Genomic DNA, 56,760 nt, shown 5'->3' on the forward strand with positions numbered 1-56,760 from the left:
AAGGTTTCGGACTATTGCGCGTGAAGTCTTCCTGGACATCAATCACTAGCAAGGCTGTGTTCGGGCGCGCCGCCCGGTCGATCGGTTTTCCAATGGTCGCCTTGCTTGAAATCCAGACAACCCAGAAAAAATAGCCGGTGGCCCATAGCACCAAGGTCCCCAGACCACTCACGGCTAAAGTCAAAAAAGACATATCGAACTCCTAAACAAACTCATTCCAGACCGCGCGGGCGGTTAGGGTCGTCCTCAAATTCTGCAAAGTGATCGAGCATGGCGCACAGAACCTGTTGGGCTGCCTGAACCTCCTCTTTGGAAAAATGTGCGCTGACGGCATCGATCTCATCGTTTTCCTTTGAGCGGATCTCGCCGAAAACATCCAGGCCGCGCCCTGACAGAGCAAAAAGAGGCGAACGCTTGTGCGCAGGGTTGGGGCGCCGCTCCAAAAGCCCGAGCTGCTCCAGCTCGTTGACCATCAGCTGAATTTGCTGTCGGGCCAGAAACAAAGACCGGCCAATATCGGGAACAGACAAGGCCCCGGCCTCTTCCAGCATTTCCATGACAGCCCGCATGCCGACCGATACGCCGGTGCCGTCCAGCTTTGCCTCAACAGCCCGCGCCAATCGCCTGTGCACCGGCCGGATCAACCGGATCACCTCATAGAGTTCATTAGAATTCTGATGCCGTGCTTTTATCATGACAATATATTTGTCATATTGACATATTTATTGTCAATATTTTCTTCGCTTGAATCAAAACGGGCGCCCGGATTTTTGTCCGGGTGCCCGCTAAAAAGCTTTCTTTGCTTTCCCCTTAAAACCCGATGACCAGCTCCGCGAGGGTGATGAAGAGCGGGATGCTCAAGATCGCCACCGGTGTCCCAAGCCCGGTCGAGGACCCGATGTAAGCGGACGGGTTGGCCTCAGGCAGGGCCGCCCGCATGGTCGGCGGACCGGAGATGTCAGAGCTGGAGGCCGCCATGATCGAGAGCAGTACGACGCCGCCGGCAGAGAACCCTGTGAAATGGTGCGCAACAAGACCCATGCCGAACCCAAGCAAGCCGTGCAGCAGCGGCGCTGTCAGGCCGTAGATCAGATAGGCATGAGCAACCTTCTTCAGCTCCGACAACCGGGCCCAGGCTTCCATACCCATGACAAGCATCAAGATGGACAGAAGCCCCCGGAAAAGCGGCTCGTAAAAGCTTTCATAGACCGCTTCCGGCCGGGCCAGCAGGCCAATGCCGATGCCAAGCAGCAGGGCAGAGATGGCCGGGCTCTTGATCGTGTCAACAATAATGCCTTTGGCAAGCTGGCCGTCAAAACCGCCGCCAAAACCGAAGCCGCCACCGCCGGAAGACATGGTCGCCGTGCCGTCAGACTGGACTGTGCCGGCGGCCCGCCGCTCGGCGCTCATCCGCGCCAGGAAAATTGCAGTCACCAGCGCTGCAACATCCATGAACGGGTAAAGCGCGCCGATGAAGCCCTCATAGTAGATGCCTTCGCTGTCGAGCATCGCCATGCCAGCGGCAAGCGTCGAGGCCGAGACCGCGCCGAACAGACCGGCCGTTGCCATGGCATCCGCGTTCGAAACGCCCCGCCACATGGCGAGGATCTTGCCGCCAAAGACGACAATTACGACGCCCAAGAGCGCGGCACAGATCGCCGGAACCGCGAGCGACATGGCATCCGCGGAGCGGACAGAAATCCCGGCACCCAGACCGACCTTCAACAACAGCAGCAAAACAACGAACTTGTAGACCGGCTCCGGCACTTCCAGCTTGCTGCCCATTGCGGCAATCAGCATGCCGCCCATCAAAAACGCCAGCGTCGGCTTTTGAAATTGCGCTGCAAGCGTCGTGATGATCTCAAAGAAAATGTCCATTCCGGCCTCGGTTGTTGTCAAAAAGCGTGGTCCGGGGGCTTATGACGCAGTTCGAAGAGAATAAAAAATATATGTTTTATTATTTATCGTTCTATTTAATAGAACTATTGATGGTTTGAGCGAGCTGGAAACCGATGGACAACCTCAACTACCACCACTTGCGTTATTTCCGGGAAGTGGCGCATGAGGGCAACCTCACCCGGACTGCGGAGCGGGTGAATCTGTCACAATCCGCGCTCTCCACTCAAATCCGTCAACTGGAGGCCCGGCTCGGCCATGATCTTTTCGAGCGGTCCGGGCGTCAGCTTGTCTTGACCGAAGTTGGACGGATTGTGCTCGATCATGCCGACCGGATCTTCGGGACTGGAGAAGAGCTGATCGCAACGCTGCAGCGGTCCAGTCAATCCACCCCACCCTTGCGGGTCGGGGCCCAATCGACCCTTTCGCGGAACTTTCAGATCCGCTTTTTAAAGCCGCTGCTGTCCAGCGGAGAAGTCGACTTCACCCTGCGGTCCGGCAGCGCCTCAGTCCTGCTGGAGGCGCTGGAATCGCTCGCCCTGGACATCGTCCTGACCACGGACCCGCCGGACAGCTCCTTGTCCGGAGACTTTACGGCACACCGGCTGGCTGAACAGAAAGTCACCATTCACGGAACGCCGGAGCGGATTGCCGGAAAGACGCTGCATCAGCTCTTGAGCGACGAGCCCTTGATTGTTCCCGATGAAAGTTCAATCCGGACAGGTTTCGACAGCCTGGTGGCCCGGCTTGGCATCACCCCGCGCATCGTAGCGGATGTTGACGACATGGCCATGGTCCGGCTGCTCGCCCGGGCTGATGTGGGCATCGCCATTGCCCCGCCGGTCGTCATGGCCGACGAGATTGCTGCCGGCCTCCTGCAAAGTGCCCCTTTTGATTTGCAGATCTTTGAAGCGTTTTACGCGGTGACCGTAACACGGTCGTTTCCCCATCCAATCTTGCGGGAGTTGCTGACAGGTCAAATGGATTGAACGGGGGACCTGTCAGCGGATCTTCAGATAACAGCCTCGATCAGGAACGGGCCCTTGGTGTTTGATGCGGTTTTCAGCGCTTCAGCCAAGCCTTCCTCACTGTCGACCCGCACGCCTGGCACCCCATGGCCGGCGGCCAGTGCCACCCAGTCAAGCAACGGGTTCTCAATATCGAACATTGCACTGGCGTTTCGTCCGGGCTTCGGTGCCCCTTGGGCTTCCAGTTCGAAATGCAGGATCTGATAGCCCCGGTTGGCGACGATCACGACCGTGATGTCCAGTTCTTCCCTGGCCGCAGTCCACAGGCTCTGCACCTGATACATGGCGGACCCGTCACCGGAGACCGCAAACACCGGACGGTCGGGGCAGGCGACTGCCGCACCCAGCGCATTTGGTAGACATTGACCAATCGACCCACCGGTGTTGTTGATCCGGTCATGGGCGGCAGCGGCGTTGACGAACGGCCAAATCCCGGCGCCGGCCGTCACGGCCTCATTGACCATAATGGCCCCTTCCGGGATGGCGTTGGCAAGACCGCGGCCAATCCCTTCGGCGGTCAGCGCACCCGGTTCAATGTCCGGGACGTGGCGTTCGATCCGCGCGATCGTCTCGCTGCCGTCAACACCCGCAGCTTCCGCCAACGTCTCAAGGGTCCAGAGCACATCCCAGTCGCCATAACAGAGCCGGTCCAGCGCGCACCCCGCCGGCTCCGGCGTGGACGGCTTGCCGGGATAGGCAAAGAAGTTCACAGGAGGATCTTCACCAACCAAAACAATCCGTGTCTGCCCGGCAAGGAACTCGGCGGTGAGATCGGCATTGTAAGGCAAGCTCTCAAAGGCAATGGCGCCCTCGCCCAGTGCAATGCGCGGCGCAAAAAACGGGGCCAGCAACCGGCAGCCTGTTCTGGCAGCAATCTTGCCGGCCAGTTCCGCCCCCTCTCCGTAAAGTCCGGGGCCACTCACCAAAAGAGCCGCGCCGGGTTCGCTCAAAGCTTTGGCCGCTGCCGTAATGCGATCCGTGTCCGGCCGGTGTTTTTGAGCCGGAGGTTGGGCTTTGGTCGGGCCAGTTTGACTGTCTCCCCACGCACAATCCGCCTGCAGGATTACGGTCGCGATCTCGCCGCCACGCGCAACCCGGATAGCCTCGGCCCCGGCACTTGCCACCATGGTGCTGTCGGTCGCCCGGCGTACCCAATGGGAAACAGATCCGGCCACTCCGTCCAGATCGGCCTGCAGCGGCGCATCATGCTTGAGATGATAACCAGCATGATCACCAACAATGTTGACGATGCCGGAGTGGCCTTTGCGGGCGTTGTGCAGATTGGCCCAGCCATTGCCGAAGCCAGGCCCAAGATGAAGCAGCGTCCCGGCAACGTTGCCGCTCATCCGGGCATAACCGTCGGCAGCACCTGTAACCCCGCCTTCAAAAAGGCAAAGGATACAGCGCATGTCGGGATGGGTGTCGAGGGCTGCCACGAAGTGCATTTCGGACGTGCCCGGATTTGCAAAGCACACCGACACATCGGACGCCAGCATCGTTTTCACCAGCGCTTCTGCACCGTTCATGGATAGCCCCCTCTTGAAATCTCAAAGCAATTTGAAAGACATGAATGATCCTACCCATATCGGGCAATGCGTTCTCCGGGCAATCAAAAAATCCCCTTAGCCGCAGTCACTACGGAGCAAAACTGTTTCATCAGTCATATTTCCAACACTACACACAAGCTGCCGTGGTCTCAGACAGACAGTGCCGCGTGAGTTCGCGCGGTTTTTGTTTGACACAATTGAGGAAACGGTATCCATCGGAGCGCTCCTTTCGGGACAGCGGATGCTCTTTCCCGATCGAACTGGATTTGGCAGAGGAACGTGGTGTGACATACAGCCTTGGGGTCGATACGGGCGGAACCTATACCGACGCGGTCATCCTGCGCGGCGAAGAAGAGGTCATTGCCTCCGCCAAGGCGCTCACCACCCGGCACGACCTTGCTGTTGGTATTGGAGAGGCCGTCCGATCGGTGCTGGTGCAGGCGAAAATCGACCCTGTCGAGATTCAGCTCGCGTCCCTGTCCACCACCTTGGCCACCAACGCACTGGTCGAGGACCAGGGCGCGCGGGTGGCGCTCATCGCCATCGGCTTTGAAGCCAAGGATCTAGAGCAGGCCGGTTTGAGCGCGGCCTTGAAGGACGATCCAGTGCTGCTTTTGCGCGGCGGTCACAATCATGCAGGCTCCGAGGCCGCCCCACTCGATGAAGAGGCTCTCACCACATTTTTGCAAGATCTTGATCCAGGCGTGACGGCGCTTGCCGTTGCTGCGCGTTTTGCCACCCGAAACCCGGCGCATGAAAACGTGGCTGCCCAAAAAATAGCAGAGATCGCGGGCCGTCCTGTGACGATGTCGCATACGCTGTCCGCCAAGCTCAATGGACCCAAACGGGCGCTTACCGCGCTCCTCAATGCCCGGCTGATCGGCATGATTGACCGCCTGATTGGCCGGGCCCAGGATGCTCTTGTTCAGTTGGGCATTCATGCCCCACTGATGGTGGTGCGCGGCGATGGTGCCTTGATGTCGGCGGCCGACGCCCGAGCCCGGCCGATCGAAACGATCCTGAGCGGACCCGCAGCCTCCGTGGTTGGGGCGCACTGGCTCACCGGAGTCGATACGGCGCTAGTGTCCGATATCGGCGGCACCACGACCGACATCGCCCTGATCCGCAAAGGACGCCCGGCGATTGATCCCGATGGCGCGCAGGTGGGATCGTTCCGCACGATGGTTGAAGCCGTCGCCATGCGCACGATCGGCCTTGGCGGCGACAGCCAGGTCCATTTTCTCGACACGGGCCTGACCGGCGGCCTCCACCTTGGCCCGAAGCGCGTGCTGCCCGTCTCCCTGATTGCTCATCTTGCTCCAGAGAAGGTGGTACCGGTTCTGGAACAACAAGAACGTTCGGACTTCCCGGGCGAAGATGACGGCCGGTTTGTCCGGTGTGTCGGCGGTGCAATGGCCGAACCGGACCTGAACGCCCGTGAGAGCGAGTTGATGGTACGGATCGGGGATGACATTCATCCTGTTTCTTCCATCGTTCGAAACCGCATGGAAAATGCCACGCTTGGACGCCTGATCGATCGCGGCATGGTGCAAGTGTCCGGGGTAACTCCCTCCGATGCGGCCCATGTCCTCGGACTACTGGGTGCCTGGGATGCAGAGGCGGCGCGCCTTGCGCTTAAGAAGCTTGCGCGGCGCAGGCGCGGCGATGGCAAGGTGCTTGCCTCAAGCGCGGACGCCATTGCGCAGATGATCATTGACCAACTGACGCAGCAGACCGTGGATGCGCTGCTCGAAGTGGCCTTTAGAGAGGAAGGCGGCCGGTTTCAGGACAACCCGCGCGCCCTTGCACGCCATGAATTGTTGCAGGCTGGACTTTCCGGCCATGCCGGTTTCATCGATCTGCAAGCGCGGTTGAACGTGGAGGTGGTCGGCCTCGGCGCTTCGGCTCCGACTTACTATCCGGAAGTTGGCAGGCGCTTACGGTGCCCGATGCTCTTGTCCCAGCATGCCGGGGTGGCCAACGCCATCGGCGCCGTCGTTGGACGCATAACCCTGCGCCGCAGCGGCACTGTCACATCACCGGCCGACGGGCGCTACAGAGTGCATTTGGAGAGCGGACCGGAAGATTTTTCAGAAACCGGAGTCGCTCTTGACCGGCTGGAAACCGTTCTTCGCGAAGAGGCCGAAAAGGCTGCCAAGGACGCCGGTGCCGTCGGCATCCAGGTCTCTGCGAAACGCGACGTGCGCTCGGTCGAGATCGAATCGCGGCCGATGTTCATTGAAGCAGAAATTGTCGTCGAAGCCAGCGGCCGACCGCGCGTGGCGGTTTAACTTTGACCGAAAAAGGGATGGGCCTGAAACTCGTCCCTGAGCTTGATGACAAACAGCATCCCTCTCAATAGTCATCCTCGGCCTTGTGCCGAGGATCCATAGTTTTCTATATTTTGTGGATGTTCGGAACAAGTCCGAACATGACGCTAGAGGGAATATTGGGCTGTAGCAACAGTCTGAAGGGCGGGCCTGACGCCCGCCCCGCTTTTCAATTTTATTCCGCAGCTTCCGGCGTCACTTGTGCCGGTTCCGGCTCGGTCCATTTCAGGACCGGCTTTCGGGCTGCGCCCGTTTCGTCCAGGCGGCGACGCGGGGCGAGATATGGCGCTCCGGAGAAGCGCTGTGTCTCACCGCGTTTGGCGCTCATGACCAGATCACGCATGGTGGCAACAAACAGGTCAAGTGAGGCACGGCTTTCCGATTCCGTCGGCTCGATCAGCATCGCGCCATGCACCACAAGCGGGAAGTACATGGTCATCGGGTGGTAGCCCTCGTCGATCATCGCTTTGGCGAAATCAAGCGTGGTGACGCCTGTGTCCTTCAGGAAGCTGTCGTCGAAGAGAACCTCGTGCATGCACGGCCGCTCGCCGAACGGCAAGCTCATCAGATCCTGAAGGCCAACACGAACATAGTTCGCGTTGAGGACCGCATCTTCAGAGGCCTGACGCAAGCCGTCCGAGCCGTGGCTCATCATGTAGCTGAGCGCGCGCACATACATGCCCATCTGCCCCTGGAACGCCGTCATGCGGCCAAAAGGCTGTTCGCCGTCTTTCGTGGCAGCTTCTGTTTCCACCAGCTCCAGGCCATCGTCCGTCTTGCGGATGAACGGCAGCGGGGCAAAGGGAGCCAGCTTGTCCGACAGGACCACCGGACCGGAGCCCGGACCACCACCGCCATGCGGCGTTGAGAAGGTCTTGTGCAGGTTGATGTGCATGGCATCAACGCCGAGATCCCCCGGACGAGCCTTGCCGACGATGGCGTTGAAGTTCGCGCCGTCACAATAGAAGAAGCCTCCAGCCTCGTGGATGCGGTCGGCGATTTCCTTGATGTCACGCTCGAACAGCCCGCAGGTGTTCGGGTTGGTCAGCATGATCCCGGCAATGTTGCCGGTGTGCTCGGCGATCGTGGTCTTGAGCGCTTCAAGATCGACCGTGCCGTCGTCCTTGGCATCAATTGAGACGACCTTGTAGCCGAGCAGAGCGGCGGTTGCCGGGTTGGTGCCGTGAGCACTTTCAGGAACCAGAACGATTTCCGGGCTCCGGCCGGCAGCGGTGTGCGCCGCCTTGATCGCCATCATGCCGCAAAGCTCACCATGGGCGCCGGCCTTCGGGCTCATAGCAACCGCATGGGTGCCGGTGGAGACCATCAGCCAGTGGGCCAGCTCGTCAATCAGCTCAATCGCACCCGGGACGGATGACACCGGTTGCAGCGGGTGCACATCGGCAAAGCCCGGCAGGCGGGCCATCTTCTCGTTGAGGCGCGGGTTGTGCTTCATAGTGCACGAGCCAAGCGGATACAGCCCGGCATCGATCGCATAGTTGTTGCGCGACAGGCGCACGTAGTGGCGCATGGCCTCAGGTTCTGCGAGACCCGGCAGACCGATCTCGGCCCGGCGGGCGTGCCCGCCAAGCTCAAACTCAGGCAGATCGCCTTCGTCGAGATCAACACCGCAGTTTTCCAGAGAGCCCACCTCGAAGATCAACGGCTCTTCCATGTCGAGGCCGCGGTTTCCGGTGAAGGTTTTCGGGCGGAAGCTCTCGCCCGCATCTCCTGCTGCCGTCGGGCGTCCTTGCGTGTTCATGCTCATGCCAGCACCTCCTTCAGCGCATCGGCAAAGGCCGCGCGGTCTTCATCCGTGTTGACTTCGGTGGAGGCCACCACCAGCAGATTTTCCAGATCCGCCTTGCCCGGCTCCAGGCGGGAGACCGGCAGGCCGGCGAGAATGCCTTTAGCTGCCAATGCCTCAACAACACCATCAGCTGCTTTCGGCAGGCGAAGGGTGAATTCGTTGAAGTAAGCCGAATTCAGCACGTCCACACCCGGTACGGCACCAAGCTGTTTCTTCAGCTTCACCGCGTTGCCGTGGTTGATCCGCGCCAATTGCGTCAGACCTTTCTGGCCGAGCAGCGACATGTGGATTGTGAAAGCCAGGCAGCAGAGACCGGAGTTGGTGCAGATGTTGGACGTCGCCTTGTCACGGCGAATGTGCTGTTCGCGGGTGGAGAGCGTCAGCACGAAACCGCGCTTGCCTTCCGCATCAACAGTTTCACCACAAAGGCGCCCCGGCATCTGCCGGACGTATTTCTGGCGGGTGGCGAAAAGACCGACATATGGACCGCCGTAATTCAGGCCGTTGCCGATGGACTGGCCTTCGCCAACCACAATGTCCGCGCCCTGCGTTCCAGGAGGCTCAATGAGACCGAGCGACACCACTTCGGTAAAGACGGCGATCAACAGCGCCTTGTGCTGGTGTGCCTTTTCCGCGATCGGCTTCAGGTCGATCAGCTGGCCATAGAAGGACGGTGACTGGACCACCACACAGGAGGTCTCGTCGTCGATCTGGGACAGAATGTCTTCCGTGCCCATTGGGTCGGCCGGCAGGCTGACGACCCGATCGCCCGCCATGTTGGACAGACCTTCGACCACTTCCCGGTACTGCGGATGCAGACCGCCGGACAGGACCGCCTTGTTCTTCTTGGTGACCCGGTGGGCCATCAGAACAGCCTCGCCGGTGCCGGTGGAACCGTCATACATGGAGGCATTGGCAACATCCATGGCGGTCAGCTTGGCAACCTGGGTCTGGAACTCGAACAGGTACTGCAGGGTGCCTTGGGTGATTTCCGGTTGATACGGCGTGTAGGACGTCAGGAATTCCGAGCGCTGGATCAGATGATCCACGGTCGCCGGAACGTGGTGCTTGTAGGCGCCCGCACCAACAAAAAACGGCACGGATCCAGCCGAGGTGTTTTTCGCGGCCATCGCGGAGAGCTTGCGCTCGACTTCCATTTCGCTGGCGCGTTTCGGCAGATCCAGAAGACCTTTGAAGCGAACATCCTCTGGAATGTCGGTAAAGAGGTCATCAATCGAATTGACGCCGATGCGCGCGAGCATATCGCCGCGGTCGGTGTCGGTAAGTGGTAAATAGCGCATTGTCTGCGGCTCCAGATTTACGGTGCGACCGTGCGGACCGGTTCCGGGTCCACCACGATCTCACATTTGACCGAGTTTGCGATGAAGCAGACGTCATGGGCCTTTTCGTGCAGATCCGTGATCCAGCTGGGATCTGGATCACTGTCGGCGACCAACACGATTTCGGGCTTGAGGACCACCTTGGTGATGGCCATCTTGCCGCGAGCAATCCGGCTCATCTCGCCTTTTGCGCTGTCGCGGTAGCTGGCAACGACGTAACCGGCGCGCCGGGCAAGATCCAGAAACGACATCATGTGACACGACGAGATCGCTGCAACGAGCGCCTCTTCCGGGTCAACGGCTGCTTCAATCGAATAAGGCTGAGGCACAACGGTCGGCGAGGCGCTTGCCGGGATCTTCAGACCACCGTCAAACTGCCAGATGTGGCCGCGCGAATACTTGTTGGCCGCGTAATCCCCGTCACACGCCCATTCGACCACCGCCGTGTAGTAATGCCCCGCCATGGATCAAAGGGTCTCGATGTAGGCCTTGTAGGCCGCTTCATCCATCAGGTCAGCGAGCTGGCCTTCATTGCCGACGGTCATCTTGATGAACCAGGCTGCGCCTTCCGGATCTTCGTTGACCTTGGCGGGCTCATCAGCCAGCACGTCATTGGCTGCGGTGACCTCGCCGTCGATCGGCGCGTAGACTTCACTGGCAGCTTTCACAGATTCCACAACCGCGGCTTCATCGCCTTGGGACAGGGCCTTGCCGGTTTCCGGCAGTTCCACGTAGACAACATCGCCGAGCTGTTCCTGCGCATAGGCCGTGATACCGATGGTGGCGGTGCCGCCCTCGACGGAGATCCACTCGTGATCTTTTGAGTAATAAGTCGTCATGTTTTGCGTCCGTTCTCTGGAAAAAAAGTCAGGCTTTTGGTTTTCGGTAATAGCGGTTGGGCACGAAAGGCATGGCTGAGACCGTGGCCGGCAAACGGCGGTTGCGGACGATCAGCTCCAGCTGTGTTCCCTCGCTTGCGTGTTCGGCGGGGACATAGCCCATGGCAATCGGCGCGCCGACAGTCGGAGCAAAACCGCCGGAGGACAGAATGCCTATGACATCCCCACCAGGCAGAGCGATTTCCGCGCCCTCACGTGCCGGGGCTTTACCGTCCAGCCGCAGGCCGACGCGAATGCGGTCTGTGCCCTCGGCCAATTCTTTCTGGATGCGGTCCGCAGCCGGGAACCCGCCTTCTTCGCGGCGCCGCTTTTGCATGCAAAAGGTGATGTCGCCTTCAACTGGCGACGTGGTTTCGTCGATGTCGTGGCCATAAAGGCAAAGTCCGGCCTCCAGACGGAGGCTGTCGCGGGCCCCAAGGCCGATCGCTTCGACCCGGTCATCCGCCAAAAGCGCGCGGGCAATAGCCTCGGCTGCTCCTGCAGGCACGGACATCTCAACACCGTCTTCCCCGGTGTATCCGGCGCGCGCGATGTGGCACGCAATGCCATCAAATTCCATGGGAGCTGCGGACATGAAACCGAGTTCGGCCGCAGCCGGTGCATGGGCTGCAACCGCCGCAACAGCTTCCGGGCCCTGCACTGCGATCAAAGCGCGGTCATCGACCACTTCGAGTTTGACCGTTTCCGGCAGCTTGGCGCGCAGGTGCGCGTAGTCGACATCCTTGCGCGCAGCATTGACCACCAACAGGAGACGGCCGTCATCGTTCGGATCGAGCGGACGGGTGACCATCAGATCGTCAATGATGCCGCCGTCTTCGTTCAACAGGACCGTGTAGCGCTGACGGCCATGACCAAGTTCAACGAAGTTGGACGGTGTCAGAGCTTCCAGTGCTTTGGCGGTGGTCTCGTGATCCGGGCCGATCAGAACAGCCTGGCCCATGTGGGACACATCAAACAAACCCGCTTTCGCGCGTGTGTGCTGGTGTTCACCCATGATGCCGAGCTTGTATTGAACGGGCATGGAATAGCCGGCGAACGGCACCATTTTGCCGCCCAGCTCGATATGAAGGTCGTGAAGAGGCGTTTGTTTCAGATCTTCGTCTGCAACGGTTTCCGCCATGAAGGGTCCTCGCGTTAGGGGTTGCGCAGTCCCGAACCTCGCCGCGAACGGTTTCGATTCGTCTGCACCCCCTCTGTCCGAGTACCTGAGAGATTTCCCAGCCAAACCAAACCGGCCTGGTGGTTACTCCTTCGGTGAGCAGTCCGCGCATGTGATTAGCGCAGATCACTGCTTTCCAGAGCGTTGAAGCCTCTGCGGTCCTTTTGCCTGAGAGTTTCCGGGGCGGTTGCTCCTTCGGCGCCAGGATCTTCTCACCTGGCCTCTCCCGCAGTGGTATTTCGTGCCAGAGACACGATCATCAGGGAACGACCCCAATTTCGCCGCGATTGTGAGTGGCCGACACCACCTTGTCAATACGCGGCAATCAAACTGTTCAATTGCGTAAGCCAGATGCCAGTAGGGATGGCCCTCAGACCCCTGGCTTAGCGTCGGCGCCCTTCGTCAAAACCAAACTGGATTTTGCTGCCCTGGTTCATCGGAATGACGAATTTCTCATCCACGTAGGTCCATTGTTGCCCGCGGCCACCGGCTTCGATGGAAACCGGGATCTGGATCACTTCAGAAACCAGCGGTTTTTGATCCGCATCGGAAGACGCCGGGATCGTGACACGCAGCGGAAGTACAACATCGCCACCTCTCCACGCCGGTCCGGGTGTCACGTCACCTGTGAACCCGAGCTTCAAACGGCGCTGGCCATCGGCTTCTTGGGAACAGCTGACCGCTGAATCCTCCACCAGTGCCTGGTAGATCAGGCCGTCGCGCTCGCCATCCTTGCCCCTTACAAACTCACGGATAAGATGTGAATTCGTTTTCATCTGCAGCGGCGGACACGGCACTGGCGGTGCAAATGTCTCGCGGGAGACCTGAACCGGTTCCGCACCGCCCGAAATCACGTTCTCCGCGATATCTCCGGTTGCGCCGCATCCTGTCAGAAAAGCGGCACATAATGCGACCGAAAGCGTGGTCTTGCTGTTGACATGAGACAGTGCTTGGAACGCCTTGAACATCGTGGACCTGTTGAAAACTATGTATTTGGCGCAGCTTCATAGCAGTTGACCGGCCACTTGGCGAGATGGCGGTAGGTATTTGTTGGCCCTGCACCTATATCAGAAAGCATGCCAACTGGGTTGACAGAACAGCGTCACAAGCCCTTATTGCGCCAAAGCAGGCTTTTCAATGAGCACCATGACACAGACCGCGACAAACAAACCCTCTCTGGAGATCAAGCTGTGCGCCCCTCGGGGATTTTGCGCAGGTGTTGACCGGGCAATTCAGATTGTGGAACTGGCCCTTCAAAAGTACGGCCAGCCCGTTTATGTCCGCCATGAGATCGTGCACAACAAATATGTCGTAGACGGCTTGAAAGCCAAAGGCGCGGTCTTTGTTGAAGAGTTGGATGAGATCCCGGCGGAGCACGCCGAGCGCCCAGTGATCTTTTCTGCTCACGGCGTGCCGAAATCCGTGCCTGCCGATGCCCAGCAACGCAACATGTTTTACCTGGACGCGACCTGTCCGCTGGTTTCCAAGGTGCACAAGGAAGCCGAGATCCATTTCCGACGCGAGCGCGACATTCTCCTGATTGGCCACGCAGGACACCCGGAAGTGATCGGCACGATGGGACAGCTCCCGGAAGGCACGGTCACCCTGATCGAGACCGAAGACGACGCGCGGCGGTTCGAACGCGAGAGCAGCGACCGTCCCCTCGCCTACATCACGCAGACCACGTTGTCCGTTGATGATACCGCCGGGATCGTCTCCGTTCTTCAGGACCGGTTTCCGGACATCGTCGCCCCGCACAAGGAAGACATCTGCTACGCCACCACCAACCGCCAGGAAGCGGTGAAACATGTGGCCCCGGGCGTTGAGGCCATGATTGTGGTAGGCGCGCCCAATTCATCAAACTCGCAAAGACTGCGGGAAGTCGCCGAGCGGGAAGGCTGCCGGGTTGCGGTCCTTTTGCAACGGGCTGATGAGATCAACTGGGCGGATTTTGAGGGAGTTACCAGCCTAGGCCTGACAGCCGGAGCCTCTGCGCCTGAAACACTGGTTGAAGAGATCATTAGCGCGTTTGACGCGCGTTTCGACGTCACGGTCGAGATCGTGCGGACGGCCGAAGAGACCATCGCCTTCAACCTGCCGCGCGAACTGCGGGACATGCCCGACCAAACTGAAAAAGCCACCGGATAACAAGAATGGCCGTTTATACGGAAGTCAGCGATGAAGAGCTGAACGCCTTCATCGCACAGTATGATGTCGGGCAGCTTCTGTCCTACAAGGGCATCGCTGAAGGCGTTGAGAACAGCAATTATCTCGTTCAGACCGATACGGCCTATTTCATCCTCACCCTCTATGAAAAGCGGGTGAACCCTGACGACCTGCCTTTCTTTTTGAAGCTCAAGGAACACTTGGCGGGCAAGGGCCTCTCCTGCCCCACTCCGGTCGCTTCGCAAGACGGAGAGCTTCTTGGCACGCTTGCCGGGCGGCCCGCAGCCCTCGTCACGTTTCTTCAAGGTATGTCGGTCAAGCGGCCGCGTCCGGAACACTGCGAGGAACTCGGCAAGGCCATGGCCGCCATGCACTTGGCTGGGGCCGATTATGAACTGACCCGCAAGAACGCACTGGACCTGAACGGTTGGCGGCCGCTGTTTGAACAAAGCCAAGACCGCTGCGACACCGTTCATCCGGGACTGGGCGCAGAGATCACCACTGAGCTGGACTTCCTTGAAAAAAACTGGCCGAAGGATCTCCCAGCCGGCGTTATCCATGCCGATCTGTTCACGGACAACGTGTTCTTCCTGAACGACCGCCTGTCCGGCCTCATCGACTTTTATTTCGCGTGCAATGACGCCCTCGCCTACGACATCGCCATCTGCCTCAACGCCTGGTGTTTTGAGCAGGATCTGGCGTTCAATGTCACCAAGGCCAAAGCCATGCTCAAAGGATATACATCCGTGCGTCCGCTAACGGCTGCCGAGTTTGACGCATTGCCCGTGCTTTGCCGCGGAGCTGCGCTGCGCTTCCTGCTGACACGTCTTTATGATTGGCTGAGTGTTCCTGAAGGCGCGCTTGTCACCCCGAAGGACCCGATGGAATACCTGAAAAAACTGCGGTTCCACCAAACCGTCGACAGCGCCAACGCATACGGGCTTGAAGGATGAGCCAGGAAAATCGCGTGACGATTTACACGGATGGTGCCTGTTCTGGAAATCCCGGCCCGGGCGGCTGGGGTGTCATCATGCGCTTCGGCGAACACGAGCGTGAACTGAAGGGTGGCGAGGCCGAGACCACCAACAACCGCATGGAACTGACAGCGGCGATCGAAGCGCTGAACGCCCTGAAGCGCCCCTGCGCCGTCGATCTTTATACCGACAGCACATATGTGCGCAGCGGTATCAGCGAGTGGATGTACGGCTGGAAGCGGAAGAACTGGAAGACGGCCGCGAACAAGCCAGTCAAGAATGCGGATTTGTGGCAGGCTTTGGACGCAGCCCGCGACCGCCATGATGTCACCTGGCACTGGGTCAAAGGCCATGCTGGCCACCCGGACAACGAGCGCGCAGACGAATTGGCGCGCGGCGGTATGGAACCGTTTAAGAAAAACGTTTAAGCACACTGCGTCGCTGCCAACGAGCAAGGATTTCGGGTGATCGATTCGCTGCAGACCGCTCCGGTTTTATCCGGAGTTGAGGCACCGGAGACGGCTGGCCTCGTGCTTATCATGGCCAACCCGACATCGGGCGGCTACAACAGCCAAAAATTGCAGGATGTCAAAGGCCATCTCGAAGCTGCCGGCTGCCGGGTTGATCTGCGTTTGACAACCCATGCCGGTGAGATCGGCGAGGTGTGCGCCGCACCGGGGTTGGCTGCAGAGACGTTGATCATTGCCGGTGGTGACGGATCGGTCAACGAAGCCCTCACGGGTTTGCAGCACAAAAAACGCGTCCCCAACCTGGCGATCATCCCATTTGGAACCGCGAACGTTCTGGCACTCGAGCTTGGTCTGCCGAAAGGCTCTAAAGAGATTGCCCGGATGATCCTGAACAAGCGCACCAAACCGCTGCACTATGGTCTCGCCAATGATCGTCCCTTTGTTTTGATGACTTCGGCCGGATTTGACGCCGAAGTCGTCCATGCGGTCCCGCTGGACCTGAAGCGGCGCTTGAAGAAATTTGCCTATGTGATCACCGCAATCCGGATCGGACTGACACGCAAAGCGACGCCACTGACAATCTCCCTTGATGGCGCTGCGCCGGTTGACGGGCGCTTTGCCGTCGCCAGCAATGCCCAGCACTACGGCGGCCCGTTTGTCATCTGCCCAGGCGGTGCGACAGATCCTGGTTTACATATGCTGATATTGGAGCGCGACGACCCCTGGTCCTCGATCCGATACAGCATCGCGTTGATGCTGGGCCGGATCTCCAAAGCCAAGGGCGCGACTGTTCAAGCCTTTCAGGAAGCCGTTATTTCCAGTCCGGAACCAGTTGCCGCGCAAATGGATGGTGATCCATTCGCGGTCACCCCACTGCACATCCAGGCCGCGGCAAATTCGGTTCCGATTCTTGTCCCCTAACGGCTGAGGCTGTTTACGCCGAAGCGGCTTCTGCCACCGGCATTTTCCGCAGCATCTTCGTGGCCTCCGCGGCTGATACGGCTTCGCCGAAATAGAACCCTTGTGCGTATTGGCAGCCAAGCTGGAACAGCTCCAGCGCGTCGTTTTCGCTCTCCGCGCCCTCGGCGACCACAGACATGCCGAGGTCGTGACCCATGGCGACGATCGTGCGCAACAGTACCGGACGCGCGGCAGACCCGTCGGGTTTGACGAAGGCCTGATCGATCTTGATCGTGTCGAACGGGAACCGTTGCAGATAGGACAGCGATGAATGACCGGTGCCAAAATCGTCCAGCGACAAGCCAGCCCCCAGACTGCGCAACCGCTCCAGAACCTTTGCCGAATACTCCGGGTTGGACATGACGAGGGATTCCGTCAGCTCCAGCTTCAGCGTCCCGACCTCCAGCGAGTTCCGGGACAGGATTGCCTTCACATCATTGATCAGGTCCTGCTTCAAAAGCTGCCGGGATGAAAGGTTCACGGACGCGAACAAAGGCCTCGGCATCGGAAATTCGCGCTGCCAGAACGCCAGCTGACTGGCGCCCTTGTCGAGCATGTACATTCCAAGGTCGTTGATCAATCCCGATTGCTCGGCGATTGGAATAAACTCGGCTGGTGAAATCTTGCCGCGCTTCGGATGGTTCCAGCGCGCCAGCACTTCAAACCCAGCAATTGCCTGATCTTCCAGTCGAATGATCGGTTGGAAGAAGACACCAAGCGTCTCCTTTTTAATGGCTTCGCGCAGGTCTGCTTCCAGATCGACAATGTTCTTGCCGAGGGGACGGAGGATCGGCCGGTAAACTTCCTGGCGGTCCCCACCGAGGCGCTTGGCGTGGTTCAAAGCGATTTCGGCGTTTGTCAGCATGTCCTCAACCGCCTGCTTGCCGCCTTCAAAGAAGGAGATGCCAACAGAGCAGGTCAGGAAGATTTCGCGGTCGCTAAAGGTAATGGGCGCGCGCACAGCCTTGCGTAGCGCATCGGCCAAGGCAACGATCCGGTCCGGCTCATTCTCTGACAAGAGCACCAGACCGTACTGGTCGCTGGACAGGCGTCCCAAGGTATCCTGCTGGCCGATGAGGCGGCCCAGACGCCGTGCGACGGTCAACAAAATGCTGTCCCCGGCAGACAATCCAATGCTGTCATTGACCTGCTTGAAGCGGTCCAGATTGATGACAAGCACGGTTGGCTTGGTTGTCTCTTCCGCCTGAGCCCGTACCACGCTCGTGTGCAAGCGGTCAACGAACAATTCCCGGTTTGGAAGGCCGGTCAGATTGTCGTGGACAGCATCATGCAACAAGCGTTCTTCGGCGGTACGCTCTTCGGTAACATCGAGCATCGTGCCGACACAGCGGATAACTTCCCCGTCGGCGCCCACGATCGGCCGGGCGCGCAGGCGGAACCACCGGAAATGACCGTCCTCAGAGCGCAGACGAAATGTCTGCTGGATCTTGCCGCGTCGCTGATCAATCACTGCATCGAGCGTTGCCCGGAACCTGTCCCTGTCTTGTGGGTGCAAGATCTCCAGCCAATCGCGCGCAGGCCCTTCCAAGGTGCCGTGCTTGAGATTCAAAAGATCTTCGACTTCGTTGCCCGTATAGATCTTGTCACGGTCGATGTCCCAATCCCAAATGATGTCTCCAGCACCGGTGAGTGCCAGCGCCTTGCGCTCGACATCAGAGATGAGCCCTTGGGCGATTGCACCACCGGCAAAGGCATGCTGCATCACCGTGAAACCGATCAGCAGAACAATCAGAACCAGTCCACCACCCAGCGCCGGCTGGACGATGTCGTTCGACAGACGGCCTGTCACCGTCATGGCCGCACCAATCAGCCAGGCAATCAGCAAACACCACGTCGGGATCAACAGGATCGCCCGATCATAGTGTTGATACGCCAGCACAGCGATTGTGACGAACCCCAGGATACCGATGATGCCCAGAGACAGACGGGCAATACCGGCTGCAATCGACGGATCCCACACCGCAACACCAAGCAGCCCCAATAGAAGGATCAGGGTCGTCAGTGCCAGATGGGAATAGTGAATGTTCCAGCGGTTCAGGTTCAAATAGGCATAGAGAAAGATGATCAGGCTGGCGGCCAGCATGACTTCCGCAGAGGCCCGGGCCAGTTGGCTGCTTCCGCCTTCCAGCTTGAAGACCATGCCCCAGAAGCCGAAATCAATGCAGAGATAAGCGAGGACCGACCATGCCAAAGCCGCCGTCGCCGGAAACATGACCGTCCCCTTGACCACGAACAAGATCGTCAGGAAGAGAGCGAGCAGGCCCGAAATGCCAAGAATGATCCCGCGATACAACGAATAGGCGTTGACCGTTTCCTTGTAGACATCCGGTTCCCAAACCCGGATTTCCGGCAAGTTCGGCGTTGTCAGTTCAGCCACGAAGGTGACGACAGAACCGGGGTCCAAAGTGACCAGAAAGACATCGGCTTCGAGGCTCTTTTGGCGAGACGGCGCGATCCCCTGGCTCGGGGTAATGCTTGCAATCCGAGAGGATCCGAGATCCGGCCAGAACAGATCAGACCCCACAAACTTGTAGTTTGGCGCAACGATCAGGCGGTCGACCTGTTCATCGCTGGTGTTGGCAAGCGCAAAGACAGCCCAGTTGGTGTTTTCCCCGCTGCGCGATGGCACTTCGATCCGCCGAACAATTCCGTCTGCACCCGGCGCGGTTGACACCTGCAAACGCGTTCCGGCGTCCCTGTGCATATCAATCGCATTTGTGATGTCCAGCGCCTCAATATCCAAGGGCACAGAAATCGGCTCGAGCGCACGGGCGGCCTGCGGCGCAACGATAAGCATCATTGCGGCGGCCACTAAAATGGCGCTTCGGATCAGATTGAAAATATAGACCGGCACAGAAATCGACATGGGGCGAAGAACTACCGGTTTGGAGCACATGTCACAAGAAGTCTTTCAAAATTCCTTCGACGAGCGGCGACACCGCATCCGGACGCGCCGCGTGGTCTTCCGCCAAACAGGAGAGCAAAAGATGGTCCTGCCAAGTTCCGTTTATTAACAGATAGTTACGCGCATATCCTTCCCGGTTGAACCCCGCCTTTTCCAAAAGACGGATGGACGGTGTGTTGGTTGGAATGCAGGCAGCCTCAATACGATGAAGGTTCAGAACGTCGAAACAAAACGGCAAGAACATGGCGACGGCCGCCGACATGTGCCCTTTGCCCGCGTGACGCTCCCCCATCCAGTAGCCAAGCGTTGCCGACTGGCTGACCCCGCGCCGGATGTTGCTGAGCGTCAGTCCACCCAGCAAATCGTCATTGCGCGCGTTGAAAAGGAGGAATGTCAGGCTGCGCCCTTCCTTGCGATCGCGCGCATAGCGGCGCAGGCGGCGCCGGAAACCGGATTTGGACAGATCATCAGACGGCCACAACGGTTCCCAAGGCGTCAAAAAGGCCCGGCTATCGCTGCGAAGCAAGCACCAGGCCTTGAAGTCGCTCATGATCGGGGGGCGCAGATAATGCGCGCCGGCTTCTATGAGAAGCTCGGCGTCAGGAGGTGGACCTGGGCGAAGGAGAGACATGCCGGTCCTCGCCCTATTACATTGATGCAGCCTGCCGGACCGGCGCCTGCTGAAGCCGCGCCGCCAGCTCATCGGCAGTCATGATGCCGTTGATCGGACCGATTGCCGTCAGTGTCGGCGTTGTGCCAACGAAGGTGTTGTAAGCTGCCTCGCGAATATCTGCTGCGGTGACAGCCTCAATCTTGGCCGAGATCTCATCTGGCGCCAGAACCCGGCCATGCACCAGGATCTGGCGGGCAATCTGACCGGCCCGGGCCGCCGGGCTCTCCAGAGCCATCATCAAACCGGCACGGATCTGCGCCCGGGAGCGCGCGACTTCGTCCTCGGTGATCGTATGGGCGGCAGACACCAGCTCATCTGCAATCATCGGCATCAGGGCGCCGAGATCCTCGTGACTCGTTGCGGCGTGAATACCGAACAGCCCCGTGTCGGAAAACGCCCAGTGGAAGCTGTAAATCGCGTAGCACAGGCCATGCTTTTCACGAATTTCCTGGAACAAGCGCGACGACATGCCCCCGCCCAGCACGGACGCCAGAATCTGGATGGCGTAGTAGTCTTTGGCCTTGTACGGGCGGCCCTCAAAGCCGATCAGGACCTGCGCTTCCATCAGGTCCTTGTTGAGCAGCTTCTCACCACCTGAATAGCGGGCATCAGGATCCGGGGCGGCCGGTTCGCTGTTGATGGCGCCAAACTTTTGGCGCGCGAATGAAACAAGCTCATCATGGTCCACCGCGCCGGCAGCCGACAGCACCATGTCCGGTGCCCGGTAGCGGCTTGTCAAATAGTCGTTGAGACTGTCGCGGCCGAAGCCTTGCACGGTTTCCGGTGTGCCCAGGATCGGACGGCCAATTGCCTGTTCCGGCCAAGCTGTCGCCTGGAACAAATCAAATGCCTGGTCTTCAGGAGCATCGTTGGATGCACCGATCTCCTGCAGGATCACGTGTTGCTCGCGCACGAGCTCTTCGGCCTCAAAGGTCGAGTTCTGCAGAATGTCCGCCAATATATCGACGGCAAGCGGAAGGTCTTCCGCCAGGATCCGCGCATAGTAGTTTGTGTGTTCAATGCTCGTAGACGCGTTCAGTTCGCCGCCAACAGCCTCGATTTCTTCCGCAATTCCGCGTGCCGACCGGCTCTTCGTTCCCTTGAACGCCATGTGTTCAAGAAGATGCGTAATGCCGTTTTGATCCGCGTTTTCCGCACGTGATCCGGTGCGGACCCACACACCAAGTGCTGCCGTCTTCAGGTGCGGCATTTGGTCGGTGACGACGGTTAGGCCATTTTCGAGAACTGTTGTTTCTACTTTCATTCAGTTACACCCCTGCCCCCACGGCACGGGCGTGTTTTTCAATATATTGTTCGACCGCGCCCTGCTCGGCCGCCAGAACCTGCTGGCGCTCCTCGGCAAACATCATGTCTTTCAGATTTTCCGGAAGATCCGGACGGACACCGCTTGCTGCTTCGACAGCATCCGGGAACTTGGCCGGATGGGCGGTGCCCAAGACAACCATCGGCGTTTCACCGCTCGAGTGCGCTTTGGCAACATGCACGCCGATTGCCGTGTGTGGATCAAGCAGATAACCCGCCTCTTCCCAGAGTTCAGCAATGGTTGCCGAGGTTGCCTCTTCATCACACCGGCCGGCGGCGAAATGCTGACGCATCTCAGCGAGAGGCCCGTCTTCGATCGTAAAGCTGCCGGACTGGTTCAGCTGGTTCATCATCCGGCGTACTACATCACCATCTCGTCCGTGCACCTCTGAGAGCAGACGCTCAAAGTTGGACGACACCTGGATGTCCATCGACGGAGAAATCGTCGGGTGAACACCCTTTTTCTCATACCGGCCGGTTTCAAGCGTGCGGGCCAGGATGTCGTTGACGTTGGTTGCCACCACCAGCTTGTCGACCGGCAGGCCCATTTTCATGGCCGCATAACCGGCGAAGATGTCCCCGAAGTTGCCGGTCGGAACGGTGAAGGACACTTTACGATGCGGTGCGCCCAGTGCGGCACCAGCCACGAAGTAGTAGACGATCTGAGCCAAAATACGCGCCCAGTTGATCGAGTTGACCCCGGACAGGGCCACGCGGTCGCGGAAATTGAAATGGTTGAACATGCCTTTGACGATCGCCTGGCAATCATCAAAATTGCCGGTCAAGGCCAAGGCGTGCACGTTCGCTTCAGTCGGCGTTGTCATCTGACGGCGCTGAACGTTTGACACCCGGCCATCCGGGAAGAGGATGAAAATGTCTGTCCGGTCCCGGCCGCGGAAGGCTTCGATGGCCGCCCCGCCGGTGTCACCCGAGGTAGCCCCGACGATGGTTGCGCGCAAGCCCCGCTTCGTCAGCACATAATCCATCATCCGGCCAAGCAGCTGCATGGCGACATCCTTGAACGCCAGGGTCGGACCATGGAAAAGCTCAAGGATAAATGTGTTGGAGCCAGTCTGAACCAAGGGCGTGACCGCCGGGTGCCGGAAACCAGAATAGGATTCCGCAATCATGGACTTCAGGTCCGCATCCGGGATGGCCCCGTCAACAAACGGGCTGATCACCGCAAACGCGACATCCTCATAGGATTTTCCAGCGAAAGAAGCGATGGTCTCAGGATCGAACTGCGGCCATATTTCTGGAAGATAAAGACCGCCATCGCGGGCAAGTCCCTGGAGCAAAACGTCCGAAAACTCCAATACAGGTGCATCACCGCGCGTACTGCTGTATTTCACCGCGTCACTTCCTCTAGTGTTTCCAGCCGAGTTAGAGGCATTAGAGCCCTTCACTGACCGTAAGCCTCAACCCTACCCGAATTTTGTCAACTTTGGAACAAAGCAAGCCAGTCTAGCGACTTACGCGCCATCCTAATCGGACGCAAGCCACAGGTCGGTAAAAAAGTGTCCGATTTCCGGCAATCCTGCTGACCGGTGACGCCTTAGGCGTGTCCGGCGTCTGAAAACAACATGGCTGGATCAATCCCGAGACTGCCGAGGGCCCGGTGCCATTTTTGTTCCGAATTCGCATCAAACAGGATGTCCCGATCCGCCGGGGCAGTTAGCCACCCATTTGACTGGATTTCATTTTCCAACTGACCGGGGGCCCAGCCGGCATAACCGAGCGCCAGCATGGCTTGCCGCGGCCCTGTGCCTTCGGCCAAGGCTCTCAAAATCTCCAGCGTCGCTGTCAGGCAGATCCCATTGTCGATCGCAAGGGTCGATTGATTGAGCTGGAAATCATCGCTGTGCAGGACGAAGCCACGCTCAACCTCAACCGGTCCGCCCTTATGAACACTCATGCCCCGGACCTGAGGTGGCAAGCGGATCGCATCATCGTCATTCACGATGTCCAGCTGGATCAGCAACTCTTCAAGAGACAGATGTTTTGCCACCTGATTGACGATCAGGCCCATTGCGCCTTGTTCGGAGTGAGAGCACACATAGATGACCGAATGCTCGAAGCGGCTGTCCGCCATGCTGGGCATGGCGATCAGGAATTGACCCTCCAGGGTGTCTGCTGCTCCGATTTCGGACATACGCACCTCGTTACTGTTCAACGCCCACCGCCTTCGTTCCTCAGCATAGCCCCAATAGGACTTCATGTTAATGACTGATTGAGTCGCATGCTCACAATCGCGTCACGAGGATATGACCATTCGAGCGTTGTGCGATGCTGACGCGCCGTCTGCTTTGGTGTAGCTGTTAGTCCATGAAATCTGCACTGGCACTCCTCTTTTTTTTGGCAATCACACTCCCATCCGCAGCTTTTGCTGCGGCCAGTGAATGGGTCACCGTCAAAGGTGGTGCCGTTCGGTTGATCACGGCAGGACCACCTGAAAACGGCACTTACTGGGCGGGACTGGAGTTTCAACTGGAACCAGGCTGGCACACCTATTGGCGCTATCCGGGCGAAGCTGGCATACCGCCGCAAATCAACTGGACCAACACGTCCAACATACAGGACAAAGAAGTTCTCTACCCGGTTCCGGAGCGATACAGCGATGGGTTCTCAGACTCCATCGTCTACCACGACGGCATTATCCTACCGCTAAAGATCTCGCCGGAAGATACCTCCAAGCCTGCGCAGATTTCGCTGGAGCTGTTTTTTGGCGTTTGCAAGGACATTTGCGTGCCGGGCGAAGCCACTTTGTCCCTTCAACTTGACCCGGATGCCCGCCCGGACAGCCTCTCAGCGAAACTGATCAAACGCGATTTGCAGGCCGTCCCCGGCATCGCCCCAACTGGCGGGCTGAATATTGTCTCTGTCACGCTGGTTGAAAGCGATGGCAAGCGTTTGAGGATTGAAGCTGAAACCGGATCAGTGGGCACTCCGGATCTTTTTGCCGCGGGGCCTGAAGGCTCCTACATCGCTCTGCCGAAACTGGCCGAAGGTGAAACAGGCAATCCAGTTTGGCACTTGTCGACAAAGGGCCTGAAAACAACCGCTTCCGATACGAGCCTGCGCCTGGTTCTGTCCGACGGCGAAAACGCGCTGGAACACCTCGCGCCGATCCAACCGGATTGGTTGAACTAACTTCTTTCGCAAAGATTTCTCGGCTCTCCCTCGACGGTCTGCTCTGGAAGCCCTATCTCTCCAGCGGGCTGCGGAATAAATGGCAGCGGTTTTTTAACAAGGGGATTTAGACATGACACTCAAGGTGGGCGACAAGCTGCCGGATGCAACATTCAAGACCATGACTTCCGATGGTCCTGGTGAAATTTCAACAGCAGACCTGACGTCCGGCAAAACAGTTGTCCTGTTTGGTGTTCCAGGCGCCTTCACGCCGACATGCCACATGAACCACCTGCCCGGCTTTGTCGAGCATGCCGATACACTGAAATCCAAAGGTGTCGACGCGATCGCTGTTGTGTCCGTCAACGACGTGTTTGTCATGGACGCGTGGCAGAAGGCCTCTAATGCCAATGCAATCACTTTCCTGGCTGACACCGGCGCAGAGTTTGTCGAAGCAGCTGGTCTCGGCCTTGGCCCGGCACCGATTTTTGGTCACCTGCGGTCTCAGCGATTCGCTTTGATTGCAAAAGACGGTGAAGTGAGCTTCATCGCCGTCGAAGACAGTCCGGGCGATGCGACCAAGACCGGCGCCGCAGCAATCCTGGAAGCGCTTTAATCCAAGTTCGCTGAATGCTCCCGCTTACGCGGCCACAATACGGCGGCCGCGTAAGCCAAGAAAACCCCTACGAGGGTTGCTGCAAGACCAAACCAGGTCAGCGCATATCCCAAATGATCGTTCTTGAAACGCACCAGGGTTTCACCGGCCTGCGGTAGACCACCTTCGGGCGTATGCCCGGCTTCCAGGTCGATGCTGTAGGGCGCAAGGTTTCCCTGAACGTTCATTGCCTCCGCCATGGCATCTGTATCGCGGGCAAACCAGAGTTTTGCATTCAGGTCCGGCGCCGGCGTGGTCCAGACAGGTGTCTCACTCAGCCGCAGCAGTCCAATAATTGACTGGTCTCCTGGTGGCGGAGTGAGAGCTTCACGCCGAATGTCTTCCGGAACGCCGTCGGGCAAAAAACCCCGGTTGACCAGGACCGTCCATCCATCTGCTGTTTCAAACCGGCTGTAGACGAGTTCGCCCGGCCCGCCATACGTACCGACCGGATCGGTGAGCGAGATGTAGTAGAAAACGTTTTGGTCCAGGAAACGGCCCGTGACCGAGACCCGGCGGTAATCGTCCTCATTACCGAGCCCCTCCCAATCGGCTATGCCGGGCGCGGCCACAGGAGCCGATTTCAATCCGGTCTCAACTTGTTCAATCAGTGTTTCTTTTTCAGCCAGCCGCCGAACCTGCCAAAAACCAAGATTCAACAGGATCGCCAATCCAATCAAAGCAGCAACGGCAGGAATGATGAGTTTACGGGCGCGGCCCATTGGCAAGTTTCTTTCTTACAACTGGTCAGTTTGATCGTCGTCGTTGTCCAGACGGCCTTCTTCCGCCTTATGCCGGTATTGCACGGCAATCATCAAGCCTTTCAAGGGGCGCAAAATGCCACCCGCAAGAACTACGGTCAGGGGCAGCCAAAGGATCAGATGGAGCCAAACGGGAGGTTGAAATGACAATTCAACAAAGAGCACCAAGCCGACGACAATGAACCCGACAATCATGATGACAAAGACGGCTGGCCCGTCCCCGCTGTCGGCAAAACTGTAATCGAGCCCGCAGGTGGAGCACGACCCTTTCACGCGCAAGAATCCGTCGAACAATTTTCCCTGGCCGCAACGCGGGCATGCGCCTGATAGTCCAGCTGTGACCGGGTTTACCGGTGGGAAATGTGCCTTGTCTTCCATCTTTTGGCTCCGGGGGCCGAATTTGAAAAACGCCCGGTCGGATGATCCGCCGGGCGCTTGTTTTTCTAGTGTTCGTTGAGAACGTCTTCCGGCTTATTCGCCCCAGATGTAGATGGCGACAAACAGGAACAGCCAGACAACGTCAACGAAGTGCCAGTACCAGGCTGCTGCTTCGAAACCGAAGTGCTGCTCTTTGGTGAAGTGGCCAGCAAGGGCACGGAACAGGCATACCGCGAGGAAGATCGTTCCGACGACGACATGGAAGCCATGGAAGCCCGTCGCCATGTAGAACGTTGCGCCGTAGATGTTGCCGCTGAAACCGAAGGCTGCGTGGGTGTACTCGTAGATCTGGCAGATGGTGAAGAGAACACCAAGCAGAACAGTCAGCGTCAGACCCCACTTCAGGCCCTCACGGTCATCGTGCAGAAGCGCATGGTGTGCCCAGGTAACGGTGGTGCCGGACGCAAGCAGGATCAGCGTGTTGAGCAGCGGCAGGTGCCACGGATCAAAGGTTTCGATGCCTTCCGGTGGCCAGACGCCGCCCGTTGCTTCAGCGCGGGCAAAGTTGATTGCCTCGCCAGCAAACAGGGCTGCATCAAAGTATGCCCAGAACCAGGCAACAAAGAACATCACTTCAGACGCAATGAACAGCAGCATGCCGTAACGCAAGTGCAGCGACACAACACGCGTATGATGGCCTTCATGCGCTTCCTTGATGGTGTCACGCCACCAGGCGAACATCACGTAAAGAACAATCAGCAGGCCAACTGCGAACAGCATCCACTTTGCAGCGGACAACTCCAGGCCAAAGAGTTCGAAAGAGTTACCGGAGGCGTAGCGCATCCAGGCAATCGAGCCGAGTGCGAGAATGAAAGCGCCAACGGACGCCATAAACGGCCACGGACTGGGTTCGACCAGGTGGTAATCGTGGTTCTTGGTATGTGCACCAGCCATCGGCAAGCTCCCCAAACACATTCTGTACGGGCGCAAAGCGCCAGTTTCTTACAAGTTCGTTTCAGCCGCAGGCGAATCTGCCCGCGCCGCAACAGGTTGTTCCGGTTGTTCTACCGGGAAGAAGGTATAGGACAAAGTGATTTCCTTCACATGCTCAAGCATGGGATCCTTGTCCATCTCCGGGTCGACAAAAAAGACGACCGGCATTTCGACTGACTCGCCGGGTTCCAGCGCCTGCTCGGTGAAGCAGAAACAGTCCAGTTTGTTGAAGTAAACGCCCGCCGACGTCGGTGTGACGTTGAACGTGGACGTGCCAACGGTCCGCCCATCGCTGACATTTGCCGCAATGTACGGCAACTGCGCGGTTTCACCCATTTTCAACGTGACAGAGCGTTGAGCAGGTTCGAAGTCCCAGGGAAGCGCGTGATTGACGTTGCCATCAAATCGAACAGTGATCACGCGATCGATCACCATTTCGCTTTCCTGTTCCGCAACCTGTGTCGTGCCGCCGAAGCCGGTGACCCGGCAGAAAAGATCATAAAGCGGGACGGCTGCGTAGGCAGCAGCGATCATAAAGCTGAACATACCCAGGCAAGCAAACGCGACCTTGCGATTGCTGCGGGACAGGTTGTTCTGATCGTTGACTTCGGTCATCTTACCTCTCGTTACAACGGACGGTTCATGATGTCAGGCCCCAGCTTAACAATCGTCACCAGGTAGAACAGCAAGACAAGAGCAGCCAGCACTACCGCGATCGCGATCGACCGGGAGCGGCGCTTCTTTTTTTGTTCGTCGGTGAGAACAATACCCTGTTCGTTGTTGTCCATTTCCGTCAGATCCCCGCTACCAGGCTTTCGCCGAGAAGAAGTGCAAACAGCATGAACAGATAAAAGATCGAGAACTTGAAGAGACGAAGACAGGCTTTGCGTGCGGCGTCGCCTTCCCGCTTGCGCCAGATGTCGGCAGCCATCGCAACGAAGGCCAGTCCAAGAAGACCGGATGCAACACCGTAGAACAGGCTGGCATAACCCATGAAGTATGGTGCCACGCCAATCGGTGCGAGCAGGATGGAGTAGATCAGAATCTGGTGGCGGGTGTTGGTTTCACCGGCGACCACCGGCAGCATCGGAACACCGGCCGTCTCGTAGTCACCTTTTTTGAACAGCGCCAAAGCCCAGAAGTGCGGCGGAGTCCACATGAAGATGATCAGGAAGAGAACGAAGCTTTCCAAGCTGACGCCACCTGTCACGGATGCCCAACCGACCATCGGAGGGAATGCACCAGCCGCACCGCCGATAACAATGTTCTGCGGTGTCGAGCGCTTCAGCCACATCGTGTAGATGACAACGTAGAATGCGATCGTGAATGCCAGGAATGCGCCGGCGAACCAATTCACCAGCAGTCCGAGCGTCAGGACGGAGCCGATCGACAATGTAATGCCGAATGCGAACGCTTCTTCTGGTGTGATCTTTCCTGCCGGGATCGGCCGTTTTGCGGTGCGCGACATCACTTCATCGATGTCCGCGTCATACCACATGTTCAAGGCACCGGATGCGCCTGCGCCAATGGCAATGCAGAGGATCGCCACGGCACCAAGAACAGGATGAATGGAGCCTGGTGCCAGCATCATGCCGACAAAAGCGGTGAAGATCACCAAAGACATCACGCGCGGTTTCAGGAGCGCCACATAGTCGCTCACTGACCCTTCGCCACCGTTCCAAACGGTGCTGCTTTGATCCATCAAATCCTGGCGCTCTGCGAGCGACATGGGCGCGTCCCTTAATTCTTTATCTTCTGCCGGATTTGGTGCCCAGCTTAGGGCTCGGTTCCGGACAGGTTGTTTTCAAGAGCGCACCGCGCCGGTGTCCGGCGCGGTGCGTAAGTTCAGAGCGGAAGGGCAGACCTTCCGGCCGCGTAATTACTTGATCCGCGGCAGGGTCTCGAACTGGTGGAACGGTGGCGGAGAAGACAGGGTCCACTCCAGGGTCGTTGCACCTTCACCCCACGGGCTGTTGCCAGCAACGCGCTTCTTGGAGAAGGCTTCGACGATACCGTAGATGAATACCAGCACAGCAAAGGCCGAGATGTACGATCCGATGGAGGATACGAAGTTCCAGCCAGCCAGCGCATCCGGGTAGTCGGCATAGCGGCGCGGCATGCCGTTCAGGCCCAGGAAGTGCTGCGGGAAGAAGATCAGGTTCACGCCAATGAAAGTGATCCAGAAGTGAGCCTTCCCGATCGTCTCGTTGTACATGTAACCGAACATCTTCGGGAACCAGTAGTACCAGGCCGCGAAGATCGCGAACACGGCACCCAGCGACAGAACGTAGTGGAAGTGAGCCACAACGTAGTAGGTGTCGTGGAAGGCGCGGTCGAGACCAGCGTTCGCCAGCTGCACGCCTGTCACACCACCAACGGTGAACAGGAAGATGAAGCCGATTGCCCAGACCATCGGGGTTTTGAACTCGATGGAACCGCCCCACATGGTCGCAATCCAGGAGAAGATCTTCACCCCGGTCGGGACCGCAATCACCATGGTCGCTGCCACGAAGTAAGCCTGTGTCTCAACGGACATGCCAACTGTGTACATGTGGTGGGCCCACACGATGAAGCCGACAACACCGATGGCAACCATGGCGTAGGCCATGCCCAGGTAACCGAAAATCGGCTTACGGGAGAACGTGGAAATGATGTGGCTGATGATGCCGAAGCCCGGCAGGATCAGGATGTACACTTCCGGGTGGCCGAAGAACCAGAACAAGTGCTGGAACAGAACCGGGTCACCACCGCCTGCAGCATCGAAGAACGTCGTGCCGAAGTTACGGTCGGTCAGAAGCATGGTGATGGCACCCGCCAGAACCGGCAGGGACAGCAACAGCAAGAAGGCTGTGATCAGAACGGACCAGGCAAACAGCGGCATCTTGTGCAGGGTCATCCCAGGCGCGCGCATGTTGAAGATGGTCGTGATGAAGTTGATCGCACCCAGGATCGACGAAGCACCTGCGATGTGCAGAGACAGGATCGCGAGATCCATTGCCGGGCCCGGCTGACCGGATGTGGACAGCGGCGGATAGATCGTCCAGCCCCCACCAACACCGTTGGCTCCCGGAGGACCCTCAACGAAGAGCGAGAGGATCAGCAGAAGGAACGCCGGCGGAAGCAGCCAGAAGGAGATGTTGTTCATCCGCGGGAACGCCATGTCCGGCGCACCGATCATGATCGGCACGAAGTAGTTGGCATACCCACCAATCATGGCCGGCATGACCATGAAGAAGATCATGATCAGACCGTGGGACGTGGTGAACACGTTGAAGGTGTGAGCATTTGCAAAGATCTGCATGCCCGGCTCTTGCAATTCCATCCGGATACCGACGGACAGAGCGCCGCCGATAATCCCAGCAAAAATCGCAAAGTACAAATACATCAGGCCGATGTCTTTGTGGTTGGTCGAATAGACCCAGCGGCGCCATCCGTAAGGATGGTCATGTGCCGCATGTGCTTCGGTCGCAGCCATTTTGGGCTCCCTCTTTAGTCGTTTTCAGCGGCGCTGCGTGTCAAATCGCGCGCAATCGCCAAATTGGCTCGCCGCCGCGTTATTTCGCGGCGACGGAGATTTCGTCCAGGTCGCCCTGTGCGGCAAGTTTCTTGGCTTCCGCGATGGAGGCCATCAGCTGCTCGTTGGCAACGTCCAGGTCATCTTGCGCTGCAGAAGCCCACTGCTGGAACTGATCCGCAGAGACCACACGGACTGCGATCGGCATGAAGGCATGATCCTTGCCGCAGAGCTCAGAACACTGACCGTAGTAGACACCTTCTTCGCGGGCGTGGAACCAGGTCTCGTTCAGGCGGCCCGGGATCGCGTCGATTTTGACGCCCCATGTCGGCATTGCGAATGCGTGGATGACATCTTCGGAGGTGACTTGCAGGCGCACTGTCGTGTCGACAGGAATAACCAGGTCATAGTCAACCGCAAGCAGGCGCGGCACTTCGTCGATGGACACGCCGCGCGCATCTGCGACGGCCTGACGATCTGCGTCCTGAACCATGATCGAGTCGAAGTAGAGCTCACCCATGTTTTCGTCAGTGTACTCGTAACCCCAGTACCACTGGTAACCGATCGCCTTGACCGTCATGTCGTATTCCGGGATCTCAAGCTGCTTGTAGAGCAACCGGAAAGACGGGATTGCGATGATGACGAGGATCAGGATCGGCACAACGGTCCAGACGATCTCGATTGTCGTATTGTGCGACGTGCGGGACGGCACCGGGTTGTTTTTGGCGCTGAACTTCACCACGCAGTACATCAGAAGCGCCAAAACAAAAAGCGTAATGACTGTGATGATGATGAGAGTGAAGTTGTTGAACCAGGTAATGTCGTCCATCACATCGCTGGTTGAAGCCTGAAATCCGAGCTGCCAGTTGTTGAACCCAGGCTCTGCTGCCAATGCCGCTGTCGAAACACCGGCGAATGCGGTCGCCATCGTGACCAAATTCATGAGACGCTTGAAGACTGCCTTCACGTCCGCGCTCCCTTCCCTCAGCCGCCCAAATGGCGGCGCATGCTAAATTCCGGACCCTGCCCGGTCGAATACCTAAGTGCCGCAGTAATAGGCTTGCCGGAACTGCGCAAGCTTAAACTGCCGGTTCCAGACCCGGTCGTCCTTCTAAAGGATTGCCGGATATAACCACATCCACGGTTAAAGAGCGATGCTACCAATCGGCTAGGGCGGCGATCTGCCGCATCTTTTCATCGGCCCCTTTTGGCCGCACAAAAACCACAAGACGCCGTGCGCTGCAACGAAATTTGCGCGATTTCACAAGTAGCTCGGACTTTTTTCCAATTGAGAGAGATCAAGGACAGGCGGATTTTCGACAAAAAAAACGGCTATCCAAGAGCTTTGCACCGGCGGTGACTGGAATCGTCCGCATTCATGCGGCAATGTCTGGCCGGAAAACACTCCTGATTCGCTGCGGTCAGCACGTTTTAAAACGTGCGCTGTGCGGATCTGACCACGAACGACTGGAGGAATTCTTGTCGACCCAGTTGCCGCAGCAGCGCATTAGCCGCTCGCTTCTCTCCGCCCTGCCGAAACTGGCGGCCACCGCCGCGATCGGCCTGACCGCATTTGCGCACAGCCTGCAACCGGCCAGCGCACAAGGCGAAATCCGCGCCAATCATGGCGATTGGCAAATGCGCTGCGACACGCCCCCAGGCGCCGCAACTGAGCAATGTGCGCTGATCCAGAATGTGACCGCTGCCGACCGTGAGAACGTTGGGTTGTCGGTCATCATTTTGCGGACGGCCGACAAGCAGGCCCGCATCTTGCGGGTTTTGGCACCGCTCGGCGTGTTGCTCCCCTCCGGCCTCGGCCTGAAGGTTGACGGCAACGACATCGGACGGGCGGGTTTTGTCCGCTGCTTGCCGAACGGATGTATCGCGGAAGTGATTCTGGAAGATGAGCTTCTGAACCAACTGAAGTCCGGTTCCCAAGCGACTTTCATTATTTTCCAGACACCCGAAGAAGGGATCGGTATTCCGATCTCGTTGAACGGGTTCTCTGCAGGCTTTGACGCCCTGCCCTAATATACACCTGATCTGAGACCGAAGAGGCGCCCTCATCAGGCGCCTTTTATTCTGCTGCAGCGTCCGGGTTGGTCGCCTCGGCCGTCTTGCGCGGCGTCACGCGGTGCAATTTGTCCGAACCGGCATACATGCCACCGGACAATTGCTCTGCGAGACGCTGTTCATCGCGATACCGCACGTCTTCCTCAATCTGATCAATCCGATCGAGCGGCGTTCCAAGAGCCTCCAGGGCAGCCCTACCAAACACCACACTCGATTCGAATGTCTCGCGAATCTGAAAGTCGACGCCCTGTTTGGTAAGGTCCATGGCATGCGCCCGGTCAGTCGCGCGGCAGAAGATGAGGGCTTTGGGGAAATCCTCGCGGATCATCTCGATCGACTGCGCCATCACCTTGTCGTTTTCAATGCACATGGCGACAAGCGCCGCATCGCCAGCGCCTGCTGCCTCCAGGACATCTGCGCGCGTGGCATCGCCATAATAGACCCTGTAGCCTAGCTTCCGGGCATAGGCGATCCGGTCCGGCCGGTTGTCGATCGCGGTGATCTCAAGGCCTTCCGAGGTAAGGATTTGCGCAACGACCATGCCGAACCGGCCGAAACCGACGACAAGTACCGTTGGCGTTGCCTCATCGAATGTTTCAATGGACGGATTCTCAACACCCCGCGCTTTGGCCCGCGTGGCCAGCAAATCCAACCCCAGACAGGCCACCGGGGTTAAAAGCATTGTCAGAATGACAATTGCATTCAACAGGTTGGCGGTTTCATAGTCGAAGATCGAATTCACCACGGCCGCGGTGAACAGGACAAACGCAAATTCGCCGCCCTGAGGCAGGGTCACGGCGATCCGCATGGCATCGGAGTTGCTGGACCCGGTCCCCCGCGACAAACCCCACAAGAAAAGCCCCTTAATCACCATGACCACGCACACTCCGCCCGCGATGTAAGCCCAGTTCGCCATGACCAGTGAAAAGTCGAGCGACATACCGACGGCTACGAAGAAAAGGCCCATAAGGAGCGATCGGAAGGGTTCGATATCGGCTTCCAGTGTGTGACGGAAACTCGATTCAGCAAGAAGCACACCGGCCAAAAACGCGCCCAACGCCATCGACAGGCCGACTGTGTGCATGATCCCGGCGCTGCCGAGCGCTACCAACAGGGCCGCGGACAGCATCACCTCGCGGGCCCGCGTGGCGGCGAGCAGCAAGAAGACCGGCGAAATCAGGTATCGCCCGGTCAGAATCACCGCTGCCACCGCAGACAAAACGAGCAGCACTTCCTGCACAATTTCCGCGGTCGTTGACGGGCCCTCTCCGGGTGCCAAAATAGCAACCATGGCCAAGAGCGGGACGATAGCGATATCCTGCAACAGCAAAATGCCGAAAGCTCGCTGACCATATTCCGATGAAAGCTGCCCGCGCTCCTGCAAGATCTGCAGAGCAAAGGCCGTTGAGGACAGCGCCAAGCCGAAACCCGCCACGAGGGCCGCTGATTGGCCCATGCCGGCGAGTTGTGCAAAGCCGAAGAGGCAGAACCCCGTCAACATCACCTGCGCTGTGCCAAGGCCGAAAATGTCACGCTTCATGCGCCAGAGTTTTTGGGGATCCAGTTCAAGGCCGATGACAAACAACAGCAGGACGACGCCGAGCTCGGCGACGTGCAGTACGTCCTCGCCAGAGCCCAGCAGCTGAAGACCGTGCGGTCCGATTGCAGCGCCTGCCGCCAGATAGCCCACCACAGAGCCGAGGCCGAGACGCTTCGCGATCGGCACCGCCACTACGGTCGCCGACAGAAAGATTATCGCTTCAGCAAATAAGGGAGGCGCGCTTTCTGCAGCCATGCTCTCTCCGGCCCCCAGCCTGGTGTTTCATCTTACCCAATTAAACGGCGGAAATCTCGAAAGATTCCTAAACATGTTAGCGATTTGTCAGAAAGAAACATTGAGATAGGCCAAGGCAGACAGTGTCTAAAGCAATACCGTGCCGCCAAGAAATCATCCTACCATTTCCTGCTCTCAGACTAGCGGTCAGGTGAGCGGGCTCATGACACCCTTCTGGTAGGCCGGACGTTCGGTCAGTCGTTTGTACCAGTCCGCAAGATACGGCTGATCGGGACGCTCAAAGTCCATATTGAACCAGGCATAGGCAAGGCTCCCAAGCGGGATATCGCCGACCCCGCACGCGTGACCGGACAAATAAGGCTGGTCTTTCAACAGTGTATCGACAACGGTGAATTGAGCGGAACAATGCTCGATACCATGCGTGATGGCCGCCTGGTCCCTGTCTTCCGGAGCCGTTCGGACTAGATTCCAGAACAGGTTTCTGAACGGCATCCCGAACGAAAACGTGGTCCAATCCATCCATTGATCCGCCAGCGCCCATTCCCTCGGATCTTCTGAGAGGAACGGCGCAGTGCCATAAGTTTTGGCCAGATAGCGGCAGATCGCGTTGGACTCAAAAATAGTGAACTCCCCGTCTTGCAGGCACGGAATCCGGCCATTCGGATTCAGCGCGCGATAGTCAGGCGTATCGACAACGCCAAAGGCCCCACCGGCATCGATCTGCTCGTAGTTCAGTCCGAGCTCTTCCAGACACCACAGCACCTTGCGCACATTGGACGAGTTGATCCGTCCCCAGACGATTATGTCTGACGCCATTTCGCTATCACCCTAAATCGAAAACGGCCGGCAGAACTGCCAGCACAGGAGAGGGTTTGTTGCTACTGCGATGCGCCGGCGATTGCAAAATAAAAAGGGCCTTCAGTGCTTTACTGAAGACCCTTCTTGTGTTGTTCAGATCGAAGTTATCGATGCCTAAACCGCAGTGCCACCCACTGTCATGGCATTGATCCGCATGGAGGGTTGGCCGACGCCGACCGGAACGCCCTGCCCCTGCTTGCCACACGTGCCCATGCCCGGGTCAAGCTCCATGTCATTGCCAATCATCTCAACACGGGTCAGGGCATCCGGACCGTTGCCGATCAGCATGGCGCCCTTGACCGGTGCGCCAACCTTGCCGTTTTCGACCTTGTAGGCCTCCGTGCAGGAGAAAACGAACTTTCCGGACGTGATGTCGACCTGACCGCCGCCGAAGGCGACCGCGTAAATCCCATCCTTAACGGAAGCGAGAATTTCTTCCGGATCCTTGTCTCCGTTCATCATGACCGTATTGGTCATGCGCGGCATCGGGATGTGGGCGTAGGACTGGCGGCGGCCGTTGCCGGTCGGCTCCATCCCCATCAATCGGGCATTCTGGCGGTCCTGCATGTAACCGGTCAAAATACCATCCTCAATGAGCGTCGTCCGGGCCGCTGGCGTACCTTCATCATCGACCGACAGAGATCCACGGCGGTCCGGAATGGTGCCATCATCCACAATGGTCACACCAGGTGACGCCACCCGCTCGCCCATCAGGCCGGCAAAGGCCGAGGTTTTCTTGCGGTTGAAGTCGCCTTCCAAGCCGTGACCCACGGCTTCGTGCAGCAAAATGCCCGGCCAGCCTGGTCCAAGGACAACATCCATCTCACCTGCAGGTGCCGGAATGGCGTCCAGATTGACAAGAGCCTGGCGCAGCGCTTCGTCAACTCCGCCCTGCCAGTTTTCCGTGGTGATGAACCGCTCGAACCCTTCCCGGCCGCCGCACCCATAAGAGCCACTTTCCTGACGGTCATCATTGCCCGCGACCACGGAAATGCTGAGGCGCACCATCGGGCGGACATCCCGCACAAGATGCCCGTCGGCTCGCAGGATCTCCACCACTTGCCAGGATCCGGCGAGCGATGCGGAAACCTGGCGCACGCGCGGGTCCTTTGCCCGTGCATAGGCATCGATTTCCTGAAGTAGTTTGACCTTGTCTTCAAAGCTTGGGCCGCCCAATGGATTGGCGTCGGTGTAGAGCGACAGATTGGTGCGCGCCGGAGCAGCGGCATAGGTCCCGGAGTAGCCTTTCGATACCGCGCTCACCGCGTCGGCCGCGCGTTTCAATGCCGCCTCGGAGATGTCCCCTGCATGGGCATAACCGGCCGCTTCTCCAGCGACTGCCCGCAAACCGAACCCTTGTGCCGTGTCGTAGTTGGCGCCTTTCAGACGGCCGTTGTCAAAAACGAGGCCTTCGGTCTGGCGGTATTCAACAAAGAGCTCGCCATCATCGGCATTGGCAAGCGCTTCCTTGGTGATGCGTCTGGCTGTTTCCAAACCCAGGCCGGATGTTTCAATCAGATCAGAACTGGACAGAGCCATCAGAGTTTCCTTGTTGATCCAGTGCCGCTGCCAGATACCAGACGGAGCTGAAAACCGGGCGGCATGTATGTCTTCTTGACAACAACATAGGGATTTGGCGGGGCAAATCACCCCAAAAGCGCAGAAATCCACTTGGCATCATTTTAATATGAATATAGTACTCATATTTAAGTGCGGATGATTTCCTGCCGCCGATCCAGCTGGGCATCTTCCGAAGACCCAAGCCAGACCTCCAAAAATCCTGAAAAACCGACTGCGGCCTCCCCGCAGCAAAGAGGCTTGCGCCATGACTGATAAGACCGGACGGCGGCTGCCGTCCAGCTTAATTGCATTCAACTCCTTTGCCGCAGCCCGTGGAGATGGCTTGCATCCGCGGCTTGCCGAGGCCTTGGCCAAGACCGGGCCTGTCTCTGGTCCACCCCTTTCATCTGAAACGGCCGCTAACGTGGTCCGCGTCTGTTTATTAAAAATCCAAGCACCTGATCGGAAGACAGGATCTGAAAGGTCATGAACGGCGTTTTGATCGCCCTTCACCTGGTCGCGTGTCAGCCTAATCTGCTGATCTGCGAGGACCTGTCCGCCTCCCGAGAGTATTGGGCGGATATGGACGCCTGTCAGATGGCCCGTGAACCGGAAATGGACCGGGCCCGGGACGATCTTCCAGACGAGACCGTTGTCATGTCTAGGTGCCGTTACACGATCGCGCCGGATGCCCGCACAGCGCCAATTTTCTAGGTAACATCGCCTTTGCAAACCGGACCGGACTTGCCGAACCCGCCCAATGTGCCATAAAGAGGCGCATGGGGACGTTAGACGTCCGGAACCAAAGCATCAGGCCATCATGAACCGCTACGAAAATCCGCGCATCCCAAGCGAAGCCCGCATCCGGTATCTCGATGGAGATTATCAGGTTGAGACGCCGGGAACCTTCGTGCGCTGCGCCGTGACGGGCACCGCGATCCCACTGGATGAGCTGAAATACTGGTCGGTCGAACTGCAAGAGCCCTATGTCGATGCCCACGCGTCCATGAAACGCTACTTGGAAACGCAGCGTAAGAACTAAACCGTTTTTTCGGTTAGGACTTGAAAGCGCGGTTTCTCAAGCAGTCCTTGATCAGCGACACCAGCCGGTCTTCCTCCGGGATCTCCATTTGCACATCAAGAACTTCCGTCTTGGCAGCGAGCCAATGGAAGATTTCGCCGCGCTGGGTGGTGATGCGCGCCATATCCTTGGCCGTGGTGACGAGTTGCAGCCCGTCCCGATCGGACTCCGTCAACAGTTCCCGGGCATCTGCTTCGCTGAAATCATGGTGATCGGCAAACTCCCGTGTCCTTGCCAACTTGTGACCAAGATCGGTGAGGGTCTTAAAGAATTTCTGGGGCCGGCCGATGCCGGCAAAGGCCAGGAGATCTTGGCCTGAGAGAGCGTCGTTTTCTTCCGGAACGATATATGCATGCAGGAAAGGCAATCCGCGCCGGCCCGCCAAATGGACAGCGTCCGAAGCCCGCTCCCCCTCTCCGACAAGAATCAAACAGTCGGCCTTGACGATCTGTTTTTCCGCCGGCGCACGCAGCGGTCCGGCGGGAAAACACAGACCATTGCCAAAGCCGGTCGCGCAGTCCACCAGGACCAAGCTGAGATCCTTGTGCAAAGACGGGTTCTGGAAACCATCGTCCATTAGGATCATGTCGACCGGCTGCTTTTCCAGCAATTCAGCTCCGGCCGGACGGTCGGCAGAAATCACTGTTGGCCCGGCTTGAGCCAACATCAGCGCTTCGTCGCCAACGTCCGCCGCAGTGTGTTGTGCCGGGTCAACAAGCACAGGCCCTTTGAGACGCCCGCCATAGCCGCGCAACAAAAAGCCGGGCGTGTGCCCTTCCTTGAGCAATCGGTCTGCCAAGCGGAGCGCAAAAGGAGTCTTGCCGGTTCCACCGGTCACAAAATTACCGATGCAAATAACCGGCAACGCGCTTCTTGCTTTTGAATGCTGCACCATCCGGCGGCCAGCGATGAGGCCGTAGATCCAGCCAAAAGGGGCGAGCGCGAGCGCAGCCGCGCTGCGATTGGGTGTCCACCAGAAATCAGGCGCCTTGCCCATCGCCCCTCTCCATGGTGTCGGCCCGAGATGTTTCTGACAGCATGGGCTTCAGCAAGTCAGCTGTCCGTGTCAAGGCGCCGCGTCCCTTGATGACCAGGTTCATCGCCTGGTCGACCTGCTCCTTGCGGTTATCAGGGTGCTCCATGAGGCCGGCAACTTCCGAGGCAAGCTGAGCGGGCTCCTCAACCTTTAGAGCTGCGCCTTGTTCCCAGAGGTCCTTATAAACGGCTCTGGCGTTGGCGACTTTCGGCCCTGTAACCAGAGCCGACCCCAAAAGCACGGCCTCGACAGGATTGTGTCCACCAGCATCGTTGAACGACCCTCCAAGAAATGTCACCGGGGCCAAGCGGTAGAACAACCCCATTTCGCCGAGCGTGTCACCTAAATAGACCCCGGTTTCGGCGGTCACCGGATCGCCGCAGCTCCGCCGGGCCATCACGTGGCCACATTCACTGACAAGTGCCGCCACATCATCGGCGCGGGCCGGGTGGCGGGGAATAAGGAGTAAAAGCAGGTCCGGATGTTCTTCAAGAAGACGCGCATGCGCCTTCAGCGCTATTTCATCTTCGCCCGGATGCGTGAGGGCCGCCATCCAGACCGGACGATCGCCGATTTGGTCTGCAAGCTGGCGGAGGTCTTCTTCATCGGTAGCTGGCTCAGCCGCATCAAACTTCAAATTGCCCGGCATTTCGACGTAACGGCATCCGAGCTTCAAGAACCGCTCCTTGTCTGCATCGCTTTGCGCCAGAACCAGATCGAGACATTTTAAGATGTACCCAGAAGTTTTCGGGACCTTCATCCAGTTTCGCGACGAACTCTCCGACATTCGTCCATTCAGAAGTGCAAACGGGATACCGCGTTGATGCACCTCGTCGAACATGCAGGGCCAAATCTCGGATTCCACCACTATGGCCAGATCGGGCCGCCAATGATCCAAAAAGTTCGAAACGCATCCCGGCGTGTCATACGGCGTGAACTGATGAATACACGCTTCCGGCAACCGCTTTTCGGCGAGTTCAGCAGCCGTGACCGTGACACTGGTCAAAAGCACCGAGTGGCCGTCGCGTGCGAGCTGTTCGATCAGCGGCAAGACAGACATCGTTTCACCGACGCTGGCAGCGTGGATCCAAACAAGTGATCCCTTTGGCCGCGGCACTCCAGGAACACCGAAGCGCTCCCCCTTACGGCTTTCGATTTCCTTGCCGTTTGCAGCGCGGCGGCGGAACAAAAGATGCAGAAGTGGCGTCAATGCCCGTCCAAGGGCCCGGTAAAGCGTCAGGGCGATGGGGCGCCGCTCAGCCATTCGGCCTTCCGACAAGCTCGTAGACCCGGCGCGTTGCGGTGTTGAGGCCGTCTTCCACTTTCTGGCGGTAGGCCTCAAGTCCTTCATCATCCGTGTCGGACGGCACCCAGATCAGGTTACCGCCAACGATTCCGCCGCGGCCAAAAGGCAAGTTGACACTCGCCTTGTCCCAGCTGTTCAGCTCGATGCTGCGGCTCGTGGCCACTGCGACCGGCAAGATCGGACGACCGGAGTGTTTCGCGAGCTGCACAATCCCGGAACCGGAGTGCCGTGCGGGCCCCTTGGGCACATCGGCAGTCATCGCAATGGAGTATCCGTCCTTCAAGGCCCTTACCGCCTCGATAAACCCGCGCATGCCGCCGCGTTTCTTGATTTGGTGCGCAGTCCGCCCGCCAGAGGCCCGGATCAATCCCATGCCCAGCTTCCGGGCGGCAATTGCATTGATCTCGCCGTCCGCGGATTTGGAGATCATCACCTTGGCCGGCCAATGCGATGGTTTGGCGAACGGCACCATGAAGTGCTGTCCGTGCCACATGGCCACGATCACGGGCAGGTCCTGGTCCGTGTCTTCATGGATGGTCACAGGTTCGATCGTAAACCGGTTCGTATAATAAACCAGCTTCAAATATCCAGCGAGCAGGGAGCCGATTGCCGAAAGAACAAGCGGATGTCGGCCGATGCGTTTTAGCATTTTTCTTTTTGCCCAAGTATGGAGCGGCGCCGTCAGCTGGCCGTATCGGGGTCCAGCAAGCGGTGCATGTGTACAATGAAGTAGCGCATGTGCGCATTGTCGACGGTGGCCTGCGCCTTGGCTTTCCAAGCCGTGTAAGCCTCCGCATAATTCGGATAGATCCCGACGACATCCAATTCATCCAGGTCGCGGAATGTCAGGCCGTCGGGGCTCTCCAGTTCGCCGCCAAAGACCAGATGCAGGAGTTGTTTCGGTGCTTCGGTATCGCTCATGAACAGTCCTTGTTTTGCCTGGATCCTCGCGGCCTCAAGCAATCAGCTTTCCCAGAACGTTGCGAACCGGCCCGCTCAGTTGCACAGGGGCTGCAACAAGTGCGGGATGGCGCGTCTTCGCGCGATTGTAAAGCAGTTGCTCACCCGACAGATCGGTCAGAGTTCCGCCAGCTTCCTGCACCAAAAGATCGGCGGCTGCAAGATCCCAATCGCTTGGCCCACCCCTTGCCGCTCCGACATCCACCCGGCCACAGGCCACCATTGCGAGCCGGTAAGCAAGAGACCGCAACACATCCGTTGCCTCAAAACCGGCCGCTTGAACGTCTTTGTTGGCGGCAATCGAATAGGGCCCGGTTAACAGGGCTCCTGCCGTTTCGGTTCTGTTCGAGACCGCTATCTCATCCTTGTTCAAGGACGCCCCACCGCCTTTTGCCGCAAGGAACATTTCCTTTCGTCTTGGACAATAGACCGCGCCTGCAACAGGCCGCCCCTTGTCGACAACTGCGACGGATACAGTCCACTCATCACCACCCGCCAGGAAGGCGCGGGTTCCATCAATCGGATCCACGATGAACACCCGGTCATGCTGCAGCCGGATCGGATCGTCAGCGGTTTCTTCCGAAAGCCAGCCGTAGTCCGGCCGGGCCGCGCGCAAGGTTTCACCAAGAAAACGGTCGACGGCGATGTCAGCCTCCGAGACCGGAGACTTGTTGCCCTTGAACCAGGTTTCCGGATCGCGGCCGAAAAAGGTCAGCGCCAGCTCACCGGCTTCCAGCGCCGCATCTTCCAAAAGCTTCAGGTCGGCTTCAAAGGCAGCAGCATCAATTCCCGGCAAGGGCCATTCCTTCAATCAGGATGGAGGGAGCCGCAGCCGCATAACGATTGTCCAGATCACTGCCCGGCACCATACGCTTGAACATGTCCTTCAAATTGCCTGCGATCGTGATTTCGCTGACAGGTCGGACGATCTTGCCGTTTTCGAACCAGAATCCGGCAGCTCCGCGCGAATAATCTCCGGTGAGGCCGTTTACTCCGTGACCAATTAGATCCGTCACAAGAAGGCCGTCGCCCGCGTCAGCCATCAACTCTTCCAGAGACTTTTCTCCCGGCATCAAGGTCACGTTTGTGGAGCCCGGAGACGTGCCACTGCCTGCGCGCCGGGCACGGCCGTTCGGGGTCAAACCGAGCTCTCGTGCCGAAGCCCCATCCAAATACCAGTGTTGCAGGACACCGTCTTCAACCATATTCAGAACGCTCGCCTCGGTTCCCTCACCGTCGAACGGGCGGGTTGCCGCGCCACGGCGCTTGAACGGGTCGTCAACAACCGTCAGGCCGGGAGCCAAAACCGCCTCTCCCATCTGATCCATCAGGAAGCTGGTCTTTCGCGCGACCGATGCGCCATTTATCGCACCGACCAGATGTCCAAGGATGCTGCGGGCGGCCCGCGCTTCATAAACCACGTTGGTGGTGCGCGTGGAAAGTTTGTCCGGGTTGAGCCTGCGCATAGCCCGCTCCCCGGCCCGGCGGCCGATATCAGCAGGTGCATCAAGGTCTTCAAAGAACGTGCGGCTGTCGAAATCGTAGTCCCGCTCCATCGCGGTGCCATCACCGGCCACCGCCGTCATGGACATGCCGAAACGGGAAGAAAGGTATGACCCTTGAAACCCATGGCTGGTGGCCATCACCACACCGGCAAGGCGCCAGGATGCCGATGCACCTCCGGATTTGCTGACCCCCTCCACGCTGAGGCCCGCAGCTTCTGCTTCGAGCGCTATGTTAGTGAGTTCGTCGGCCGACAGTTGTTTGCTATCCAAGAGCTCCAGTTCCGGCAACTGCTTAACCAGCAAGTCCGGATCAGCGAGGCCCGCAAAGGGGTCTTCCGGCGCCACCTTGGCCATGGCGACAGCGCGTTCCGCAAGATCTGACGGATTGTCCAACTGATTGGCCGACACAGCTGCACTGCGTTTTCCAACAAAAACCCGCAGCGTGACGTCATCCCCCTCGGCCCGTTCAGTCTCTTCGACCTTGCCGTCCCGGACTTCAACGCCCAGAGAGACACCAGTGACTGCAATGGCGTCGCAAGCGTCTGCGCCTGCATTGCGGGCTGCAGCAACCAAACGTTCGGCTCGGGATTGGAGTTCAGCTTGATCAATCAATTCGGACATTCATACCGCCTTAGTGTTGGCATACCGCCTTATGTTGGGCTGTTGTTTACGCTCCGGACGATAGAGCCGCAACCGTTGGAGGGTAACTAATGGTGTGCGGCGGAACGAAAACCGATTTGCATGGAAATTGGGGCTGCATGCTGCTCTTGCCAAGCCATTATGCTCAACAGAGTGTTAGCGGGCTCGTTACACTCCAGTAACCCTCTTTAAAAACACAGTTTTTTAACCGTGTCTCTTAAGCAGATCACGACTCTTCGGTGTGTAGAGTAACTTCATCAAGAGGCCAAAAGGCCCGGTGGAGAAGTCACAGTGAAGCGTCAAACAGAACAACAGATGACACAAGCGGCCGGGATCGGCACCGAGCAGGTGCTGCATCCCGGTTGCCTCCCAATCCAGTTCCAGCAACGCCTGGAAGCCCGGCCAGGAACAACCTCCCTTCCGGCCGATATCTTTCTTGATCGCGAAAAAGCAATCATCAAGCGCCGTGTTGGCGGTCTGCCAGTCACAATCGTTGTTCCGATGCATGGATTTGACGGCGTGATGGTGCGCATTGTTCCAGGCAATACGCCTGGAGAGATCCTCGCCAGTTTGATCCTGAAGCATCCTGACAGTGCGCTGTCGATCACCCTGGTGGAAACACATTCATCCGACGAGCTGGCAACGCATTGGAGCCGCTGGGCGCAAGTCTTGTCGTTGCCCATGCTGGTGTGTGATCTCGGTGGTGCCGTCAAACCGATTGAAGCTTTTCAGGCCAACCCGGCTGCTGCCCCTGCACCACGCCGGAAACTGCGTCTCCTGACCGGCCGCCGCCCGCGCTTCCTGAACCGCCGGCAAACAGGATCACTCGGCAAAGTGTCTGCGAGTTACGCTCACGAACGCGAGATCATCGCGCGGGACTGACCCTACGCTTTTCGATTTCCCGTCAGGTGAACATCCCTGAAATCAAAGCATCTGCTGCGAAGCCGATAAACAGGATCCAGCCGTAGATCTTGTTGGATCGGAACAGCTGGAGACACTGATCCCCGTCATCAATATCGATGATGACGATCTGCCAGCCAAGATGGATCGCGCCCAGAAGAATGCCAAGAAAGGCAGCCGGTCCGGCATCGGCCAAGGCTGCAGCAAGGGCGAACAGTAGGGACGCCAAAGCATAAAGCACGATCAGTGCAAGCCGGGTGCGATCGCCGAACAAACGAGCGGTCGACTTCACACCAACCAAGGCGTCATCTTCCTTATCCTGATGGGCATAGATCGTGTCGTAGCCGATGGTCCAGCATATCCCGCCGATGTAGAGCAGGATTGGCGCCAAGGACAGCTCTCCAAAAACCGCAGCCCACCCCATCAACGCGCCCCAGGAAAACGCAAATCCCAGGAACAGCTGCGGCCAGTTGGTGATCCGTTTCATGAACGGATAAATCGCGACCAGGATCAGCGACGCGATGCCAAGTGCAATCGCGAAGCTGTTGAATTGCAGCAGGACCAGCAGACCGACCAGCGCTTGAACCACCAGAAAAATCTTTGCCTGACGTTTGCTCACCTGCCCGGCAGGGATCGGCCGGGAGCGCGTCCGCTCCACCTGAGCATCGATATCAACGTCCACAATGTCATTGTAGGTGCATCCAGCACCGCGCATTGCAACGGCTCCGATCAGGAACAGGAGCATGTGCCAGGGATTCGGCCAGCTGTTGCCCGCCGCGATTGCCGCAAGCGCTGCGGACCACCAGCAAGGCCAAAGCAACAGCCACCAGCCGATCGGTCTTTCCCAGCGGGCCAGACGGGCGTAAGGGCGCAAACCTGCAGGCAGGCGGGTATCAACCCAATGCTGCTTGACCGCATCTGCAACCGGGCCGGTATCCCGGGTGGAAAAGAACATGGTGTGGTCCCTGATTGACGTTTCGCGCGTTAAAAATCCCGCCGAGTCCGCGTTTGATTTCCCGCAGCTTTACCGGCTGCGCAAATGAAAATCACCCCCAAGCGGCAATTCACACAGTAAAGCTCTGGAGATCCATTCGCGAGAGGCATAACTGACGCAGTCCGCCCCGCAAGACCAATTTGGAGCGACCTTCAGCAGGTTTCGTCACTTTCCTGATCGGAATACCGAATGAGAGCGGTTCGGGAAAACCCTTCGATTTCGTACACGGCTGCGAGCGGATCATCTTCCTTTACATAGGCGACCACCACGTCCGGACCGAAGTTTTCCAAGTCGCCAATGATTGCCCGGAGAACCCGCTGGGCAAGCCCCTGCCCTTCATAAGCCTTCAGTAACTGCAGTTCCTCCAGTACCGCAAGCTGACCTCCCCACGTAACAGATTGCTGAAACGACACGCTGGCATATCCCGCTGGGACACCACGCATATCAATCAGGTAGATGCGACCGGCCGATGCATCGACAAGAAACCGGCTGATGGCATTTTCATACTGCTTGTTGAAAGTGCGGCCCGTCTCTTCCCGGCATGTCCGGACAATGCCGAGTATGTCCCGCCGGTTGACCGGAGACCCCAACACGACCTGCCATGTACGGCTCATGTCCTCTCCTGTAGGCTGATGGTCGTCTTGTCGGGCAACGGTACACCTCCGGCCCAATTGCGGCACCGGCGCCGGCATGTTAGACCGCGCCTGACTTGCGGAAGCGGCCCTGCCGGCCCCGACATCCGCTCCCCTTCTTGTTGATGCATGTGAGATTGGCATTTCATGAAAGTTCTCCTGATCGGATCCGGTGGCCGCGAGCACTCCCTTGCCTGGGCCTTGGCGAAATCCCCGAAGCTCACAAAGCTTTATGCGGCCCCTGGGAATGCCGGTATTGCCGCACATGCAGAACTCTCCGATCTGGACGTTTCAGACCATGCAACCGTGATCACCTTTTGTCGTGACAAGCAGATCGAGTTTGTTGTCGTCGGCCCGGAAGCGCCGCTTGTCGCCGGGTTGGTGGATGATCTGGAAGCGGCGGGCATCAAGGCCTTCGGTCCAAGCAAGGCCGCTGCGCAGCTCGAGGGCTCCAAGGCCTTTACAAAGGCTGTCTGCGATGAAGCGAACATCCCGACGGCCAGTTATGGCCGGTTCGACAACGCTGCGGAGGCCCTGGATTACGTGCGCACAAAAGGCGCCCCCATCGTCATCAAGGCGGACGGTCTGGCAGCCGGCAAAGGCGTCGTGGTCGCCATGACACTTGCGGATGCGGAAGACGCTGTTTCGGATTGTTTTGATGGCTCGTTCGGTGCAGCGGGCTCGGAAGTCGTGATCGAAGAGTTCCTAGAAGGCGAAGAAGCGAGCTTCTTTGTCCTGTCTGACGGCATTAACGCTCTGCCTCTGGCAACGGCGCAGGATCATAAACGCGCCTTTGATGGCGACGAAGGCCCTAACACGGGCGGCATGGGCGCCTACTCTCCGGCTCCGGTTCTCACCGATGCTCTGGTTGCAGAGGTGATGCGTTCCATCATCGAGCCGACAATCGCGACGCTTTCCAAACGTGGAACACCATTCAAGGGCGTTCTCTACGCGGGCCTGATGATCACATCGGACGGCCCCAAACTGATCGAATACAACACGCGCTTTGGCGATCCGGAGTGCCAGGTGCTGATGATGCGCCTGAAAAGCGATCTTCTGGACCTGATGATTGCCAGCGCGGACGGCACACTCGATCAATCCCAAGCCGACTGGCACGATGATGTTGCATTGACCGTTGTTATGGCTGCCAAGGGGTATCCGGGCGCTTATGAAAAGGGCACGGAGATCAAAGGCTTGAATGCTATCTCGGCAAATGAAGCAGAAGTCTTTCACGCCGGAACAAAGTCCGATGGCGATAAGATCCTTGCAAATGGCGGCCGCGTTTTGAACGTTACGGCGCTTGGTACATCGGTGAAGGACGCACAGGAAGCTGCCTACAAGGCTGTGTCGAAAGTCGATTGGCCATATGGTTTTTGCCGGTCCGATATCGGCTGGCGCGCCGTTGCGCGTGAGAACTGAATTAACCCAATAGACCGATAGCCATAAACGTCTCAGATAAATAGGCTCCTCCCGACGACTTATGTTGGGAGGATACTGTGGGCGACACACTGCCAGACCTGTTTCCAGGTTTCGAAAGCCATTTCGTTGAAACTGCGCAAGGGCCCATTTTCTGCCGGACGGGCGGCAATGGCCCGCCGCTCTTGCTGGTGCACGGCTATCCGCAGTCACATGTCATCTGGCACAAGATCGCTACGGACCTTGCCAAGTCCTTCACGCTCGTGATGCCGGATCTTCCAGGATACGGGCAGTCCGTCATCCCGCCCTTGAGTGACGATCATGCCGCCTACTCCAAGCGGACGATGGCGCAGACCATGGCCGAGGTTATGGCACATCTTGGCCACGACCAGTTTGGGGCGGTTGGGCATGATCGGGGTGGGCGTGTGGTGTATCGTATGGCGCTGGACATGCCCGATCGGCTTTCTCGCGCTGCGGTTCTCGATATCCTGCCGACCTTTGACTACTGGAACCATCTTGACCGTACCTTCGCACTGAAGATCTATCATTGGGCGTTTTTGGCCCAACCGGCGCCCTTTCCTGAAAACATGATTGCCGCCGACCCAATCCCGTTTCTGGAGCACAAGCTCGCAAGCTGGAGCGCGGCAAAGGACCTGTCGCCCTTCTCTGAGGGTGCGCTTCAGCACACACGCGCTTGGTTTTCAGATGCGGCGCGCATCGCGGCGAGCTGCGAGGACTACCGGGCCGGGGCACATATCGATTACGATCATGATGCGGAGGACCTTCGGACAAATAAAACCATCTCTCTACCGTTTCTTGCGTTGTGGGGCGAACAGGGAATTGCGGCCAGTATCGAAGATCCGCTGGCGACCTGGCAGACGTGGTGTCCTCACGCCAAAGGCAAGGCAATTAAGGGCGGACACTTCCTACCGGAAGAGTCACCAAAAGAAATCGCGCAGGAGATACTCGAATTCTTTTCCTTGTAGAAAATACCAAAGTATAAAAAATCAAATTCCAGCTTCAACCAAACTTGCTGAGCTTAAATGCGCATGGTGTTAAGCTGTTAAAATGCAGTGCTTTTCAGTGAAAGTCCTTAATTTTCTTAACACTCTTATTCAATGCAATTTAACGAATACCCGCTATCGATAATTATGGCAGGGACTCTTCCTATCTGATTGGCGCCATCTGGGCTGCCGGAATTTACGGATAGTGCCTGACGAGATGCGGGGGGCAACCGTACGCAACGGTTGAAGATTTGGCGTGGTTGAGCGGAGTATGCGGGACACCGAAGTGAAACGGTCCGGATATCATTTTCTCGATACTGTGGAATCCCGGTTGGATCACATCGCCGCTCAATGGAGCGACGATGGCGCTCGGATTGAACGCCCGCTTAAAGCTGTCTTTATTGGTTTTCTGGCCCTCATCGTTTGCATTCTAACGCTCCAGAACATCGTCACTGAAATCGCACGGCTGCAAGTTCCATTCGATCGAGTGCAGTCCGCTTCCAAAAAGCTGGTCCATCAGGAACAGCAGCGCAATGCCCAGGCTCTTGCAACACTCACAGACCGTTTGACGTCCGATAACAATCTAACTTCGGCGATGGTCAAGAATGATCCCGCATCTGTTGCGCTTTATGTAGAGCGTGCTTTTGAAACCTTCAACGGCAAAGAGGGACCTTACCGGTTGGCAGTTTATGGACCTGATCGTTCGGTTCTGTACCGAAAAGGTCCTACGGCAGCCGCTTTGAAGACCTCGCCTGACATGACCGGAGACGACGATCATGCAAGTGCGCCGCGTGTCTCCAACAGCCTCGAATACGATCAGGCTGGAACCATTGTGGTTCGCAGCACGGAACCTTTCGTGCATGAGGGCCGGCTGCTCGGCTATCTGGATTTAAGTTCCAGTATCGAAACCCATCTGATGCATTTGAGTTCTGCCGTTAACGGCAAGATCCTCAAAACCGGCGGGCCGGTGACCGCTGTGTCCACCGTCGGTTCCAACGAGCAGAACCCACAAGCAGCATCAGCCGATGTTCCATTGCTGTTCAAGGAAGATGACACGGTTCTCATGACCGAGGGCCTCGCTCTTCCATTGGCGAATGCTGCGCCGGGCTCGAAAATCATGCTGCAGCGGGACGTTACAGCTGCTGCAAACGCCTTTTTCAAAACCACCCTCGTCGTGCTGCTTGTCTCCTTGGGCTTCGCGATCCTTGCCTGGGTTGTCATGCAGCGGCTCCTGGCCCGGCTTCAACGCCGAATTGGCCGCACATGGTCCAGCCTGGAAGAAGCTGTCAGTTCCAACACCAAGGAACTGGAACGCAGCCGTGCCCAGCTTCTTGAGGCTCAAGCGATTGCCTCAATCGGAAGCTGGGAGTGCGATCTCAGCACGAAAGAGATCTCTGCCTCGGAAGAGTTTTTCCGGATTACCGGTATTTCGCCCACGACAGCGTCTGGCAACCTGCTTGAGCGATTGATCGAGCGCGTGCCAGCAACCGATTTGCCCCGGGTCAAGTCAGTCATTCATCATGCTCTCGCGCAATGCCAGCCTTTTGATCTGGAGCATTCGATCTTGAGAGCTGATGGCTCGCTAGCACGGATCCACACCAAAGGGCGTGTCTTCAAAGGCGAAAATGGCCGGAGCGTCCGGGGTATCGGCACTGTCCACGACATTACGGAACGGTCCAACACGGAACGCCAGAACACGCTGATGGCAAAGATCCTCGAGACGTCGCTCAACGAGATCTATGTCCTCAACGCCGATACCTACCAAGTTGAATACGCAAACGCCTGCGCGATTACGAATCTCGGCTACACACTGACCGAGCTGCAAAATCTGACGCTCTGGGACATCAATCAGGAGTTTAGCCGCTCTACCATTGCTGAGAAACTCGTGCCTTTGGCTGAGGGTACAGAGGCCAATATCACGGGCGAGGCCCAACAGCGCCGGAAAGATGGAACAGATTATCCGGTCGATTTCCAGATCCAGATGGTGCGCGACCAGGGCCGTAATCGCATCGTCGCCATGGCGAACGACATTTCGGAGCGGGTTCAGCGCGAATCTGAAACCCGGGACGCGAAGGAACGCGCTGAGCGCCTTGCCTATTTTGATCCTCTGACGAAACTCTCGAACCGCGCCGGTTGTCAGCGCGATGCCGGAAAGCGGTTCGCCAAAACCAAAAAGCCGGCATTCCTCATCCATGTTGATATGGACAATTTCAAACGGGTCAATGACACGCTTGGGCACCTGGCGGGTGATTATTGCCTTGCAGAAACAGGACGCCGCCTGCGCGAAGTCAGCCGCGGGCTCGGGACGCCCTACCGTTGGGGCGGCGATGAGTTTGTTATTCTGGCCAATTCCTCAGACTCCGATCCGAACGAATTGTGTGAGCGCGCACGCCGGCTGATGCGTGCCCCGATGGAGTTCAACGGCACAACCTTCTGGCCGACCGTCAGCATGGGGATTGCCCTGTGCCCGGACCATGGCACGAACTTTGAAACACTTCTGGTGAATGCGGACCTTGCGCTTTACCGGTCCAAACACAGCGGCAAGGACCGGTTTACATTCTATTCATCCGACCTGCAGTCCGTGAACGACAAGGAAGCGGAACTTGAACGCGAGTTGCACATGGCAGCTCAACGCGACGAGTTCTTCCTGGTCTTCCAGCCACAAGTCAACATGCGCACGCACAAGGTCGTCGGGGTCGAAGCCCTTGTCCGCTGGCAGCATCCGGAGCGCGGCGTCGTCTCTCCAGGGGAATTCCTGCCCGTCGTTGAAAAGACGGGTTTTGCCGCCGTTCTTGGCGAAATTGTTCTCGACAAGGCGTTTGCGGCAGCCAAATCCTGGCAGGATGCGGGACTGGATTTCGGCCGGATTTCGGTAAACGTTTCTCCGGCGCACCTGTCCTCTGGCATGCTGTTCGATCAATTCAAAACCGCTATGGAGCGGCATGATCTGGCACCAGAACGGATCACAGCCGAAGTCTTGGAATCGGTGTTCTTGGACGACCACAAATCAGGTCACCTGTCGACGCTCAAGGATCTTTATGAAATGGGCGTGCATGTGGAGCTGGATGATTTCGGCACCGGCTATGCCTCACTCACTCACGTGGTCGATCTTCCCATCAACGGTTTGAAAATCGACCGCTCGTTTACCCAGCAGCTGCTGGAAGATGACCGCAAAGAAATCCTGATCAACCAGCTGATCCATCTGGCCCGCTCGCTCAATATTTCGGTTGTTTGCGAAGGTGTCGAGACGGAAGAGCAATATGACCGCCTGCGCATGATGGGCGACTTTGCAGTCCAGGGCTTCCTCATTGCCAAGCCCCTGCGTTTTGAAGACGCTACCAACTGGATGTCGGAAACCGCAGAAGACCTTTATTTCGTGTTTTAGGACCTGCCCATCACACCGTCACACTGCTGACGTTATGATCAGGCAACGAGTGGCCAACGGGCCGTTGAGCGACAATACGTCTCCGACACCCGCCGAACAATCAACAGAGGCATCAGGCCACATGCTGCAAAACGCGTCGTATCCCAAGATCGGCCTGGCCCTTGGCGGCGGCGGAGCAAGGGGCCTTGCCCACATTCCCGTTCTTGAAGCGTTTGACGATTTGGGGATCAGACCCCACAAAATCGCCGGAACATCTATCGGTGCGATCTTTGGGGCAGGCTATGCTGCCGGGCACAGCGGTGAGGACCTGCGCGCCATCGCTCTGGATTTGTTTGCCGACAGCAATAAAGTCCTATCGCGCTTTTGGAAACTTGGCCCCAAACGCATCCGGGACCTCTTCCGTGCCGGGCCGGTTCAATTCGACCCCGTCGGTGTGCTGGACGCCTTTGTCGCCGAGCATCTGCCACCCCGATTTGAAGACCTCGATGTCCCCTTGCGAATCCTGGCAACCGATTATTTCGGCTGCACTGAGGTCGATTTCGAAACCGGCCCGCTGCTACCCGCTATTGCAGCCTCTATTTCGATTCCAGCCGTTTTTCGTCCTGTCCGGCATCAGGGAAGATTTCTGATCGACGGAGGTGTTGTAAATCCGTTGCCCTTCGACGGCTTGCGGGAAGAGTGCGATTTTGTGGTCGCAGTTGACGTTGTCGGCGCCCCGGTTCCGCGTTCAAATCCGGCTGACATCAGCATGCTGGACTCGATTTTCGGATCTTCGCAAATCTTGATGCAGACAATCACAGCACAAAAACTCAAACTGGATCAACCGGATATCCTGATCCGCCCGCAGCATGACAATACCCGCGTCCTCGATTTTCTGAAAGCGGGTGCAATTCTGGAAAAGTCCGAAACCTTACGTGGTGTGACACGGGCCAAATTGACAGAACTGCTAAATACAACAAGCGATTCCATCAAATAATCTCAAATACTATTCAAGAAAGTTCCCTCGCTTAATTTACCGACTGTGGATACTTAAGACTCAATTAACTGAATTTCGCGATCCTTCTCTATGAACCGAGGAGTAGAGCAATACCGATGGCAAAGGGATCCGCAGATTTAGAGACTTGCCCCGTCACGGATGACATCCTGAAGAAACTTCTGGATTCTGCCCTGAACGCGACGGCTGAGATCACTGGCCAATGGCCAGCAGCGCAACGCGCTGCAATGGCAGTTTACTGCTACCGGCGCGCCCATTTGCGCAGTCTGGGCCTTCAACTTGCCGCCCAATGCGAACAATCCGACCTCGTCCGAGAAGCCGGAACAGCCGGCGAAATGATCTATCTGCAATCCAAAACTGCCGGTGCGGCCACTGACGACCTGAAGACCCGCCCCCGCGGCACAAGACCGCCGGTCAGCCTTCACATCGTTTGATTGAGTTTCCGGGGCGGGTCCTTCCTCCCACCTGCCCCCACCTGGCAACCGTCCAACAGGCCGGTTGCCTTTTCTTTGGGCAAATGATTGTCCAACCGATCAAATTCCTCGCGATCACCCATAATTCCTTGCCGGTCTTGCCTGAAAGCCTAGTATTATTTGGGTGACACTCGCGAGTGGGGATCGTTCAGCATGTGGCAGTCCATCCATTGCATCCGACCGGCTACCTGGTCTCGTCGACGCTTTGAAAGCAATGCGGCGTTCCTTCTCACCTTCTTTTCGGCAATTCTTCTCTTTGCTGGCCCTGCTCTGGCGATCTGCCAGGTCGTCGCTGATGCCCCGTACAAGCCGTTGCGACCGGGCGAAGTCCGGGTGTGGAACGCCAATCTGGAGCCAGATCAAGTCAGCATTCGCTACATCGGGCATTCTACCTTCGAGCTGGAAACCCCTCAGGGGATCCGCATCGCAACCGATTACAATGACATCTACCGTCCGTTTCTTCCGCCGACGATCGCCACGATGAACGGGGCCCACAGCACCCACTACTCGCTAAATCCGGACCCGAACATCGAACATCTTCTGTATGGCTGGAACCGGAACGGCGGGCCGATGGATCATGATATCTTTGTTGGCGATGTTCGCGTTCGAAACATTCAGACCAACATTCGTGGCTGGGATGGGGAGAGCCGCCGGCTCGGCAACTCAATCTTTATCTTTGAAGCCGCGGATTTGTGCCTCGCCCACTTGGGGCATTTGCATCACCGGCTGACGGAAAACGATTTGCTGCGCCTTGGGCAGATTGATGTCGTTTTCGCCGCCATTGACAACTCTTCGACCCTCAGGCTCGACAGCCTTATGGATGTGCTGGCTACCATCAGTCCGTCGATGATCATTCCGATGCATTTTCATTTCGCTGGGGCCCTTCCGGCGTTCATGGGCAGGGCAACGGAACAGGGCTACCGGATCGTCCGTGCGGAGACTTCAAGTGTGACCGTGAGCCGTAGCACCCTGCCAGCGGAAAAAACGGTCTACATCATGATGCCCGGCGGAGCATAGATCAGAACGCGATTACTCCTGATCAAACCGCAAAAACAGAACCTGACTGTCACCGGCCTTGCGCCGGTCTAGTTCCGTGAACCCCTCCGGGACATCAACGTCCGCGGAGCCTCGCTCTTCCAGAATGCAGATCGCGCCTGGCTTCAGCCATCCACCTGTCGCAGCAGAAACGAGTGCCCGCTCTCCCAGCCCCTTGTCATAAGGCGGGTCAGCGAAAACCAAATCGAAGGGTTCAATCGTTCCCGGTTCGCCGAGCTTGGTCGCATCCCGCCGGAATATCTTGGCAGCGCCATTGAGCCCGAGGCTTTCCATGTTCCGGCGGATGACACCACGCGGTTCAGCGGCTTCTTCGATAAAGGTGCAGTGCCGCGCACCACGGCTGATGGCCTCAAAACCGAGCGCTCCTGTGCCGGCAAAAAGGTCGAGGACCCGGCATCCATCAATCTCGAACTCAAGCCCATGCGCAAGGATATTGAAGACAGTTTCGCGTAACCGGTCGCTGGTCGGCCGCGTGGCATTTGACTTGGGCGCTGCCAATGCAGCGCCCTTGAAACGTCCGGCAACTATTCTCACGAACGGTCTCCGCGGCGCGGCGGACGGCCACCGCGATCCGGACGGCCGCCACGGTCTGGACGGCCACTGCGGCCTGACCGGTCGCCCCGATCCGGGCGGTCACCACGGCCTGCGCGATCCCGCCCTTCTGACCGTCCACCTTGATCTGAGCGATTGCCGCGCTCTGGCCGGTCGCCGCGGAACGGACGGTCTTCGCGAGGTCCGCCCTTCCGATCACCTTTGTCGCGGTTTGTGCGACGCTCCTGCTGTTTGTCCTCAACGAGGCCTTCATCTCCCCAAATCCGGCGTTGCGGCAAGGTCGGACGCTCTTCGTTGTAATCCTTGCGAAACCGCGGTTCGGACGTCATGCGGAACTTTGACCGCGGTGAGACTTTCTCCCGGCGTGGCCCTTCGTTTCTCCGCTTGCCCTGTTTTGGGCCACCGTCGTCGCTCCGCGAGGCTTTCTTTCGATCTGTCGCCGACTTGCCCTCACGCGCGGTCAGCCATTTGCCCTGACCTTTTTCCGAGGAGCCATCCCGGCCACCGCCACGCGGACCGGACCGTTTCTTGTCCTCTTCCTGCTTCGGCATATGGAAGATCGGTGCATCGAAGTCGGCGCCTGCCTCTTCCGCCAAGGCATCTCCCAGCTGGTCGCGAAGAACACGGCCGCGAATTTCCCGTACATCGCCTTCGGCGAGATCCATGAGCTGGAATGGACCATAGGATAGGCGGATCAGCCGGTTGACCGACATCCCCAGATGTTCAAGGACACGTTTGACTTCGCGGTTCTTGCCCTCTCGCAGACCAACCGTCATCCAGACATTGCCGCCCTGTTCCTTGTCCAGTGTCGCCTCGATCGCGCCATAGAGCACGCCGTCAATCGCCACACCGTCATTCAAGGTATCAAGTTCGGCCTGTGTAATCTTGCCAAAGGCGCGCACGCGGTAGCGGCGCAGCCAACCGGTTGCAGGCAATTCCAGGACCCGGGCAAGACCACCATCATTGGTTAGCAGCAACAAGCCTTCGGTATTGATGTCGAGACGCCCAACGGTCAAGACCCGCGGAAGATCATCCGGCAGGCGGTCGAACACGGTCGGCCGGCCTTCCGGGTCTTTGTTAGTCGTCACCAGGCCGCGCGGCTTGTGGTAGAGCCACAGCCGTGTCCGTTCGCGCATCGGCAGAGGTTCGCCGTCCACCAGAACCTTGTCCTTGCCGGTGACAGTGACTGCTGGCGTGGTCAATACCTTTCCATTGACCTCGACCCGGCCGTTCATGACCCAGGTCTCAGCCTCCCGGCGGGAGCACAAGCCGGCACGGGCCATGACCTTGGCGATACGTTCGCCGCTGTCTGTGTCAGGAATGGTCACGCGCGGTGCGTCACCCGCCTCGCCGGCTTTGGGAGCGGATTTGCGCGGCGCCGGCTTGCGCGGACCGCGGTTGTCTGCTGCGCGTTTGGGTCGGTTCCGGCCGTTGTCCGGGCCAGACCGTTTAGGAGGGAATTTCTTTGTCGTCATAGGCGCGTCATAGCAGAGCAGAACGCGTTCGGGAATCGCTTGTTTTCACCATTTCAAAGTAATCGTACCCGAAGACGGTATCCGGAACCCAAATTCTCGTACTTTTGCAGCTGACGGATGCCCCGTACCGCCTTA

General features: G+C 58.1%; 54 protein-coding genes and 1 riboswitch (1 of these 55 only partly in view). Of the genes, 18 read left to right on the top strand and 36 right to left on the bottom strand.

The genetic code is table 11. From position 1 onward, the window contains the following. From ACVDG4_RS10055 to ACVDG4_RS10065, 3 genes are all read right to left on the bottom strand, one after another. Window positions 1-193: the start of a cysteine hydrolase family protein gene (locus ACVDG4_RS10055; protein ID WP_447234944.1), read on the bottom strand. Its footprint begins 479 nt before the window's first position; the window shows 193 of its 672 coding nt (coding positions 1-193); it begins with the start codon at window positions 191-193; its stop codon lies beyond the left edge, outside the window. 19 nt (window positions 194-212) lie between these two features. Then, window positions 213-695 carry a MarR family winged helix-turn-helix transcriptional regulator gene (locus ACVDG4_RS10060; RefSeq protein ID WP_447234945.1) on the bottom strand — a complete coding sequence of 161 codons (483 nt, stop codon included), beginning with the start codon at window positions 693-695 and terminating at the stop codon, window positions 213-215. Between the two features lie 115 nt (window positions 696-810). Continuing rightward, entirely contained in the window at window positions 811-1,878 is a 1,068-nt protein-coding gene (locus tag ACVDG4_RS10065) for a sodium-dependent bicarbonate transport family permease (RefSeq protein ID WP_420338674.1), read from the bottom strand. Between the two features lie 134 nt (window positions 1,879-2,012). On the opposite strand from ACVDG4_RS10065, the gene ACVDG4_RS10070 reads away from it, so the two are divergent. Beyond that, a complete protein-coding gene (locus ACVDG4_RS10070) occupies window positions 2,013-2,885 on the top strand; it encodes a LysR family transcriptional regulator (RefSeq protein WP_447234946.1) in 873 nt (290 codons plus the stop codon). Between the two features lie 23 nt (window positions 2,886-2,908). Here the strand turns inward: ACVDG4_RS10070 and ACVDG4_RS10075 are convergent, their stop codons facing one another. After that, window positions 2,909-4,450, bottom strand: coding sequence for an acetolactate synthase large subunit (locus ACVDG4_RS10075; RefSeq protein WP_447234947.1), 1,542 nt, complete (start codon window positions 4,448-4,450; stop codon window positions 2,909-2,911). Window positions 4,451-4,755: 305 nt separating this feature from the next. Between ACVDG4_RS10075 and ACVDG4_RS10080 the strand changes: the two genes are divergently transcribed. Beyond that, a complete protein-coding gene (locus ACVDG4_RS10080; protein ID WP_447234948.1) occupies window positions 4,756-6,762 on the top strand; it encodes a hydantoinase/oxoprolinase N-terminal domain-containing protein in 2,007 nt (668 codons plus the stop codon). A gap of 214 nt (window positions 6,763-6,976) precedes the next feature. Here the strand turns inward: ACVDG4_RS10080 and gcvPB are convergent, their stop codons facing one another. The 6 genes from gcvPB to ACVDG4_RS10110 all read right to left on the bottom strand — a co-directional run bounded on the left by gcvPB (window position 6,977) and on the right by ACVDG4_RS10110 (window position 12,977). Continuing rightward, a complete protein-coding gene (gcvPB, locus tag ACVDG4_RS10085) occupies window positions 6,977-8,569 on the bottom strand; it encodes an aminomethyl-transferring glycine dehydrogenase subunit GcvPB (protein WP_447234949.1) in 1,593 nt (530 codons plus the stop codon). Next, entirely contained in the window at window positions 8,566-9,912 is a 1,347-nt protein-coding gene (gene gcvPA, locus ACVDG4_RS10090) for an aminomethyl-transferring glycine dehydrogenase subunit GcvPA (protein WP_447234950.1), read from the bottom strand. The genes gcvPB and gcvPA overlap by 4 nt, the downstream gene beginning before the upstream one ends. 17 nt (window positions 9,913-9,929) lie before the next feature. Further along, window positions 9,930-10,415 carry an OsmC family protein gene (locus ACVDG4_RS10095; RefSeq protein ID WP_008196197.1) on the bottom strand — a complete coding sequence of 162 codons (486 nt, stop codon included), beginning with the start codon at window positions 10,413-10,415 and terminating at the stop codon, window positions 9,930-9,932. A 3-nt stretch (window positions 10,416-10,418) separates the two neighbouring features. Next, entirely contained in the window at window positions 10,419-10,790 is a 372-nt protein-coding gene (gene gcvH, locus ACVDG4_RS10100; RefSeq protein WP_209172722.1) for a glycine cleavage system protein GcvH, read from the bottom strand. 28 nt (window positions 10,791-10,818) lie between these two features. Then, complete coding sequence (gene gcvT, locus ACVDG4_RS10105; protein WP_447234951.1) at window positions 10,819-11,970, bottom strand: glycine cleavage system aminomethyltransferase GcvT; 1,152 nt, start codon at window positions 11,968-11,970, stop codon at window positions 10,819-10,821. Between the two features lie 185 nt (window positions 11,971-12,155). Beyond that, window positions 12,156-12,248, bottom strand: a riboswitch (glycine riboswitch). 144 nt (window positions 12,249-12,392) lie between these two features. Further along, on the bottom strand, window positions 12,393-12,977 hold the full coding sequence (locus tag ACVDG4_RS10110) for a hypothetical protein (protein ID WP_447234952.1): 585 nt from the start codon (window positions 12,975-12,977) through the stop codon (window positions 12,393-12,395). Window positions 12,978-13,155: 178 nt separating this feature from the next. Between ACVDG4_RS10110 and ispH the strand changes: the two genes are divergently transcribed. Genes ispH through ACVDG4_RS10130 form a run of 4 tightly spaced genes read left to right on the top strand, consistent with a single transcriptional unit; the run spans window position 13,156 to window position 16,540 of the window. Next, a complete protein-coding gene (gene ispH / locus ACVDG4_RS10115) occupies window positions 13,156-14,157 on the top strand; it encodes a 4-hydroxy-3-methylbut-2-enyl diphosphate reductase (RefSeq protein ID WP_447235107.1) in 1,002 nt (333 codons plus the stop codon). A gap of 5 nt (window positions 14,158-14,162) precedes the next feature. Then, a complete protein-coding gene (gene thrB / locus ACVDG4_RS10120; RefSeq protein WP_447234953.1) occupies window positions 14,163-15,128 on the top strand; it encodes a homoserine kinase in 966 nt (321 codons plus the stop codon). Then, window positions 15,125-15,577 (top strand): ribonuclease HI, encoded by a 453-nt coding sequence (gene rnhA / locus ACVDG4_RS10125; RefSeq protein ID WP_209172709.1) that lies wholly within the window; start codon window positions 15,125-15,127, stop codon window positions 15,575-15,577. Before thrB ends, rnhA begins: the two co-directional genes overlap by 4 nt. 36 nt (window positions 15,578-15,613) lie before the next feature. Next, on the top strand, window positions 15,614-16,540 hold the full coding sequence (locus ACVDG4_RS10130) for a diacylglycerol/lipid kinase family protein (protein WP_447234954.1): 927 nt from the start codon (window positions 15,614-15,616) through the stop codon (window positions 16,538-16,540). Window positions 16,541-16,553: 13 nt separating this feature from the next. Here ACVDG4_RS10130 and ACVDG4_RS10135 read toward each other — a convergent pair whose 3' ends face one another. The 5 genes from ACVDG4_RS10135 to ACVDG4_RS10155 all read right to left on the bottom strand — a co-directional run bounded on the left by ACVDG4_RS10135 (window position 16,554) and on the right by ACVDG4_RS10155 (window position 23,653). Beyond that, window positions 16,554-19,400 carry an EAL domain-containing protein gene (locus ACVDG4_RS10135; protein WP_286183100.1) on the bottom strand — a complete coding sequence of 949 codons (2,847 nt, stop codon included), beginning with the start codon at window positions 19,398-19,400 and terminating at the stop codon, window positions 16,554-16,556. 97 nt (window positions 19,401-19,497) lie between these two features. Further along, on the bottom strand, window positions 19,498-20,136 hold the full coding sequence (locus ACVDG4_RS10140) for a GNAT family N-acetyltransferase (protein ID WP_133948333.1): 639 nt from the start codon (window positions 20,134-20,136) through the stop codon (window positions 19,498-19,500). 16 nt (window positions 20,137-20,152) lie between these two features. Next, window positions 20,153-21,442, bottom strand: coding sequence for a M16 family metallopeptidase (locus tag ACVDG4_RS10145; RefSeq protein WP_447234955.1), 1,290 nt, complete (start codon window positions 21,440-21,442; stop codon window positions 20,153-20,155). Window positions 21,443-21,446: 4 nt separating this feature from the next. Further along, window positions 21,447-22,853, bottom strand: a complete 1,407-nt coding sequence (gene thrC, locus ACVDG4_RS10150; RefSeq protein ID WP_447234956.1) for a threonine synthase — start codon at window positions 22,851-22,853, stop codon at window positions 21,447-21,449. Between the two features lie 203 nt (window positions 22,854-23,056). After that, window positions 23,057-23,653: a YqgE/AlgH family protein gene (locus ACVDG4_RS10155; RefSeq protein WP_209172690.1), complete on the bottom strand. Its 597-nt coding sequence runs from the start codon at window positions 23,651-23,653 to the stop codon at window positions 23,057-23,059. Between the two features lie 173 nt (window positions 23,654-23,826). Here ACVDG4_RS10155 and ACVDG4_RS10160 point away from each other — a divergent pair, with 173 nt between their 5' ends. Continuing rightward, window positions 23,827-24,651, top strand: coding sequence for a protein-disulfide reductase DsbD domain-containing protein (locus ACVDG4_RS10160; RefSeq protein ID WP_447234957.1), 825 nt, complete (start codon window positions 23,827-23,829; stop codon window positions 24,649-24,651). 112 nt (window positions 24,652-24,763) lie between these two features. Next, window positions 24,764-25,246, top strand: coding sequence for a peroxiredoxin (locus ACVDG4_RS10165; protein WP_209172686.1), 483 nt, complete (start codon window positions 24,764-24,766; stop codon window positions 25,244-25,246). Here the strand turns inward: ACVDG4_RS10165 and ACVDG4_RS10170 are convergent. The 8 genes from ACVDG4_RS10170 to coxB all read right to left on the bottom strand — a co-directional run bounded on the left by ACVDG4_RS10170 (window position 25,243) and on the right by coxB (window position 31,874). Further along, on the bottom strand, window positions 25,243-26,007 hold the full coding sequence (locus ACVDG4_RS10170) for an SURF1 family protein (RefSeq protein WP_447234958.1): 765 nt from the start codon (window positions 26,005-26,007) through the stop codon (window positions 25,243-25,245). The genes ACVDG4_RS10165 and ACVDG4_RS10170 overlap by 4 nt on opposite strands. Before the next feature lie 15 nt (window positions 26,008-26,022). Then, window positions 26,023-26,424, bottom strand: coding sequence for a DUF983 domain-containing protein (locus tag ACVDG4_RS10175; protein ID WP_447234959.1), 402 nt, complete (start codon window positions 26,422-26,424; stop codon window positions 26,023-26,025). 93 nt (window positions 26,425-26,517) lie between these two features. Next, entirely contained in the window at window positions 26,518-27,378 is an 861-nt protein-coding gene (locus tag ACVDG4_RS10180; protein ID WP_209172681.1) for a cytochrome c oxidase subunit 3, read from the bottom strand. 48 nt (window positions 27,379-27,426) lie between these two features. Then, window positions 27,427-28,032: a cytochrome c oxidase assembly protein gene (locus ACVDG4_RS10185; protein WP_447234960.1), complete on the bottom strand. Its 606-nt coding sequence runs from the start codon at window positions 28,030-28,032 to the stop codon at window positions 27,427-27,429. An 11-nt stretch (window positions 28,033-28,043) separates the two neighbouring features. Further along, window positions 28,044-28,205: a cytochrome c oxidase system small membrane protein gene (locus ACVDG4_RS10190; RefSeq protein ID WP_166672681.1), complete on the bottom strand. Its 162-nt coding sequence runs from the start codon at window positions 28,203-28,205 to the stop codon at window positions 28,044-28,046. A gap of 5 nt (window positions 28,206-28,210) precedes the next feature. Next, on the bottom strand, window positions 28,211-29,146 hold the full coding sequence (locus ACVDG4_RS10195; RefSeq protein WP_447234961.1) for a heme o synthase: 936 nt from the start codon (window positions 29,144-29,146) through the stop codon (window positions 28,211-28,213). A gap of 150 nt (window positions 29,147-29,296) precedes the next feature. Next, window positions 29,297-30,892: a cytochrome c oxidase subunit I gene (gene ctaD, locus ACVDG4_RS10200; RefSeq protein ID WP_133948357.1), complete on the bottom strand. Its 1,596-nt coding sequence runs from the start codon at window positions 30,890-30,892 to the stop codon at window positions 29,297-29,299. A gap of 79 nt (window positions 30,893-30,971) precedes the next feature. Next, window positions 30,972-31,874, bottom strand: coding sequence for a cytochrome c oxidase subunit II (coxB, locus tag ACVDG4_RS10205; protein WP_447235108.1), 903 nt, complete (start codon window positions 31,872-31,874; stop codon window positions 30,972-30,974). 536 nt (window positions 31,875-32,410) lie between these two features. Here coxB and ACVDG4_RS10210 point away from each other — a divergent pair. Continuing rightward, complete coding sequence (locus ACVDG4_RS10210) at window positions 32,411-32,962, top strand: invasion associated locus B family protein (protein ID WP_447234962.1); 552 nt, start codon at window positions 32,411-32,413, stop codon at window positions 32,960-32,962. Between the two features lie 46 nt (window positions 32,963-33,008). On the opposite strand, the gene ACVDG4_RS10215 is transcribed toward ACVDG4_RS10210, so the two are convergent. The 3 genes from ACVDG4_RS10215 to tldD all read right to left on the bottom strand — a co-directional run bounded on the left by ACVDG4_RS10215 (window position 33,009) and on the right by tldD (window position 37,196). Then, on the bottom strand, window positions 33,009-34,799 hold the full coding sequence (locus ACVDG4_RS10215; protein WP_447234963.1) for a monovalent cation:proton antiporter-2 (CPA2) family protein: 1,791 nt from the start codon (window positions 34,797-34,799) through the stop codon (window positions 33,009-33,011). A 186-nt stretch (window positions 34,800-34,985) separates the two neighbouring features. Then, a complete protein-coding gene (locus ACVDG4_RS10220) occupies window positions 34,986-35,615 on the bottom strand; it encodes a glutathione S-transferase family protein (protein WP_447234964.1) in 630 nt (209 codons plus the stop codon). A 156-nt stretch (window positions 35,616-35,771) separates the two neighbouring features. Then, window positions 35,772-37,196, bottom strand: coding sequence for a metalloprotease TldD (gene tldD / locus ACVDG4_RS10225; RefSeq protein WP_133948363.1), 1,425 nt, complete (start codon window positions 37,194-37,196; stop codon window positions 35,772-35,774). 507 nt (window positions 37,197-37,703) lie between these two features. Here tldD and ACVDG4_RS10230 point away from each other — a divergent pair. Both ACVDG4_RS10230 and ACVDG4_RS10235 read left to right on the top strand, forming a co-directional pair. Further along, window positions 37,704-37,931 carry a hypothetical protein gene (locus tag ACVDG4_RS10230; protein WP_447234965.1) on the top strand — a complete coding sequence of 76 codons (228 nt, stop codon included), beginning with the start codon at window positions 37,704-37,706 and terminating at the stop codon, window positions 37,929-37,931. A 106-nt stretch (window positions 37,932-38,037) separates the two neighbouring features. Next, window positions 38,038-38,259, top strand: a complete 222-nt coding sequence (locus ACVDG4_RS10235) for a DUF2093 domain-containing protein (RefSeq protein WP_447234966.1) — start codon at window positions 38,038-38,040, stop codon at window positions 38,257-38,259. 13 nt (window positions 38,260-38,272) lie between these two features. Here the strand turns inward: ACVDG4_RS10235 and lpxK are convergent, their stop codons facing one another. Genes lpxK through ACVDG4_RS10265 form a run of 6 tightly spaced genes read right to left on the bottom strand, consistent with a single transcriptional unit; the run spans window position 38,273 to window position 43,726 of the window. Next, window positions 38,273-39,295, bottom strand: a complete 1,023-nt coding sequence (gene lpxK / locus ACVDG4_RS10240; protein ID WP_447234967.1) for a tetraacyldisaccharide 4'-kinase — start codon at window positions 39,293-39,295, stop codon at window positions 38,273-38,275. Then, window positions 39,279-40,598 (bottom strand): 3-deoxy-D-manno-octulosonic acid transferase, encoded by a 1,320-nt coding sequence (locus tag ACVDG4_RS10245; protein ID WP_447234968.1) that lies wholly within the window; start codon window positions 40,596-40,598, stop codon window positions 39,279-39,281. The genes lpxK and ACVDG4_RS10245 overlap by 17 nt, the downstream gene beginning before the upstream one ends. Then, on the bottom strand, window positions 40,591-41,289 hold the full coding sequence (locus ACVDG4_RS10250; RefSeq protein WP_447234969.1) for a lysophospholipid acyltransferase family protein: 699 nt from the start codon (window positions 41,287-41,289) through the stop codon (window positions 40,591-40,593). The genes ACVDG4_RS10245 and ACVDG4_RS10250 overlap by 8 nt, the downstream gene beginning before the upstream one ends. Before the next feature lie 32 nt (window positions 41,290-41,321). Continuing rightward, entirely contained in the window at window positions 41,322-41,561 is a 240-nt protein-coding gene (locus ACVDG4_RS10255; RefSeq protein WP_447234970.1) for a DUF4170 domain-containing protein, read from the bottom strand. Between the two features lie 34 nt (window positions 41,562-41,595). Next, a complete protein-coding gene (locus ACVDG4_RS10260) occupies window positions 41,596-42,396 on the bottom strand; it encodes a 3'(2'),5'-bisphosphate nucleotidase CysQ (RefSeq protein ID WP_447234971.1) in 801 nt (266 codons plus the stop codon). After that, window positions 42,383-43,726, bottom strand: coding sequence for a TldD/PmbA family protein (locus tag ACVDG4_RS10265; RefSeq protein WP_447234972.1), 1,344 nt, complete (start codon window positions 43,724-43,726; stop codon window positions 42,383-42,385). The genes ACVDG4_RS10260 and ACVDG4_RS10265 overlap by 14 nt, the downstream gene beginning before the upstream one ends. Before the next feature lie 309 nt (window positions 43,727-44,035). Between ACVDG4_RS10265 and ACVDG4_RS10270 the strand changes: the two genes are divergently transcribed. Further along, window positions 44,036-44,626 carry a DUF6101 family protein gene (locus tag ACVDG4_RS10270; RefSeq protein ID WP_209172664.1) on the top strand — a complete coding sequence of 197 codons (591 nt, stop codon included), beginning with the start codon at window positions 44,036-44,038 and terminating at the stop codon, window positions 44,624-44,626. Window positions 44,627-44,648: 22 nt separating this feature from the next. Here the strand turns inward: ACVDG4_RS10270 and ubiA are convergent, their stop codons facing one another. Together ubiA and ACVDG4_RS10280 are read right to left on the bottom strand one after the other, a co-directional pair. After that, complete coding sequence (ubiA, locus tag ACVDG4_RS10275; RefSeq protein WP_447234973.1) at window positions 44,649-45,599, bottom strand: 4-hydroxybenzoate octaprenyltransferase; 951 nt, start codon at window positions 45,597-45,599, stop codon at window positions 44,649-44,651. Window positions 45,600-45,790: 191 nt separating this feature from the next. Then, window positions 45,791-46,252 (bottom strand): GNAT family N-acetyltransferase, encoded by a 462-nt coding sequence (locus tag ACVDG4_RS10280; protein WP_409689197.1) that lies wholly within the window; start codon window positions 46,250-46,252, stop codon window positions 45,791-45,793. Between the two features lie 165 nt (window positions 46,253-46,417). On the opposite strand from ACVDG4_RS10280, the gene purD reads away from it, so the two are divergent. The 6 genes from purD (at window position 46,418) to ACVDG4_RS10310 (ending at window position 54,559) form a co-directional block, all read left to right on the top strand. Then, window positions 46,418-47,689, top strand: coding sequence for a phosphoribosylamine--glycine ligase (gene purD / locus ACVDG4_RS10285; protein WP_447234974.1), 1,272 nt, complete (start codon window positions 46,418-46,420; stop codon window positions 47,687-47,689). Between the two features lie 77 nt (window positions 47,690-47,766). After that, the gene (locus ACVDG4_RS10290; RefSeq protein ID WP_447234975.1) at window positions 47,767-48,672 is read left to right on the top strand and encodes an alpha/beta fold hydrolase; all 906 of its coding nucleotides are present in this window, start codon (window positions 47,767-47,769) and stop codon (window positions 48,670-48,672) included. Between the two features lie 289 nt (window positions 48,673-48,961). Next, window positions 48,962-52,075 carry a putative bifunctional diguanylate cyclase/phosphodiesterase gene (locus tag ACVDG4_RS10295; protein ID WP_447234976.1) on the top strand — a complete coding sequence of 1,038 codons (3,114 nt, stop codon included), beginning with the start codon at window positions 48,962-48,964 and terminating at the stop codon, window positions 52,073-52,075. Between the two features lie 49 nt (window positions 52,076-52,124). Continuing rightward, complete coding sequence (locus tag ACVDG4_RS10300; protein WP_447234977.1) at window positions 52,125-53,051, top strand: patatin-like phospholipase family protein; 927 nt, start codon at window positions 52,125-52,127, stop codon at window positions 53,049-53,051. Window positions 53,052-53,167: 116 nt separating this feature from the next. Then, window positions 53,168-53,503: a hypothetical protein gene (locus tag ACVDG4_RS10305; RefSeq protein ID WP_447234978.1), complete on the top strand. Its 336-nt coding sequence runs from the start codon at window positions 53,168-53,170 to the stop codon at window positions 53,501-53,503. Between the two features lie 192 nt (window positions 53,504-53,695). Next, window positions 53,696-54,559 (top strand): MBL fold metallo-hydrolase, encoded by an 864-nt coding sequence (locus tag ACVDG4_RS10310; RefSeq protein WP_447234979.1) that lies wholly within the window; start codon window positions 53,696-53,698, stop codon window positions 54,557-54,559. Between the two features lie 12 nt (window positions 54,560-54,571). Here ACVDG4_RS10310 and rsmD read toward each other — a convergent pair whose 3' ends face one another. Beyond that, window positions 54,572-55,132 (bottom strand): 16S rRNA (guanine(966)-N(2))-methyltransferase RsmD, encoded by a 561-nt coding sequence (gene rsmD, locus ACVDG4_RS10315; RefSeq protein WP_447234980.1) that lies wholly within the window; start codon window positions 55,130-55,132, stop codon window positions 54,572-54,574. Continuing rightward, entirely contained in the window at window positions 55,129-56,625 is a 1,497-nt protein-coding gene (locus tag ACVDG4_RS10320; protein ID WP_447234981.1) for a pseudouridine synthase, read from the bottom strand. The genes rsmD and ACVDG4_RS10320 overlap by 4 nt, the downstream gene beginning before the upstream one ends. Window positions 56,626-56,760 lie beyond the last annotated feature (135 nt).

Source organism: Roseibium sp. MB-4, assembly GCF_053005265.1.

Excerpts from the sequence above, each read along its gene's own strand:
- ACVDG4_RS10060 (WP_447234945.1), bottom strand. The coding sequence starts at position 695 with ATGATAAAAGCACGGCATCAGAATTCTAATGAACTCTATGAGGTGATC.
- ACVDG4_RS10065 (WP_420338674.1), bottom strand. The coding sequence starts at position 1,878 with ATGGACATTTTCTTTGAGATCATCACGACGCTTGCAGCGCAATTTCAA.
- ACVDG4_RS10070 (WP_447234946.1), top strand. The coding sequence starts at position 2,013 with ATGGACAACCTCAACTACCACCACTTGCGTTATTTCCGGGAAGTGGCG.
- ACVDG4_RS10075 (WP_447234947.1), bottom strand. The coding sequence starts at position 4,450 with ATGAACGGTGCAGAAGCGCTGGTGAAAACGATGCTGGCGTCCGATGTG.
- gcvPB (WP_447234949.1), bottom strand. The coding sequence starts at position 8,569 with ATGAGCATGAACACGCAAGGACGCCCGACGGCAGCAGGAGATGCGGGC.
- gcvPA (WP_447234950.1), bottom strand. The coding sequence starts at position 9,912 with ATGCGCTATTTACCACTTACCGACACCGACCGCGGCGATATGCTCGCG.
- ACVDG4_RS10095 (WP_008196197.1), bottom strand. The coding sequence starts at position 10,415 with ATGGCGGGGCATTACTACACGGCGGTGGTCGAATGGGCGTGTGACGGG.
- gcvH (WP_209172722.1), bottom strand. The coding sequence starts at position 10,790 with ATGACGACTTATTACTCAAAAGATCACGAGTGGATCTCCGTCGAGGGC.
- gcvT (WP_447234951.1), bottom strand. The coding sequence starts at position 11,970 with ATGGCGGAAACCGTTGCAGACGAAGATCTGAAACAAACGCCTCTTCAC.
- ACVDG4_RS10110 (WP_447234952.1), bottom strand. The coding sequence starts at position 12,977 with ATGTTCAAGGCGTTCCAAGCACTGTCTCATGTCAACAGCAAGACCACG.
- ispH (WP_447235107.1), top strand. The coding sequence starts at position 13,156 with ATGACACAGACCGCGACAAACAAACCCTCTCTGGAGATCAAGCTGTGC.
- thrB (WP_447234953.1), top strand. The coding sequence starts at position 14,163 with ATGGCCGTTTATACGGAAGTCAGCGATGAAGAGCTGAACGCCTTCATC.
- rnhA (WP_209172709.1), top strand. The coding sequence starts at position 15,125 with ATGAGCCAGGAAAATCGCGTGACGATTTACACGGATGGTGCCTGTTCT.
- ACVDG4_RS10135 (WP_286183100.1), bottom strand. The coding sequence starts at position 19,400 with ATGATGCTTATCGTTGCGCCGCAGGCCGCCCGTGCGCTCGAGCCGATT.
- ACVDG4_RS10140 (WP_133948333.1), bottom strand. The coding sequence starts at position 20,136 with ATGTCTCTCCTTCGCCCAGGTCCACCTCCTGACGCCGAGCTTCTCATA.
- ACVDG4_RS10145 (WP_447234955.1), bottom strand. The coding sequence starts at position 21,442 with ATGAAAGTAGAAACAACAGTTCTCGAAAATGGCCTAACCGTCGTCACC.
- ACVDG4_RS10155 (WP_209172690.1), bottom strand. The coding sequence starts at position 23,653 with ATGTCCGAAATCGGAGCAGCAGACACCCTGGAGGGTCAATTCCTGATC.
- ACVDG4_RS10160 (WP_447234957.1), top strand. The coding sequence starts at position 23,827 with ATGAAATCTGCACTGGCACTCCTCTTTTTTTTGGCAATCACACTCCCA.
- ACVDG4_RS10165 (WP_209172686.1), top strand. The coding sequence starts at position 24,764 with ATGACACTCAAGGTGGGCGACAAGCTGCCGGATGCAACATTCAAGACC.
- ACVDG4_RS10170 (WP_447234958.1), bottom strand. The coding sequence starts at position 26,007 with ATGGGCCGCGCCCGTAAACTCATCATTCCTGCCGTTGCTGCTTTGATT.
- ACVDG4_RS10175 (WP_447234959.1), bottom strand. The coding sequence starts at position 26,424 with ATGGAAGACAAGGCACATTTCCCACCGGTAAACCCGGTCACAGCTGGA.
- ACVDG4_RS10180 (WP_209172681.1), bottom strand. The coding sequence starts at position 27,378 with ATGGCTGGTGCACATACCAAGAACCACGATTACCACCTGGTCGAACCC.
- ACVDG4_RS10185 (WP_447234960.1), bottom strand. The coding sequence starts at position 28,032 with ATGACCGAAGTCAACGATCAGAACAACCTGTCCCGCAGCAATCGCAAG.
- ACVDG4_RS10190 (WP_166672681.1), bottom strand. The coding sequence starts at position 28,205 with ATGGACAACAACGAACAGGGTATTGTTCTCACCGACGAACAAAAAAAG.
- ACVDG4_RS10195 (WP_447234961.1), bottom strand. The coding sequence starts at position 29,146 with ATGTCGCTCGCAGAGCGCCAGGATTTGATGGATCAAAGCAGCACCGTT.
- ctaD (WP_133948357.1), bottom strand. The coding sequence starts at position 30,892 with ATGGCTGCGACCGAAGCACATGCGGCACATGACCATCCTTACGGATGG.
- coxB (WP_447235108.1), bottom strand. The coding sequence starts at position 31,874 with ATGAATTTGGTCACGATGGCGACCGCATTCGCCGGTGTTTCGACAGCG.
- ACVDG4_RS10215 (WP_447234963.1), bottom strand. The coding sequence starts at position 34,799 with ATGGCTGCAGAAAGCGCGCCTCCCTTATTTGCTGAAGCGATAATCTTT.
- ACVDG4_RS10220 (WP_447234964.1), bottom strand. The coding sequence starts at position 35,615 with ATGGCGTCAGACATAATCGTCTGGGGACGGATCAACTCGTCCAATGTG.
- tldD (WP_133948363.1), bottom strand. The coding sequence starts at position 37,196 with ATGGCTCTGTCCAGTTCTGATCTGATTGAAACATCCGGCCTGGGTTTG.
- ACVDG4_RS10230 (WP_447234965.1), top strand. The coding sequence starts at position 37,704 with ATGAACGGCGTTTTGATCGCCCTTCACCTGGTCGCGTGTCAGCCTAAT.
- ACVDG4_RS10235 (WP_447234966.1), top strand. The coding sequence starts at position 38,038 with ATGAACCGCTACGAAAATCCGCGCATCCCAAGCGAAGCCCGCATCCGG.
- lpxK (WP_447234967.1), bottom strand. The coding sequence starts at position 39,295 with ATGGGCAAGGCGCCTGATTTCTGGTGGACACCCAATCGCAGCGCGGCT.
- ACVDG4_RS10245 (WP_447234968.1), bottom strand. The coding sequence starts at position 40,598 with ATGGCTGAGCGGCGCCCCATCGCCCTGACGCTTTACCGGGCCCTTGGA.
- ACVDG4_RS10250 (WP_447234969.1), bottom strand. The coding sequence starts at position 41,289 with ATGCTAAAACGCATCGGCCGACATCCGCTTGTTCTTTCGGCAATCGGC.
- ACVDG4_RS10255 (WP_447234970.1), bottom strand. The coding sequence starts at position 41,561 with ATGAGCGATACCGAAGCACCGAAACAACTCCTGCATCTGGTCTTTGGC.
- ACVDG4_RS10265 (WP_447234972.1), bottom strand. The coding sequence starts at position 43,726 with ATGTCCGAATTGATTGATCAAGCTGAACTCCAATCCCGAGCCGAACGT.
- ubiA (WP_447234973.1), bottom strand. The coding sequence starts at position 45,599 with ATGTTCTTTTCCACCCGGGATACCGGCCCGGTTGCAGATGCGGTCAAG.
- ACVDG4_RS10280 (WP_409689197.1), bottom strand. The coding sequence starts at position 46,252 with ATGAGCCGTACATGGCAGGTCGTGTTGGGGTCTCCGGTCAACCGGCGG.
- purD (WP_447234974.1), top strand. The coding sequence starts at position 46,418 with ATGAAAGTTCTCCTGATCGGATCCGGTGGCCGCGAGCACTCCCTTGCC.
- ACVDG4_RS10295 (WP_447234976.1), top strand. The coding sequence starts at position 48,962 with ATGCGGGACACCGAAGTGAAACGGTCCGGATATCATTTTCTCGATACT.
- ACVDG4_RS10305 (WP_447234978.1), top strand. The coding sequence starts at position 53,168 with ATGGCAAAGGGATCCGCAGATTTAGAGACTTGCCCCGTCACGGATGAC.
- ACVDG4_RS10310 (WP_447234979.1), top strand. The coding sequence starts at position 53,696 with ATGTGGCAGTCCATCCATTGCATCCGACCGGCTACCTGGTCTCGTCGA.
- ACVDG4_RS10320 (WP_447234981.1), bottom strand. The coding sequence starts at position 56,625 with ATGACGACAAAGAAATTCCCTCCTAAACGGTCTGGCCCGGACAACGGC.